We start from the raw sequence: 57,229 nt of genomic DNA, 5'->3' as shown, positions 1-57,229 counted from the left end.
CCACGGCCGTCCGGTCGAGGGCACCCACGACGAGCTGACCGACATCGCCTGGTTCACGCCCGAGGGCGAGGAGATGACGGCCCGGGACTGGCAGGCGGCCAACGCGCAGGCGCTGACCGTGTTCCTGAACGGCAACGCGATCTCCGAGCCGGGCACCCAGGGCGAGCGGATCTCCGACGACTCCTTCCTGCTGATGTTCAACGCCTCTTCGCAGGAGCTGGAGTTCGAGGTGCCGGACCGGCACGGCGAGTGCTGGAAGATCGTCGTCGACACCTCCCACCCGGAGGGGATGCCCCCGGCGGACGGGCCCCGGGTCGACGCGGGCGAGCGGGTGGTCCTCGCCCCGCTCACCCTCACGGTGCTGCGACGGCCCGCCTGACGCCGTCGGACCCGGCCGGGGCGGTCGGCGCCGAGGGCTGCCGGGCCGCCCAGGACAGCACCGCGCACGCCACCGCCGCCCCGGCCGCCACCGCGAAGGCCGCCGGGGCGCCGTGGCTCTCGGCGAGCCGCCCCGACACGGCGAGCGCGAGGGCCTGCCCGGCGACGATGCCACTGGTGAGGAAGGCCATGCACTCGGCGAGCCGGCCGGGCGGCGCGGACCGCTCGGTGAGGCCGAACACCGTGATGAGGTGCGGCGCGTAGGCGACGCCGAGGACCACGACGGCCGCGTACAGCCAGCCGAGCGAGGAGACCAGGACCAGCGGCACGGACAGCACCACCAGGGCGGCCGTGGCCAGCCGCCAGCGCAGGGTGAGGCCGATCCCGGCGGGCACCGCCGCCATCGCGAACCCGGCGAGGGCACTGGTCACGCCCATCGCCGCGTAGACCAGACCGGCCTGGTCGGGCACCCCCAGGCGGCCGGTGAGCTCGGTGATCCCGGCCTGGGCGGCGCCGAACATGGCGCCCTGGAGGACCATCGCACCGCGCAGCGCGTACGTGCCCGAGGGCAGCCGGGGCCGTTCGGCGGCACTCGTACGGGTGGCCGCGGGCGGCGGTGTCACCGCCGAGGCGCTGGGGTGCAGCGCGAACGCGGAGCCGCAGACCGCCATCAGCGCGGCGGCCGTCAGCAGCGCCGCCGCCGGGTGGGCGACGGTGGCGGCGACGCCCACCAGGGCGGGGCCGAGCACGAAGGAGATCTCGTCGAGGGTGCCCTCGACGGAGAGCACGGTGGCCACCGCCCGCTCGTCGGCCCCGGCCCGGCGCACCAGCGTCACCGAGCGGGACCGGGCCAGCGGGCCGATCTGCGGCACGGTCGCCCCGGCGAGGACGCCGAGCGCCATCAGCGCGGCGGTGGCGGTGCCCGCGAGCGCCGCGAGCACCAGGGCGGTGACGGCGGCGGCGTTGCCGAGCGCGGCGGCGAGCACCACCGGCCGCTGGCCGCGCCGGTCAGCGAGCCGCCCGACCAGCGGCCCGGCGACCGTCTGCCCGGCGGCGAGCGCCCCGCCGACCAGCCCCGCGGTGGCGAGCGAGCCGCTGGTCTCGGCGACCAGCAGCAGACTGCCGAGCTGGCACATGGCGGTGGGCAGCCGGGCGAGGAAGGAGACCACCGGCAGGACCGGGCCGGTCAGGGACAGCGTGTCGCGATACATCCGGAGCATCACGCGAACGTAACGCGATGCACACGAACGGATGCATGGGGCGATGACACAGAAGCCTCCGTGCCGGGTACGTACGTTCGCATGACGTCCTTCACGGAACGCCCGCTGCCCACCGCGACCTACCGGCTCCAGCTCCAGCCGGAGTTCCCGTTCGCCGCCGCCGGGCGGGCCGTGCCCGACCTCGCCGCGCTCGGCGTGTCCCATCTGCATCTGTCGCCGGTCCTGGAGGCGGTGCCCGGTTCCACCCACGGCTACGACGTGACCGATCCGACCCGGGTCCGGGCCGAACTCGGCGGTGAGGACGGCCTGCGGGAGCTCGCGGCCACCGCCCGGGCGCACGGCCTCGGCCTGGTGCTCGATCTGGTGCCCAACCACATGGCGGCCTCGCCCCGGCACAGTCCGGCGCTGCGCGCGGTGCTCCGGGACGGGCCGGATTCGCCGTACGCGCGCTGGTTCGACATCGACTGGGCGGCGGGCGACGGGCGGATGCTGCTGCCGGTGCTGCCCGCCCGGCTGCCGGAGGTCAGGGACCGGCTGCGGGTGGCCGACGGGGCGCTTCGCCTGGACGGCCTCGACCTGCCGCTGCGCCCGGGCACCGAGGGGCTGCCGCTCGATACGCTCCTGGACGCCCAGCACTACCGGCTCGCCTGGTGGCGACTGGCCCGTACCGACCTCAACTACCGCCGGTTCTTCACCATTTCCGATCTCATCGGGGTGCGGGTGGAGGACCCGGAGGTGTTCGCCGCCACCCACGCCAAGGTCGTCGAGCTGGTCGCGGACGGGGTGGTGGCGGGGCTGCGGATCGACCATCCGGACGGGCTCGCCGACCCGGAGGGCTATCTGGAACGGCTGGAGGCGGCGACCGGCGGGCGGTGCTGGACGGTGGTGGAGAAGATCCTCACCGGTCCCGAACAGCTGCCCGCCTCCTGGCCGGTGGCCGGCACCACCGGCTACGACGCGCTGCGGCGGATCGACGGCCTGTTCACCGACCCGGTCGGCGCCGACGAACTCGCCGACGTGTACCGGGAGTTCGTGGGCCGGGCCGGGGACCGGGGCGGCTACTGGGAGGCGACCGCCCGGCGCGCCGCGTACAAGGTGGTCAGCCATGAACTGGCCGCCGAGACCGCCGCGCTGACCCGGAGCGCCGAGCGGATCTGCGCGGCCGACGTCCGGCTGCGGGACCACGCGCCCTGGGCGCTGCACACCGCGATCCGGGAACTCCTGGTGCGGGTCCCGGTGTACCGGACCTACCGGACCGGCGGCGAGGAGGTGCTCACCCCGGAGGCGGCACGCGGCGCGAAGGCCGCGTTCGCGGTGCCGGAGGAGGCGACGGCCGTGGACGTGGTCCGCGACCTGGCGCTCGGCCGCTTCGGCGACGGGCCCGAACACCGTTCGTTCCGGGCCCGGTTCGCGCAGACCTCGTCGGCGCTGCGGGCCAAGTCCGTGGAGGACACCGCCTTCTACCGCTACACCCCGCTGCTCTCGGCGAACGAGGTGGGCGGCGAGCCGGGCCGCCCGGCGGTCGCGCCCGACGAGTTCCACGCGTACTGCACCCGACTGGCCCGGGACTGGCCGGGCAGCGGGACGGTGCTCACCACCCATGACACCAAGCGCAGCGCGGACGTACGGGCCGGGATCGCGGTCCTCGCGCAGTGCCCGCGCCGCTGGGCGGAGCTTCTCGAGGAGGTCGCCGGGGTGCCCGCGCCCGATCCGCACCTGGCGTGGACGGCCTGGCAGACCGCGTTCGGCTTCGGCAGCCCGGACCCGGACCGGCTCGGCCCGGCCGTGCTCAAGTCCGTACGGGAGGCGGGCCTGCACACCAGCTGGACCGAGCCGGATCCGGCGTACGAGCGGGCGGTCACCGAGTTCGTGGCGGCGGGCCCGGGCCGGATCCCGCTGCGCGGCGCGTCGGCGGCGGCTTTCGCCCTCGAACCGCACATCGCGGCGCACCGGCTCGGCGCGACCCTGGTGCAGCTGACCATGCCGGGGGTGCCGGAGCTGTACCAGGGCACCGAGCGGGAGTACCGGGCCCTGGTGGACCCGGACAACCGGGCGCCGTACGCGCCGGGTCCTGACGACGAGCAGACCGTCCTGGTGCGGGCGGCGCTGCGGCTGCGCCGGGAGCGGCCCGAACTCTTCGGCCCGCGGGGCCACTACACGCCGCTGACGGCGGTGGGCCAGGCGGCCCCGCACTGCGTGGCGTTCACCCGGGGCGGCCGGGTGCTGACGGCGGTGACCCGGCTGTCGCTGCGGCTCGCGGAGGCGGGCGGCTGGCAGGACACCGAGCTGGCGCTCCCGGACGGCCGTTGGCGTGATGTCCTGGACGGGGTACGGGAGTTCACCGGCGGCCCGGACACCCCGGTGAAGGCGGCGGAGCTGTTCGACGCGCGCCCGGTGGCCCTGCTGGTGCGGGCCACCGGGCGGCGGGAGGAATGAGCGGGGCGAGGAAAGCGGCCGGACTAAGGACGATTGGTTTCGTAGCAGGAAGTCCGTCCATGGCCTCGCCCCGGAGAGGACCGTAACACTCAGGCCGGGATCAGGTCGCGCAGATTTTCCGGGGTGATCGCGCGCGAGCCGGGCGCGAGGCCCTCGGGCCGCGCCATGCCGAGGTACGTCACCGGTGCCGCGGGCAGCGCCGAGGCGCCGTCCCACCAGGTGACGCGCGTCCCGGCGGCGGCGAGCAGCCCGGTGACGTGCCGGACGGTGAGCGGGGTCCGTTCGACGATGCCGCCGACGAGCCGGGCGAGGGTGCCGCGGTTGTCCTCGACCCGGTTGCCGGACGGCTCGCCCTTCAGATACAGGTGGATCCAGCGGGCGGTCCAGCGGCCGTCGGCCTCGCGCTGGAAGGCGAGCGGCAGCGCGATCCGGCCGGTGCCGCGCAGATCGGACTTCATCCGCACGGTGCGCGGCTCGAACGGCAGCCCGCGCTGGTCGGCTCCGCGCAGCATGAAGCCGAAGAAGGACTCGGCGACCCGGTCGAAGCCCTCCCCCGCGTAGATGTGCACCTGCGGCACGACGAAGTCGCCGCGCACCGCGCCGAGCCGCAGCTCGATGAACTCCGACGCGCCGTCCTTGGCGTCGGTGATGTCGCCGGAGTGGACGCCCTCGACGGAGGTGAGCGCGGTGTACGACAGCCAGTCGACGGTCTCGTAGTCGGCGTCCAGGAGCAGCCCGCTGAGGTCGTAGTCGGTGGAGCGCTCGGTCTGCTTCCAATACATGAAGAAACGCAGGAACTCGCCGTCGGCCGGGGAGCGGGACCCGCGCGGCAGGGTGCCGAAGCCGCCCGCGACGGCGCGGCCGCTGAGCGGCAGCGCCACGTCGAGCAGCGCGGGGTCGACGAGGAGGTGTTCCGGCGCGTCGAGCCGCCGCCCGGTCTCGGCGTCCAGCAGGGCGACGAGGCGGGCGTGGGCGTCGGGCGGCAGCGGCGGCCGGGTGTCCTCGGCGACCCAGGCCCCGCCGTAGCGGTTCACGAACACCCGGTCCTTGCCGGGGGTTCCGGCGCCCCGGCCCACGGCCCCGGGCGCCTCCCCGGTCCCGGTGCCGGTCCTGGTCCCCACGGCGCGGTTCAGCAGGTGCTCGCGCACCGCGAGCAGCACCCGGCCCGCCACCTGGGGCGCGGTGCGCTCGGCGGCGGCGAGCACGGTCTCGCGCGCGGTGTCGTCGGCGGCGGCGAGGCGCAGCAGCCGGTCCAGGGCGCGGAACAGCAGCCCGGGCGCGGTGGCGGCCAGGAACTCGGCGGCGCCCGCCACCTCGCCCCGGGCGAGCAGGGCCTCCGAGCGGGCGGCGAGCGACGGGGCCCGGAGCTCGCCGCGCGCGACGGCGAACACCTGGGCGGCGTGCGGGCTGCCGGGGTGCTCGTGCGGGTGCAGCCGCTCGCCGAGCCGCTTCCATGCCTCCCGGTGCCGGGCGACGTCGGTGAGCTTGGCCGGGTCGGCGGCGACGACCGCGTCGAGGGCGGCGAGCAGGGCGCGCCGGTGCGGCCGGGAGGGCGAGCGGAAGCGGGTGGGTTCGAGCAGGGTCACGTCGCCGCCGGAGAGCGCGCAGGCGAGCCGGAGCACATCGGTGACGGTGTCGACGAACAGGCCCTGTCCGGCGCGCAGCCGGGCCCGGTTGACCAGGGCGCGGTGCTCGCGGACCGGGATCTCCTCGGGCTGCGGGCCCTCGGCGCAGAGCTCGGCGAGCACGGCGAGGTCGGCCCGGTGGGCGTCGCCGAGCGGGGTGACGGCGCCCGCGAGGGCCAGGTAGAGGGCGGTGGTCTCGGCCTCGACCGGGCCGCCGGGGTGCAGCACGGTGACCCGGTCGCCGGCCGCCGTGACCAGCTCGTCGTGGGCGGCGGCCATGTCGTCGTAGCCGTGCCGGTAGCGGCCGTAGTCGGGCAGGGTGAGCAGGTCGACGCGACCGGCGGCGAGCTGGGCGAGGGTCCGTTCGCGGGTCTCCTCGTCGGCGGAGAGCGCCTGGGCGACACACGCGGTCCAGAAGTCCTGGGTGTCGGGCACGGCGGCCGGGAAGTCCTTGAAGTACACGTTGTGGCGGACGTGGTCGCCGACCAGTTCGCGGACCGTGCCGAGGATCCCGGCGGCGGTGGTGGCGACGGCGTCCGGCGCGCGGCCGGACAGCGCGGCGAGCAGTCCGGCGGACAGCTTGAAGCCGACGGACATCAGGGCCACGTCCAACTGGCGCGCGACGGCGCCCCCTTGGCCTTCGGGGCCGATGGGCGCGGTGACCCGGAGGGTGTGCCGGAGGACGAGACGTTCGCGTACCTGATCGGTGGACTTCATACCGGGATGCTGTCATCCGCCGGTCCGGTGCCGCACACCGATTTCCGCCGCCCGCCGCCTTCGGCCCCGCCTTCAAGTCTTGACGGGGACACGCCATAGGAGTTCACTCCGTCCCGTCAAGGTCTGGACCTATCGAGCGAATCGAGACCCCCCATGACCGCTTCCCCGCGCACCCGTGTGCTGCGCCTCGCGGCCCTCGCCACCGCCGCCCTGACCCTCACCCTCGGCGGCGCGCCGACCGGATCGGCCGCCGAACCCGCCCCCGCGTCCGTGTCCGCGTCCGCGTCCACCTCTTCATCAGCCGCCGCGACCTTCGCCGACGAGTTCGACGGACCCGCCGGAGCCGCCGTCGACCCCGGCAAGTGGCAGACCGAGACCGGCGACAACGTCAACAACCACGAGCGACAGTGGTACACGCCGGGCGCCGCCAACGCCGCCCTGGACGGCCGGGGCAACCTGGTCATCACCGCCCGCCGCGAGAACCCCGGCAACTACCAGTGCTGGTACGGCCGTTGCGAGTACACCTCGGCACGGCTCAACACCTCGGGCAGGTTCACCACCACGTACGGGCACGTCGAGGCGCGGATGAAGGTGCCGCGCGGGCAGGGCATGTGGCCCGCGTTCTGGATGCTCGGCCAGGACATCGGCCAGGTCGGCTGGCCGAACAGCGGGGAGATCGACGTCATGGAGAACGTCGGCTTCGAGCCGTCCACCGTGCACGGCACCCTGCACGGCCCCGGCTACTCCGGCGGCGGGGGCATCGGCGCCGCCTACAGCCTGTCCGGCGGCCGGGCGTTCGCCGACGACTTCCACACCTTCGCGGTGGACTGGGCACCCGGCTCGATCACCTGGACCGTCGACGGACAGGTCTACCAGCGCCGCACCCCGGCCGATCTCGGCGGCCGCCAGTGGGTCTTCGACAAGCCGTTCTTCCTGATCCTCAACCTCGCGGTGGGCGGCGACTGGCCGGGCAACCCGGACGGCTCCACCGCCTTCCCCAACCAGCTCGTGGTCGACTACGTCCGCGTCTCCACCGGCGACAGCAACCCCGGCGGCCGCACCGGCACCTTCGTCGGCCTGGCCGGGAAGTGCCTCGACGTCGCCGGGTCGCAGACCGCGAACGGCACCCAGGTGCAGCTCTACACCTGCAACGGCACCGCAGCCCAGCGCTGGACCCTGCCCGGCGACGGCACGGTCCGGGCCCTCGGCAAGTGCCTGGACGTCAACGCCGCCTCCACCGAACCCGGCGCCAAGGTCCAGCTGTGGGAGTGCAACGGCACCGGCGCCCAGCGCTTCGACCACAACGCCACCACCAGGGACCTGGTCAACATCCCGGCGGACAAGTGCGTGGACGTGAAGGAACAGAACCCGGCCGACGCCACCCCGGTGCAGACCTGGTGGTGCAGCGGCAACCCCAACCAGAAGTGGACCTTCACCGGCTGAGCGCCCCCACCACCGGCACCACCAGCACCACCAGCCCTGGTCAGCACCACACGCACCACCCGCACCACCGGCGCCGCCCGGACCAGCACCGCCTGGGCGGCCGCTCACCCGCCCGGGCGCACCAGCAGACTGCGCGGCGCCCGGGTGATCACGCCCGCCCGCTCCGGCCGGAAGCCGTCCGCGAGCCGCAGCCGGGGCATCGCCCGGAACAGCGCGCGCAGCGCGAACTCCGCCTCAAGGCCCGCGAGGGCGACCGCGGGGCAGGCCCCGGAGCCGTACACCAGCTGCCCGGGGTCGTCGCGCAGGAAGTCGTAGCGGTCCGGGTCGCGGAACCGCTCCGGGTCACGCCCGGCGGCGCCGATGAGCAGCGCGACCGAGGCACCGGACGGCAGCACGCCGCCGCTCACCGGGATCTCGCCCCGGGTGCGCCGCATCACGATCTGCACCGGCGGCTCGCGGCGCAGCGACTCCGTCCAGGCCCTGGCCACCAGGGACGCGGGCGCGTCGCGCAGCGCCGCCACCCGGTCGGGGTCGGTCAGCACATCGGCGAGGAAGCTCGCCAGGGCCTTCTCGCGGACCGCGATCTGGCCGGTGCACTGCCCGGCGAGCGCGGACGCGGCCCGGCCGCGCACCAGCCGCATCATGTCCCGGTAGGGCACGCCGACGGCCGCCGCGACGGTGCCCGCGGGCAGCCAGTGGCAGAAGTCGGCGACCAGGTCGGCCTGCGGCCGGTCGGCGATCCGGCGGGCGAGCACGAACGCGGTGCGCTCGGCGACCGCCCGCAGCTCGGCCTCGTCGACATCGGTGTGGGTCTCGGCGCACGGCGGGTCGCCGGGCCGGTGCCCGTGGGTGAACCGGGCGTCGGTCAGGGCGCCCGCCACGTCCGCGTACCGGCTGAGCACCCAGGCCCGCAGCAGCGGGTCGTGGGTCAGCGGGAAGTCCTCGCGGAGCACCCGGTAGGTGCGGTACGGGTCGCGGCTCGCACCCGGTTCCAGCGGGCTCGGCGCCACCCGCCGGGCGGGTCCGCCGAACGCCCCGGCGGGCGCGGCGGGCGCCGTCGGGGGTCCGGCGGGCGCCATCGTGGGCAGTTTCGCCCAGTGGTCCCGCCATGGGGTCCGGTGGTCCCGTCCTGGGGTCCGGCCGCCGTGTCCGTGGTTCGGCTCGTCGCTCATCTGGCCCCCTCGTCGGTCAGCGGCGCGCGTCACCCCAGCCCATCACCGAGGCACCCCCACCGCAGCAGGTGTACCGCCGTACGGGTGATTTCAGCAGCCGCTTTCGCGCCGTTCGCGCGGGCCTGTACCGAAGTTTTGCCGCGCGAGGCCGGGCTTTGCCGCGCTTTGCCGGGTCATGCCGGGCATTGCCCGTACGTTGGCCCGCCGGGGCCGCGCGGCCCGCCCGGCCAGAGGCCCCCGGGGCCCCACCCGACACTCCCGACGCAACCGCCCCGCCCGCATCGCCCACCCCGCCGGTCCGGCCGGGTCCGGCCGCCCCCGCCCGCTCAGTTCAGCGACAGCCGGAACGCCATCTGGCCGAAACTCACCGCGTCCCCGGCCCGCACCACCACCGCGCCCGTCACCCGGCGCCCGTTGACCACCGTGCCGTTGGTCGAGCCGAGGTCCCGCAGCACCCACAGCCCGCCCTGCTGCTGCGACAGCTCCGCGTGCAGCCGGGACACCGTCTCGTGGCTGAGCCGCAGCCCGTTCACCGGGTCGCGGCCGATCCGCAGCGGGTACGGGCCCGGCTGCGGGAGCAGCAGCTTCGGCAGCCGCTCGGTGCGCCAGGCCCGGCCGATCCGGGCGGTGAACGCGGACATCCGCTCCACCGCGCCGACCACCCGCCGGGTCCACGGCGACTCGGTCGTCAGATCGGCGGTGAGCACGGCGAGTTCGTCGGAGCGGCGGGCGACGAGCACCCGCTCCATCCGGAACACGAAGGTGTCGTGCGAGAGCCGACCCTGCGCCGCGCCCTCGCGCAGCACCGCGAGCGCGCGCTCCCGCTCGGCATCGGTCAGCCGAGGGGCGTCCGGCGGTCCGGCCGGCAGCTCGAAGGGGGTCGTCACATCCGTGATTGTCGGCCGGGAGGCCCCGGGGTGTCCAGAAGGGCCGTCGCCCCGGGACAGGAGCGTGACAGCGGCGGCCGACAGTCGCCGGGGACGGACCGCGGCAAACCCCGGTGCGGCCGCCCGAACACGCTTGCTACGGTCCTCCGGCACACACACCACCTGGGGGAACACCTCTATGACCGAACTGCCCGCGCTCGTCGTCCGGCCGCTCTCCGGACCGCGGGAACTGGACCTCTTCGACCGGCTCGACTACGTCCTCGACGACGAACTCGCCAACGACCTCGCCACCGGCCGCCGGCTGCCCGAGTGGCTGTGGGTGGCACTGCGCGGCGACCGGGTCGTCGGCCGGATCGGCTGGTGGACCGGCCGCCCCGGCAGCGCCCCGCAGGCGCTCGACTTCTTCGACCTGGACCCGGCGCTGCCCGCCGACGAGGCCGCCGAGATCGGCCTGCGGCTCTTCGAGACGGCCGCCGCCGAGGTGCTCCCGGCGGGCACCCCCCGCCCCGAGTACCACCGCTTCATGCCCGCGGACTGGCACGAGGTGCCGGAGACCCGGGCCCTGCACGAGACGCTGTTCGGCGTCCTCGCGGCCACCGGCGCCCGCCCCCTGGTGGAACGGCTGCGCCTGGAGTGGCTGCCCGGCACCCCGGTGCCGGAGCCGACCGGACGGCTCGTGTTCCGGCCGGTCGCCGACCGCGAGGACCTGCTCGCCCTGATGACCCCGGTCATGGAAGGCACCCTCGACGCCCACGGCCGGGCCGACCTGGCCGGCGGGCTCTCCCCGCGCGAGGCCGCCGAACTGCACTACGACGAGGAGCTGGCGCACTACCGCACGCCCCGGGACTGGTGGCGGATCGCCGAGCTGCCCGGCACCGGCGAACCCGTCGGCTTCGTGGTGCCCGCGCGCAACAACTACCACCCGATCATCGCGTACATCGGCGTGCTGCCCGCCCACCGCGGCCGGGGCTTCGTCGACGAGATCCTCGGCGAGGGCATGCGGGTGCTCGCCGCCCAGGACGTGCCGCGCATGCGGGCCGCCACCGACCTGGACAACGTGCCGATGGCGAAATCCTTCGCGCGGGCCGGTTGGACGACCTTCCAGCGGGCGATCAACTTCGTGTGGGACGCGCCGGGCACCGCGGGCGGCTGACTGCCAGGATGGTCCCGTAGGAACGACCGGGTAGGACCAGGTACGACGGGGTACGTCGTCGACGAGGGGACCGTCGCGTGCTGTTCGAGGTGTGGGCGCCCCGCGCCCGTGACCGGGTGACGCTGGAGCTGACCGGCGAGCGGCACCCGCTGGCGCGGGACGCCGAGCGCCCCGGCTGGTGGACCGCCGTCGTCCCGGCCGCCGACGGCGACCGCTACGGCTTCGCCCTCGACGACGGGCCGCCGCTGCCCGACCCGCGCGCCCGCCGCCTGCCGGACGGACCCGACGGGCTCGCGGCGGTCGTCGACCACGACACGTACACCTGGCGGCACCCCACCCCGCGGCTCCGGCTGCGCGGCGGGGTGGTGTACGAGCTGCACATCGGCACCTTCACCGCCGAGGGCACCCTCGACGCCGCCGCCGACCGGCTCGGCGAGCTCGCGGGCCTCGGCGTCACCCATGTGGAGCTGATGCCGCTGTGCCCGTTCCCCGGCGTGCACGGCTGGGGGTACGACGGGGTGGCGCCGTGGGCGGTGCACGAGCCGTACGGCGGACCCGCCGCGCTCAAACGGTTCGTGGACACCGCGCACGGCCTCGGCCTCGGCATGGTCCTCGACGTGGTGCACAACCACCTGGGCCCGGACGGCAACCATCTGCCGTCGTTCGGGCCCTACTTCACCGAGAGCCACCACACGCCGTGGGGCGCCGCGGTGAACCTGGACGCGCCCGGCTCGGACGAGGTCAGGGCGTACTTCCTGGGCAGCGCCCTCGCCTGGCTGCGCGACTACCGGATCGACGGGCTGCGGCTCGACGCGGTGCACGCGCTCGCCGACACCCGGGCGCTCACCTTCCTGGAGGAGCTGTCGGCGGCGGTCGACGAGCTCTCCCGCGAGCAGGGCCGCCGGCACTTCCTGATCGCCGAGTCCGACCTCGCCGACCCGCGCACCACCGCCCCGCGCGCGGCCGGCGGACTCGGCGTCCACGCCCAGTGGAACGACGACTTCCACCACGCCCTGCACACCGCGCTCACCGGTGAGTCCCAGGGCTACTACGCCGACTTCGCGCGCGCCCCGCTCGCCGCCGTCGCCAAGACCCTCACCCGGGTGTTCTTCCACGACGGCACCTACTCGGCGTTCCGGGGCCGCCACCACGGCCGTCCCGTCGACCGCGAACGCACCCCCGCCCACCGCTTCCTCGGCTACGCCCAGACCCACGACCAGATCGGCAACCGGGCCACCGGCGACCGCCTGTCGGCGAGTTGCCCGCCGGGACTGCTGGCCTGCGCGGCGGCCCTGGTGCTCACCGGCCCCTCGGTGCCGATGCTGTTCATGGGCGAGGAGTGGGGCGCGACCACGCCCTGGATGTACTTCACCGACCACACCGACCCCGAGCTCGCCGAGGCCGTACGACAGGGCAGACGGCGGGAGTTCGCGGCGCACGGCTGGGCCGCGGAGGACGTGCCGGACCCGCAGTCCCCGGCCACCCGGGACCGCTCGGTCCTGGACCGCGCCGAACGCGACCGCGACCCGCACAAGCGGCTGCTCGCCTGGCACCGCGAACTCATCGCGCTGCGCCGCACCCTGCCCGACCTCACCGACCCGGACCTCGCGGCCGTGAAGGTGGCGTACGACGAGGAGGCCCGCTGGCTCGCCTTCCGGCGCGGCGACATCCGGGTCGCGGTCAACCTGTCCCCCGAGCCGGTCAGCATCCCGCTCGGCTCCAACGGCCGCGACCGGGTGCTCGCCGCCTGGTCGCGGACGGACCCGCCGGGCCGGGACGGCGTCCTGAAGCTGCCGCCGGAGTCGGCGGTGGTCCTGACCGACGGCTGACGTGGTCGTGGCGGGCAGCCGACCGGGACCGGGCGGACGGCTGACCAGGTCCTGCCGGTAGCCTGCGGACGTCGCCCCGGCGGTCCGTCCTCGGGGAGGTCCGCCCCCTCGTCCGCCGTCTTCCCGCAGGAGAGTCATGCCCGGTGTGCTCACGTACGGCGCCGTCGGCGCGACCCGCCCCGCCGAGGAGACATGGCCGCCGTCCGGGCTCCCGGACGGGCTGCGCGCCCACACCCGTACCGTCCCGATCGGCCACGGCGACGCCGACTGGCGGGCCGCCGCCGACGCGGTGCTGCGCTGGGGCGTGAAGACGCGCAGCGGCTTCGCCGTCGCCGGGCGGGACGGCGCGGGCGAGGTCGTCACCGAGGGCGCCGAGTACCGGATCACCGCGGGCCTCGGCCCGCTCGCCGTCCACGAACCGGTCCGGGTGGTCGCCGTGGTGGACACCCCGGACCGCCGCGGCTTCGCCTACGGCACCCTGCCCGGCCACCCGGTCTCGGGCGAGGAGGCGTTCGTCGTCCACCGCGCACCGGACGGCACGGTCTCGCTGACCCTGCGCTCGCTGACCGCCCCGGCCCCGGACGGCCCGTGGCGGACGCTGTTCCCGGCCCTGCTGGTCGCCCAGCGGTTCTTCCGGCGGCGCTATCTGCGGGCGCTGCGCTCCCGCTGAGCCCGGCTCACTCGACGATCGCCATCTCGTGCGGGGTGTTGTTGAAGCGGCGGCCGGTGCCGTCCTCGGTGAGGGTGACGATGTCCTCGATGCGGACGCCGAAGCGGCCCGGGAGATAGACGCCCGGCTCGATGGAGAAGCACATGCCGGGGACGATCGGACGGGTCTCGCCCTCGATCATGTACGGCGGTTCATGGGTGGTGACGCCGATGCCGTGGCCGGTGCGGTGGATGAAGTACTCGCCGTAGCCGCCGTCCGTGATGACCCGGCGGGCCGCGCGGTCCACGTCCTGGCACGCGGCCCCGGCCCGTACCGCCTCGAAACCGGTCTGCTGGGCCTCCCGGACCAGGTCGTGCACCCGGCGCTCCTCGGCGGTCGGCTCGCCGACGTGCACGGTACGGGTGGTGTCGGAGCCGTAGCCGTGCTTGAGGCCGCCGAAGTCGAGGACGACCATGTCGCCCCGCTCGATGGTCCGGTCGCCCGCCTCGTGGTGCGGGTTGGCGCCGTTGGGGCCCGAGCCGACCACCGTGAAGTCGACCTGGGAGTGGCCGAAGCCGAGCAGCAGCGCGGCCAGGTCGGCGGCCACCTCGGTCTCCTTGCGGCCCGCGAAGCGGACCTTCAGGATCTCCCCGTACGCCTGGTCGGCGGCGGCCCCCGCGGCCTCGATCCTGGCCAGTTCATGGGCGTCCTTCACGGCCCGCAGCATCGGCAGCGCCTCGGTGAGCGAGACGTACGAGGTGCCGGGCAGGGTCCGCTGGAGGCCGAGCAGGTGCATCGCCCAGGCGTTGTCGCTGACCGCGAAGCGGCCGGAGACGTCGAGCAGCGGCGCGGTCACCGCGTACGGGTCCTTGCCGTCGGTCCAGTCGCGCAGCGTCAGGGCGGCGGCGCCCGGGGCCCGGGCCGCGTCGGGGGCCTCCAGGGTGGGCACCACGAGCACCGGGTCCTGGCCGGGGGCGACGACGAGGACGGTGAGCCGCTCGGTGATCGCGGTCGGCTGGTAGCCGGTGAGATGGACCAGGTCGGGGCCCGGTGCGACGAGCACCCCGGCGAGGCCCGCCGCGGCGGCGGAGTCGGCGGCGCGGGCCATCCGGGCCCGGTAGTCGTCGGCGGTGAAGGGCGCGGGGGCCCCGACGCCGGACCCGGCGGTCCCGGTGCCGCTCGCGGTGGTGGTCTCGCTGCTCTCGGGCATGGGTGAGCTCCTCCTCGGCTCCGCGACTCCTCGACGTACAGCATCCTGCCGGGCCGGGCCGCACCCCGCGAGCCCGAGGGGTGGCCGATGAGGTGTCCCGCCGCTCAGTCCTGGCCGGGGTCGCTCACGATGAGCCGCTCCAGGAGAGCCTGGAACTCGTCGCCGACGACGATCCGCAGCTGCCCGTCGTCCTCGCCGTGCTCGCTCAGCTGGGTCAGCGTGCCGCCCCGCCACCAGAACACGTACGGGCTGATGGCGCCCGGGGTGTCCTCGTACCCGGAGGCGGCGAAGGAGGCCATCGCGCCGAGCGCGGGCACGATCGTGGTGTCCCGGATCGGGTGGAAGGCGAGCTGGTGCCGGAACGGCATCGCGACCAGCGCGCCCTCCGCGCCGAGCGGGCGCCCGGTGACCCGGCGGACCACGGCGTCCAGGTCCAGGACCCGGCTCGCGGTGTAGAAGGAGTCGCCGACGATGACCTCGAAGCGCATCCCGTCGGCGTCCTTGACGGTCTCGTGGCCCTCGACGGGCAGACCGCGCAGGTTGTCGATGGCGTGCTCGCGCAGCCGGACCGGGTCGCCGAGGCGTTCCAGGGCCTCGTCGGTCAGCGTCATCACGCTCTCCGGCAGGTCGAGCGCGAGGACCTCGTAGAGCCCGGGCGCGACCGTGCGGGCATAGCCGAAGATGCCCGGGTCGATGCCCTCGCCGCTGACCACCCGGGGGTAGAGCTGGGCCCTGATCTGGTCCGGCGGCAGGGTGTCGAGCGCGGAAGGACCGTCCAGGGTGCGGACCACGAGCCGGACGTGCCGGTCGATGAGCCGGGGCCAGATGCGGATGCCGCGCGGGTCCTGGTGGCAGACGGCGGCGAGATTGCTGAGGCCGAAGTTGCGCCCGGCGTCGTCGGTGACGTAGTCGGCGTACGCGGTGACCTCCAGGCCCAGTTCGGCGAACGCCTCACGGACCAGTCTGCGGAACAGCGCCGCCTCGCGCTCGGAGAAGTACGTGAACTCCAGGTCCCGGGGCGCGTCCTCCGCGTCCCGCCTGGGTCCTCGCCGGAACCACCCCACGCCGCCCCGCCTTTCGTCGCCTCGATCGTCCGCTGGTCTTCTGGTCCGCTGGTCCGCTGGTCCGCTGGTCCGCTGTCCGTCCTCTGGGGCAGTCTGCCCCGTCCGGTGGCCAGATTAGTCAGCCCGCGCCGGTGGGCCCGAGGCCCGGGGGGCCAGCCGGGCGGCCAACTCGGCCGCCGGACCCGGCGGTTCGGCCCCGCCGCCGTGCAGCAGCTCGACCCGGTGCACCAGCCGTGGCAGCGCGAGCGGTACGGCCGCGGCGCCCGGCACACCCGCGGCGGCGGACCCGGGCAGCAGCGCCAGGCCGTGACCGGCGGCGGCCAGCGCGCCGAGCACCCGGGCGTCGGTGCCCTCGTAGCGCAGGGCGGTACGGAAGCCCTGCCCGGCCGGGCCGCCGTGCGCGGCCCGCAGCCGGTCGAGCGGGCAGCCCGCCCCGGGGGCGTCGAGCCAGCGGGCGTCGACCAGGTCGGCGAGCGCGAGCCCGGACCGCCCGGCCAGTGGATGGCCGACCGGCACCACGACCACCAGGGGTTCCTCGGAGACCCGGCGGGCGGTGAGCGGGGCCACGTCGGGCAGCCGGAGCGGGTCGCTCGGCGCCACGATCCCGTCGACGAGCCCGAGGTCCGCGCCCCCGGTGGCGACGGCGACGGGCACCTCGTCGCGGGCCAGCGTGCGCAGGGTGACCCCGGTCGCGGGCAGCGCGGCGAGCACGGCGGCGGGCAGCGCCAGCGGGGCGGCGGCCAGGGTCAGCGTGCCGCGCGGCGGCGCCGCGAACCGGGCGAGGTCGGCCCGGGCCGCGTCGAGCCGCAGCAGCAGCGAGCCCGCGTGTTCGAGCAGCCGCTCCCCGGCCGGGGTGGGCACCACCGGGCGGCGGCCGAGCAGCGCGAGGCCGAGGTCCGCCTCCAGGGCGGCGACGTGCTGGGACACCGCCGACTGTGTGTAGCCGAGCTCGCGGGCCGCCGCCGAGAAGGAGCCGAGCCGCGCCACATGGACGTAGGTGCGCAGCAGATGCGGGTCCAGGCTCACGAGGCCCCGGGCGCCGTGAGCAGGTCCTTGGCGTAGTGGGCGAGGGAGCGGTTGTAGCGCGGCAGCAGCGGGGCGAGCGCGCCGAGGGCGAGCGAGGCGGCCTCCCGGTCGCGGCCGGTGTCGGCGAGCGCGAGGGCGAGGAAGGCGTCGACGGCGGCGGCCAGCGCGGTCTCGTCGGCGTCGAGCCGGTCGGCGGGCAACGCCCGTTCCTCGGTGAGGAGTTCGACGGCGAGGTCGGGGCGGCCGAGGTTGCGCAGGCTGCTGGCGAGCTGGATGACGGCACGACGGCGGCGCAGTCCGGTGAGGCCGCCGGCCAGGGCTCGCCGGTAGAACCGGACGGCCTGCTCGGGGTCGCCGGTGGAGTCGTGGGCGGCGCCGGTCTCGAACAGGGCGGCGGCGTCGTCCTCGGGGCGCTCGGCGGCGAGGGCGGCGATCAGCGCCCGGAACCCGGCCGGGTCGTCCTCGTACGCGTCGGCCTCGGCCCAGGCGGCGGCCACCCGGGTCTCCCAGTCGTGGCTGCTGTTCATGCCCGCAGCCTACCCGGGGAGGTCGAACACGAGATAAGCATGCGTGATGGAGGATGCAGGAATCATCGTTGGACGTGAACATCGGGTGGCGCCCAGCATGGTCCCCATGAACGCCCACACCAACACCACGACCCACATGAACACCACGGCCGACCCGAACACCACGGACCCCGCACCGTCCGCCGCTGCCGCCGTCGCCCCCCTTGCCCCCGTCGCCCGGATCGCGCTGGTCGGCGACCGCTCCCCGCACGTGAAGTCCCATGTCCGCATCCCGCTGCTGCTCGACGCGCTCGCCGAGCGGGACGGCCTGGTCCTCGACGCGTACTGGATCCCCAGCCCGGACGCGGCGGCGCCGGGCGCCGTGCGGGGCTTCGACGCGGTGTGGCTGCTGCCGGGGAGCCCGTACGCGAGCGAGGCGGGGGCGCTGGCCGCGATCCGTACCGCCCGCGAGGACGGGATCCCGTTCCTCGGCACCTGCGCGGGCTTCCAGCACGCGCTCCTGGAGTTCGCCCGGAACGTCTGCGGTCTTGAGCGGGCCGCGCACGCGGAGAACGACCCGGCGGCCGACGCGGCCGACCTGCTGCTCGCGCCGCTGTCGTGCTCCCTGGTGGGTCACGAGGGCACGGTACGGGTCGTGCCCGGCTCGCTGGCCGAGGCGGTGCTCGGGGCGGAGCGCACGACCGAGCGCTACCACTGCGACTACGGCCCGGACGGGCGCCATCTGGACACCCTCACCACGCACGGCCTTCGGTTCACCGGCGCGGACGAGGACGGGCAGGTGCGGATCGCCGAACTCCCCGGCCACCCCTTCTTCCTGGCCACGCTCTTCCAGCCGGAGCTGGCGGGCGACGGCTCCCGGCCGCACCCGATCGTCCGGGCCTTCGCGCGCGCGGCGACCGAGCGGGCGGTCAACAGGCCGGTGGCGCGCTGAAGTCGATCTCGGCGGCGGGCAGCACGCGCACGGACCGGCCGGGGAAGTCCAGGTGCCGGAAGATCTCGTTGTGGTGCGCGAGGGAGGCGTCCGGCGCCGCGTAGGGACCGTCGCCGGGTTCCCGTACCGAGGTGGTGTGGCCGTCGGCGACGAGCACCACGTCGTAGCGGTGGCTGAGCGCCTGACGGGCCGTCGTGTCGACGCAGATCTCGGTGGCGAAGCCGGTGACGAGCAGTTCGGTGACGCCGAGGCCGCGCAGGGTGGCGTCGAGGCCGGTGTCGAGGAAGCTGTCGGCGCTGGTCTTGGCGATCACCGACTCGCCTTCCTCCGGGGCGAGTTCGGGCACGATCCGCCAGTCGTGGCTGCCGGGTTCGAGGCCGCCGCCGTGGTGCTGGACGGTGATCACGGGCACCCCGGCGGCGCGGGCCCTGGCCCGCAGTCCGGCGATGACGGCGACGGTCTCGGCGGAGCGGTGGGCGAGGGCGGCGAGGGCGTTCTGCATGTCGATGACGAGGAGCGCCGGGGCGTGTTCCATGCCCGCAGCGTAACTCCCCTTTTTTCGCCGCCTCTTGGGCGGGTCAGTCCATCCGTACGACGAGCTGGGCGCGGTCCCGGCCGCGCGCCACCAGCCGGGCGTTGGCCTCGTCGGACTCGGCGACCCAGCGTGCGGCGTGGTCCCGGTCCTTGCCGAAGCGGACGTGCCGGGCGACCAGTCGGGGGATCCGGTCGCCGTCGGGCAGGTCCAGGTACCAGACCTCGTCGAGCAGCGGGCGGACGGCGGACCAGGGACCGGCGTCGTGCAGCAGGTAGTTCCCCTCGGTGATCACCAGGGGGATCCCGGGCGGCACCGGGACCGCGCCCGCGATCGGCTCCTCCAGGGCGCGGTCGAAGGCGGGCGCGTAGACGGTGACACCGGGTTCGGGGGCCCGGAGCCGGGCGAGGAGGGCGGCGTACCCGGCGGCGTCGAAGGTGTCGGGGGCACCCTTGCGGGCGGCGCGACCGAGGCGGGTCAGTTCGGCCTGGGCCAGGTGGAAGCCGTCCATCGGGACGAGGACGGCGAGTCCTTCGAGGCGGGCCGCGAGCTGTCCGGCGAGCGTCGACTTCCCGGCGCCCGGCGGTCCCGCGATGCCCAGCACCCGCCGCCGCCCGTCGGCGACGAGCGCCCGCGCCCGGTCGGCGAGCCGGTCCAGGTCCAGTTCCCGCGCTTCCATGCGGGCATTCTCGCACCGGGACCGGGCCGGGACCGGGCCGGGACCGGGCCGACCGACGGGGAGGGTGGCCCGGCCCCGGCGCGGGGGCGGCGCGCCCCGGTGGCCCAGCGGGCGTCATACGTATTACCTTGCCCTCATGTCCACCTCCCCCTCGCTGCCCGCCATCACCCTCGTCACCCTGGTCGTCCGCGACTACGACGAGGCCGTCGACTTCTACACCCGCGCCCTCGGCTTCGACCTCGTCGAGGACACCGACCGCGGTGACGGCACCCGCTGGATCGTCGTCCGCCCGCGCGGCGCCGCCGACGGCACCGGTCTGCTGCTCGCCCGCGCGAAGGGCGACGCCCAGGCGGCGGCGGTCGGCGCCCAGACCGGCGGCCGGGTCGGCTTCTTCCTGCACACCGACGACTTCGCCCGCGACCACGCCCGGATGACGGCGGCGGGCGTCCGCTTCCTGGAGGAGCCGCGCCACGAGCCCTACGGCTCGGTCGCGGTCTTCGAGGACCTGTACGGCAACCGCTGGGACCTGCTGCAGCCCGCGCAGGACTGAGCCGGGCCGGGCGGACGGACCGGGGCCGGGGGCCGGGGGCCGGGGCGGCGAAAACCTCTGGCCACCGCTCCGGGCGCGCCGGTACGTTCACGGCTCCGGGCGATCACGAACCGGACCGACCCGGACAGCACCGACCGACCCGACCGGTCGAGACCGGCTTCCTCGCCCGCTACCCGGTCCGGCAGGCGGGCGGGCGGGCGGGCGGGCGGACCATCCTGGAGCTGTGGGTCCCGGCCGAGGAGCTGGCCGAGTTCAACGCGCACATCGTCGGCACCATCGAGGTCGTCCACGAGTTCCGCTGAGCGACCACCCCTCGGACCGCCCACGCTCCCGCCACATGCCGTATGCCGTATGCCGTATGCCGTATGCCGTATGCCAGGATGCGAACACCTGTTTCCATTATCCGGAACACCTGGCGATGTGAAGGCGGCTGCGATGGGCTATCTCGACGAACTGTTCTCCCTCTCCGGCCGCACCGCCCTCGTCACCGGCGGCAGTTCCGGCATCGGCAAGGGCATCGCGCGCGCCCTCGCCCGCGCCGGGGCGCGGGTGGTGATCGTCGCGCGGCGGGAGGCCGAGCTGAAGGCGGCCGTCGGCGAGCTGACGGCCGCGGGCGGTCTGGCCGAGGCCGTGAGCGGGGACCTGGGGAGCCGGGCGGGGGTGCGGGCGGCGGCCGACGAGGTCGTGCGGGTGCTCGGCGGCGAGCCGGACATCCTGGTGAACTCGGCCGGGATCAACATCCGTCCGGCCTTCGCCGAGCTCACCGAGGACGACTGGGACCGGACCATGGCGGTCAACCTGGAGGCGCCGTTCCTGCTCGGTCAGCGCTTCGGGCCCGGCATGGCCGAGCGCGGCTTCGGGCGGATCATCCACGTCAGCTCGCAGCAGGCGCACCGCGCGTTCGTGCGGTCCGGCGCGTACGGGGTGTCCAAGGGCGGCCTCGAATCGCTGTCCCGCTCGCAGGCCGAGGCGTGGGCACCGTACGGCGTCACCGTCAACACCCTGGTGCCGGGCTTCGTGATGACCCCGCTGAACGCCCAGCTCTCCGCCGACCCGGTGCGGGTCGCCGAGTTGGCCGCCCGCACCATGACCGGCCGCAACGGGCTCGCCGAGGACTTCGAGGGCGCCGCCGTCTTCCTGGCGAGCCGTGCCTCGGCGTACGTCACCGGGCAGTCGCTTTTCGTGGACGGCGGCCTGTCCGTCCACTAGAACGGGTCCGCCGCAGCCCGGCGGAGAGCCCCGCTGGTTTGAAGGGGTCCTCGCGGCGCCAGCCTCTGAGGGAACCCGTGCGCGGGACACGGGGGACGGAGGCTCAGCCCGATGACCGAACTCCGCAGGACCGCAGGGCCGTCGGCCTGGTGTGCGGCCGCGCCGGAGCCCGAGGGCTGGCTGCTGCCGGTGGACCGGGCCACCCGCGCGACCCGGGCCCCGGTGGACGGCGCCCTGCTGGACGACGACCTGCTCGACGACGCCCTGGTGGTGGCTGCGGACCACGCCCTCTGGCACGGGGCCGGGTTCGCCGTGCTCCGGGGTCTTGACCTCGCGGGCCTCACCGACGGCGCCTGTGTCGAGCTGTGCGCGCGGATCACCGGCCGGGTCGGCGGCGCCGCGGGCCTGCGCCTCCAGCGGTCCGCCCACGAGCTCCTGACCGCCCGCACCGCACCCGCCGTCCCCCGGCCACCCGGCCCCGGTGCCCCGGACACCGCTCCCCGGGACGGCGACGACCTCACGCTCCGCCCGCACATGGACCGCGGCGAGGGCCCCCGGCCGCCCCGGCTGCTGGCCCTGCTGTGCGTCCGGCCGGCCGCCGAGGGCGGTGAGTCCCTGCTGGCCAGCGGCCCGGCGCTGTACGACCGGCTGGCCGCCGAACGGCCGGACGTCCTGCGGGAGCTGGGCCGGGACTTCCGCTTCGGCCGCGGCCCCGGCTTCGACCGGGTCCGGCCCGTGTTCCGCCTCGACGGCGGGACCCTCACGGTCCACTACAACCGCTACTGGGTCCTGCGCGGCCAGGAGGAGACCGGGCGGCCGTTCGACGAAGGGCGGCGGGACGCGCTGCGCGCCCTGGACGGGCTGCTTCGGGATCCGGCCCTCGTGCTGCGGCTGCCGCTGCGCCGAGGGGACCTGCTCCTGGTGAACAACTCCGCCGTCCTGCACGGCCGGACGCCGTTCAAGGACGGCGGCGCACCGGGTTCGGGGCGCTGTTACGCGCGCGTCTGGGCGGACTGACGTCCGGGTGCGGCGCCGCGCACCCGCCGCCGCACGCGGACCGGCCCCGGGCGGAGAATCCGCCCGGGGCCGGTCCGTTCAGCTCACGTCACGTCACGTCAGCCGACTCGCTCAGCGCAGGTCGAACCGGTCCAGGTCCATGACCTTGGCCCAGGCCGCCACGAAGTCCGTGACGAACTTCTGCTTGGCGTCGTCCGAGGCGTACACCTCGGCGACCGCGCGCAGTTCGGCGTTGGCGCCGAAGACCAGGTCGGCACGGGTGCCGGTCCACTTGACCGCGCCGGAGGCGTCGCGGCCCTCGAACGTGGTCTGGTCCTCCGAGGTGGACTTCCAGGCGATGTCCAGGTCGAGCAGGTTGACGAAGAAGTCGTTCGTCAGCCGGCCCGGGGTCTCGGTGAGGACACCGAGGGAGGACTGCGGCTGGGTGACGCCCAGCGCGCGCAGACCGCCGACCAGGACGGTCATCTCCGGGGCGGAGAGGTTGAGCAGGTTCGCCCGGTCGACGAGCAGGTACTCGGCGGGGAGGCGGTGGCCCTTGCCCACGTAGTTGCGGAAGCCGTCCGCGGTCGGCTCCATCGCGGCGAAGGACTCGACGTCCGTCTGCTCGGCGGTGGCGTCGACCCGGCCGCCGTTGAACGGCACCTGGACGTCGAAACCGGCGTCCTTGGCGGCCTTCTCGACGGCCGCGGCGCCCGCGAGGACGACGAGGTCGGCGAAGGAGACCTGCTTGCCGCCGGACTGCGCGGCGTTGAAGGAGGACTGGACGCCCTCCAGGGCGCGCAGCACCTGGGCCAGCTCGTCCGGGTTGTTGATCTCCCAGCCGCGCTGCGGCTCCAGGCGGATGCGACCGCCGTTGACGCCACCACGCTTGTCGCTGCCCCGGAAGGAGGCGGCGGCGGCCCAGGCGGCCGAGGCCAGCTGGGTGACGGTCAGGCCGGAGCCGAGGATCTGCTCCTTGAGCGCGGCCGCGTCGGCGGCGTCGATCTGCTCACCGGTACGGGCCGGCAGCGGGTCCTGCCAGAGCAGCTCCTCGCTCGGCACCTCGGCGCCGAGGTAGCGCACGACCGGGCCCATGTCACGGTGGGTGAGCTTGTACCAGGCGCGGGCGAAGGCGTCCGCGAACTGGTCGGGGTTCTCGTAGAAGCGGCGCGAGATCTGCTCGTAGACCGGGTCGAAACGCAGCGACAGGTCGGTGGTGAGCATCGTCGGGCGGTGCTTCTTGTCGGCGTCGAACGCGTCCGGGATGACCTCCGGGGCGTCCTTGGCGACCCACTGGTGGGCGCCGGCCGGGCTCTGGGTGAGCTCGTACTCGTACTCGAAGAGGTTCTTGAAGAACCCGTTGCCCCACTGGGTGGGGGTCTCGGTCCAGGTCACCTCGAGGCCGGACGTGATGGCGTCCTTGCCCACACCGGTGCCGAAGGAGCTCTTCCAGCCCAGGCCCTGCTGCTCCATCGGCGCGGCCTCGGGGTCGGCGCCGACGTTGTCGGCCGGGCCGGCGCCGTGGGTCTTGCCGAAGGTGTGGCCACCGGCGATGAGGGCGACGGTCTCCTCGTCGTTCATCGCCATCCGGCCGAAGGTGTCGCGGATGTCGCGGGCCGCGGCGATCGGGTCCGGGTTGCCGTTGGGGCCCTCGGGGTTGACGTAGATGAGGCCCATCTGGACGGCGGCGAGCGGGTTCTCCAGCTCGCGGTCGCCGGTGTAGCGGGCGTCGCCCAGCCACTCGGTCTCGGGACCCCAGTAGACGTCCTCGTCCGGCTCCCACTCGTCGACCCGGCCGCCGCCGAAGCCGAAGGTGGTGAAGCCCATGGTCTCCAGGGCCACGTTGCCGGTGAGGATCATCAGGTCGGCCCAGGAGATGGCCTTGCCGTACTTCTTCTTGACCGGCCAGAGCAGACGGCGGGCCTTGTCCAGGCTGGCGTTGTCCGGCCAGCTGTTCAGCGGCGCGAAGCGCTGCTGACCGCCGCCGGCGCCGCCGCGGCCGTCGCTGGTGCGGTAGGTGCCGGCCGAGTGCCAGGCCATCCGGATCATCAGCGGGCCGTAGTTGCCGAAGTCGGCGGGCCACCAGTCCTGCGAGGTGGTGAGCACCTCGGCGATGTCCTGCTTGACGGCGGCGAGGTCGAGGCCCTGGAAGGCGGCCGCGTAGTCGAAGTCCTCACCGAACGGGTTCGCCACGGCGGGGTTCTTGGCGAGGATCTTCAGGTTCAGCCGGTCCGGCCACCACTGGCGGTTGCCGCCGCCCTGGGTGGGGTGCGCGGCCCGGCCGTGCGCGACCGGGCAGCCGCCGGTGCTTCCCGCCGCCTCGTCCTCGGTGACAAGGGGATCGTGCTTCTGCTCAGACATCGGTCTTTCCTTCCGAACCATTCGGATCGCGGAGCTCGGGAACTGCTGAGGCGTCGGGGTGACGACGTCGGTGCGTCCGGCGCACACCCTCTTGGCTACTACTGGAGTCGATCCTATGGTGGACCCAGTCCAAGTCAATACGACAGCCAGACCGACACGGCGTCTTCACGGCCGATTTCCGCTCGGTCGCTGCCCGGCACGACACCCCGCACCACACCCCGTACGACGTATCGCAAGGCTGGTGACCATGAGCAACCTGCTGGAACGGCTCCGCCGACGCGGCTGGCGGATGACCGCGCAGCGCCGCGTGGTCGCCGAGGTGCTGGACGGCGAGCACATCCATCTCACCGCGGACGAGGTGCTCGCCCGCGCCACCGCGAGACTGCCGGAGATCTCGCGGGCGACGGTGTACAACACGCTGGGCGAGCTGGTCTCGCTCGGCGAGGTGCTCGAGGTGTCGAGCGTCGGCCGCGCCAAGCGCTACGACCCGAACGCCCACCAGGCCCATCAGCACCTGGTCTGCGGGGGCTGCGGCACGGTCCGGGACGTGCACCCGGTGGGCGACCCGCTGGACGGACTTCCGGAGGCGGAACGGTACGGCTTCACGGTGACGGGGGTCGAGGTCACCTACCGGGGCCTGTGTCCGGTGTGCGGCCGGGCGGACGAGGATTCCGGGGCGTCCGGCGGGTCCGGCGGGTCCGGGGCCTGAGCCGGGCCCGAAAACGGCTGAGCCGACCGGGCGCTCGCGCGCCGGCCGGCTCAGCTGGTGGGTCATCTTCCGCGGTCTCCCGTGGTCTCCTGGGCGGTGCTGCCGCTCAGCTCTCGTCCGGCGCGAGCCGGAGCGAGATCGAGTTGATGCAGTAGCGCTGGTCGGTGGGGGTCTCGTACCCCTCGCCCTCGAAGACGTGCCCCAGGTGGGACCCGCAACGGGCGCACAGCACCTCGGTGCGGACCATCCCGTGGGAGGTGTCCGCGACCAGCTCGACCGCGGCGCTGTCCTTCGGGTCGAAGAAGGACGGCCAGCCGCAGTGCGACTCGAACTTCTCGTTCGACGTGAAGAGCTCGGCGCCGCACGCCCGGCAGGAGTAGACGCCCTTGGTCTTCGTGTCGGTGTACTCACCGCGGAAGGCGGGCTCGGTGCCGGCCAGTCGCAGTACCTGGTACTCCGACGGCGTCAGCTCCGCCTGCCACTCCGCGTCGGTCTTCTGGACCTCGTACGCCATCGTCACTCGCTCCCTCAGCGGCTGTTCCGGCTCGACAGGTGGGCGAGGATCCGCGGACCCAGGTCCGTGACGTCCCCCGCCCCCATGGTCAGAACCAGATCACCGGGCCTCGCCATTCCCGCGACGGCCACCGGCACGGCGTCCTTGTCGTGCACGGCGGTCACCTCGGCCCCGGCGGCCCGCGCGGCGGCGATGATCAGCTCGCTGGTGACGCCGGGGATCGGGTCCTCGCGGGCCGGGTAGATGTCCAGGACCACGGAGGCGTCGGCCAGGGCGAGCGCCTCGCCCATCTCGCGGCCCAGCTCCTGGGTGCGGGAGAACAGGTGCGGCTGGAAGACGACGAGCAGCCGGGCGGCTCCGGCGGCGCCGCGGATGGCCTCCAGGTCGGCGGTCATCTCGGTGGGGTGGTGCGCGTACGAGTCGATGACCTGGACCCCGGCGGCCTCGCCCTTCAGCTGGAGGCGGCGGCCGACACCGGTGTACGCGGTGAGCGCCCGGGCCAGCTCGGCCGGGTCGATGCCCACCCGGGCACCGGCGGCGAGCGCGGCGACGGCGTTGTGGGCGTAGTGGCGGCCGGGCACGGAGACGGTGAAGGTGTGCTCGGCGCCGTCGAGGGTGACGGTGACCTCGCTGGTCATGCCGTTCGGGGCGATCTTCAGGATGCGGGCGTCGGAGTCCTCGGACTCGCCGACGGTGAGCACCGTCAGGCCCTCGCGGCCGGCCACCCGGCGGGCCAGCTCGCGGGCGCCCGCGTGCTCGCCGACGACCAGGGTGCCGCCGGGTCGGACCTTGCCGACGAACGCCTCGAAGGACTCGTAGATCTCGTCCATGGAGGCGTAGTTGGCGTGGTGGTCCAGCTCGACGTTGAGGACGATCGCCACGGTGGGGTCGTACTTCTGGAAGCTGCGGTCGCTCTCGTCCGCCTCGGCGACGAAGACGGTGCCGTCGCCGTGCCGGGCGTTGGTGCCGGGGCCCGCGAGGTCGCCGCCGATGGCGTACGAGGGGTCGAGGCCGAGCTCGGTGAGGGCGACGGCCAGCATCGAGGTGGTGGTGGTCTTGCCGTGGGTGCCGGCGACCGCGATCGCGCTGAGGCCGTCCATCAGGGAGGCCAGCGCGTCGGAGCGGTGCACGACGGGGATGCCCAGCTCGGCGGCGCGGGCCAGCTCGGGGTTGTCGGCGCGGATGGCGCTGGAGACGACGACGGCGGAGGCGTCGTCGGCGAGGTGCTCGGCGGCGTGCCCGATGTGCACGGTCGCGCCGAGCGCGCGCAGCGACTCGGCGGTCGCGGACTCCTTGGCGTCGCTCCCGGCGACCTTGGCCCCGCGGGCGGCGAGGATCTTCGCGATGCCCGACATTCCGGCACCGCCGATGCCGATGAAGTGCGGCCGTTCCATGGCGGCAGGGATGGCGGGTGCCATGCGGTTCTCTCCCCGGGAGTGCGTGGACATATCTGGCCCCAGCCTAGTGGCTGGCGGCGGCGGGCCCCGGGACCCGGTGCGGCGGCGGGCGCCGTGCGGGGTCCCGGGGGCGGGTGGGCCGCGGGCGGCTACTCGCTGTGCGCGAAGAGCTTCAGGACCGGCACCCCCACCTTGTGGCGGGCCCGGGAGGCCCAGTCGCGGTGGAAGAACTCCTCGACGTAGTGCGGCGCGGTGAGCACGATCACCTCGTCGGCCTCGGACTCGTCCACCACGGACTTCATCTTGTCGAGGGGGTGGTCCTCGACCACCTGTCCGACCGCCTCGCAGCCCGCCGCTCTCAGTGCCTGGAGCGAGGCTTCCAGGGCCTGCTCGGCGAGCGGCCGGGCGTCCTTGCCCTCCGGTTCGTCGCCCTCGCGGGCCGCTTCCTTCAGTTCGCCCATCGCGACGTCGTCGATGGCGCGCAGCAGTACGTCCGCCTGGTCACCACGTGGCTGCATCAGAACGATGAACGAGACCTGCTCCTCACCGTGGAGCGTGGTGACGAAATCCACGTCGACGGACGTGAGGGGCTTCTCGATCATCAGAACGCTTGTGAACACCTCAGGAGCCCTTCTGCGGAAACCATCCTTCCCCGTGCCCACACGGGGACTGCGTGAGTAAGTCTGCCCAGCGGACGCTAAGCGGAACGACAAATTCCGCCGATTGTCAGATCCGACGGTAGCGGGTGAACAGGAAGCCGTCCTGCTCCAGGACCGACGCCACGGCGAAGCGTTTCGGAACGGCCACCGAGGGCCCCGACGCGATCCGCTGCGCGGTGCCCGCCGTCATGGCCGGGGCCAGGCTCAGACACATCTCGTCGAGCACCCCGGCGGCCACGAACTGCCCGAGCAGCCGCGGCCCGCCCTCGGTGAGCTGCCGCCGCAGCCCGCGCTCCGCGAGCACCGCGACCAACCGCTCCGGTTCGACGCCGCGCCGGTCGCCCGCGACGACCACCTCCGCCCCGGCCCCGCGTGCCGCCGCCACCCGCTCGGCCGGGGCCTCGGCGCCGGTCAGGACCAGGGTGGGCACCAGCGGCTCGGTGAACAGCGGCAGCGAGAAGTCCAGGTCGAGCGAGGCGGTCACCACCGCGATCACCGGGGCCAGGGCCTGCCCGGCCGCCGCCCGCCGGGCCGCGAACGCCTCGCGCGCGCGTGCCGGGCGGTAGCCCTCGCTGCGCACCGTCTCGGCGCCGACCACCACCACGTCCGCGAGCCCGCGCAGGGTGCCGAAGATCCGCATGTCGGTGTCGGACGACAGCGGCTGGGAGCGGCCGTCGTGCTGGCCCGCCCCGTCGAGCGAGGAGACCATGTTGGCCCGCAGCCAGTGGCCCTCGGCCGCCTGGGCCGGATAGGCGTAGGCGTCGGCCAGTTCGTCGAGCGACCACTCGCGGTCGGCGCCGGGGTGACCGGCGTGGCCGGAGTGGTCGGCGCCGGGGTGACCGGCGTGGCCGGAGTGGTCGGCGCCGGGGTCATCGGCGCCCGAGCGGTCCGCGTGGTCCGCGTCGGAACGGCCGTCGGCGGGGTGGTCCGTGGCTGTCATGTACGTCACAGGGAACAGGCGTCGCATCCCGGCAGTCTGACACGGCGCTTACAGTGGATAACTGTGTCGACCCGTGCCATGACCGAAGCGGCTTCCGTGGAAGCCGCCCCGCTCTCGCTGTGCTCCCGAGAGCCCCACGTCCCCGCCGACCGTCTGGTGGCCGAGATGGTGCCGCCGCCACGGTTCGACTCCGTGCGCTTCGACACGTACATACCGGACCCGAACCAGCCGAGCCAGATCGAGGCCGTCAAGGTCCTCAGCGGCTTCGCCGCCGGTCTCGGCGGCGCCCACGCCAGCGGCTCCGGCAAGCGCCGCTGGTTCTCGCTCGGCGGCCGGAAGCCCGCCGCCCCCGCCGGTCCGCGCGGGGTCTACCTCGACGGCGGCTACGGCGTCGGCAAGACCCATCTGCTCGCCTCGCTCTGGCACGCCACCCCGGCCGAGCCCGCGCTCAAGGCGTTCGGCACCTTCGTGGAGCTGACCAATCTGGTCGGCGCCCTCGGCTTCCAGGAGACCGTGCGGACCCTGAGCGGCCACCGGCTGCTGTGCATCGACGAGTTCGAGCTGGACGACCCGGGCGACACCGTCCTCGTCTCCACCCTGCTCGGCAAGCTGGTCGACGCGGGCGTCGCGCTCGCCGCCACCTCGAACACGCTGCCCGGCAAGCTCGGTGAGGGCCGGTTCGCCGCCGCCGACTTCCTGCGCGAGATCCAGGGCCTGTCCGCGCACTTCCACCCGCTGCGCATCGACGGCGAGGACTACCGCCACCGCGGTCTGCCGGCCGCCCCCACCCCGTACAGCGCCGAGACCGTCACGAAGAGCGCGTACGCGACCCCCGGCGCCTCCCTCGACGACTTCCCGCACCTGCTCGACCACCTGGCCCGGGTCCACCCGAGCCGCTACGGCGCGCTCACCGACGACCTCACCGCGGTCTGCCTCACCGACGTCCAGCCGGTGCCCGACCAGTCGACGGCGCTGCGCCTCGTCGTGCTCGCCGACCGGCTGTACGACCGCGAGATACCCGTGCTCGCCGCCGGACTCCCCTTCGACCGGCTGTTCAGCGACGAGATGCTGAACGGCGGGTACAAGAAGAAGTACTTCCGGGCCATCTCGCGGCTCACCGCCCTGGCGCGGGACGCGAAGGGGCTCGTGGCGCAGTAGCTTGGGGGCCATACCCGATCGAAAGGGAACGACATGGCCACCGTGCGTCACGCCCACACCGTCTGGGAGGGCGACCTCCTCAAGGGCAAGGGCGTCGTCAGTCTCGACTCCTCCGGCCTCGGCTCCTACGAGGTGTCCTGGCCGTCCCGGGCCGAGCAGCCGAACGGCCGGACCAGCCCCGAGGAACTGATCGCCGCCGCCCACTCGTCCTGCTTCTCGATGGCCTTCTCCAACGGCCTGGCCAAGGCCGGCAACCCGCCGACCCGCCTGGAGACCAAGGCCGACGTCACCTTCCAGCCGGGCGAGGGCATCACCGGCATCCACCTCACCGTGACCGGTGAGGTGCCGGGCCTGGACGCCGACCAGTTCCAGGCGCTCGCCGAGGACGCCAAGAAGAACTGCCCGGTCAGCCAGGCGCTGACGGGGACGACGATCACGCTCACGGCCGAGCTGGCCTGAGCCGCGGCCCCGCCCCCGCCGGCGGGCCCTGCCCCCGGCGGAGCCCGGCGGGGCGGGGTCAGCCGAGCGGGAAGCGCACTCCGGTGAGGCGCTCCGAGAGCTCCCACAGGCGGCGGCCGGTCCCCGGATCGGTCGCCGCCGGTGCGTACGGCACCGGCTTCGGCGCGCCGCGCAGCTCGCCCGCCCCGTCCGGCCCGTAGAACGCGCCGCCGTCGACGCCGGGCACGGTCGCCACGTACAGCTGCGGCAGCGCTCCGGCCGCCGCGGGCTGCGCGAACAGCGGGCTCGCGATCTTCCCGTACACCCAGCGGACCAGCGCGACCGCGGTGTCGCCCTGCAGATTGGTCCGGCTGTAGCCGGGGTGCCCGAGGACGCTGCGCACCGGGCTTCCGGCGGCGGTGAGCCGTCGGTGCAGTTCGTGCCCGAAGACGGTGTTGACCAGCTTGGACTGGTTGTACGCGGCCGACGGGGCGTAGCGGCGGCCGGCGCCGTAGCCGTGCTCCAGGGCCTCGAAGTCGATGCGGCCCCTGCGGTGCATCAGGCTGCTGACGGTGACCACGCGGGGCCCCCGACCGGCGGCGAGGCGGTCCAGGAGGAGCCCGGTGAGGGCGAAGTGGCCGAGGTGGTTGGCCGCGAACTGCAGCTCGTGGCCCTGGGCGCTGAGGGTGAGCGGCGGGGCCATCACGCCCGCGTTGTTGACCAGGACGTCCAGGTGCGGGTGGTCGGCGCGGAGCTTGTCGGCGAACTCGCGTACGGAGTCGAGGTCGGCCAGGTCGATCCGGCGGACGTCGAGCGAGGCGCCCGGCACCTCGGCGGTGATCCCGGCGGCGGCCCGCCCGCCCTTCGCCTCGTCGCGGACGGCGAGCACCACATGGGCGCCGTGCCGGGCGAGTTCGCGGGTGGTGGCGAGGCCGAGGCCGCTGCTGGCGCCGGTGACGACGAAGATCCGGCCGGTGAGGTCGGGGATGTCGGCGGCGGTCCACTTCGGGGAGTGCGGGGAGGTCGCTTGACTCATGCGACACACGCTGCCGCTCATGACACTCGGTGTCAAGCACTACGCCAGGTGCCAGGTTGCTGGGCTAGGCTCGGCCGTATGACGACCGTTCCCACCCCACCGTCACCGTCGCCCGCGCCGTCGCCCGCGCTGACCATGGCCGAGCGCAAGCGGCAGCTGGTCTCGACCGAGCTGACCGAGGCGGCGCTGCAACTGCTCGCCCGGCGTGGCTTCGACGCCGTCACCGTGGACGAGATCGTCGCCGAGGCGGGGGTGTCGAAGCGGACCTTCTTCCGCTACTTCGCGTCCAAGGAGGACGTGGTCGTCCAGTTCCTGGCGGGGCTCGGCGACGAGATGCGGGCCGCGCTCGCCGCCCGCCCGGCCGCCGAGCCGCCGTCCGCCGCGCTGCGGGCCGCGGTGGCCGTACCGCTGGCGGCCTGCACCCTGGAGCACCCGGACCACGCGGCCCGCGCGCTGCTCGTGGTCCAGCTGATCCTGCGCACCCCGGCGCTGCTCGCCCGGCTGCTGGAGCGGCAGCTGGAGTGGCGCGAGACGCTGGCGGCGGAGCTGGCCGCGCGGGACGGGCTCGACGTGTCGGCCGCGCTGTATCCGCGGCTCGCGGCGGGGACGGCGCTGGTGGCGTTCCACACGGCGCTGCAGCGGTGGGCGGAGAGCTCGGCGGCGGAGGACCCGCTGGCGCTGCTCGACCGGGCGTTCGCGGTGGTGGGACCGGCGCTGGACGCGCAGGATCGGTAGCAGCCCCGGGAGCGGGGACGGGCACCACGCCGGGAGGCCGAGGCCGCATGTCGAAGACACCGAAGCCCGAGCAGCCGAAGAAGGACAAGCACGGCAAGGGCCTCAAGCGCCGCGACGATCCGCCGCCGCTGCGCGAGCTGTTGCGGATCCCGGTCGGCAAGCCGGTCGACCTCACGGCGTACGACGCGGACGGCAAGCCGGGCGGGCCCGCCGACAAGGCGGCGGGGGCGGCGGCCACCTCGGCGCTGGGGCCCGCGCTGGCCGGGCTGCAGGAGCGGCTGTACGCGGCGAGCACGGCGGGCGACCGGCGGCGGCTGCTGCTCGTGCTCCAGGGGATGGACACCAGCGGCAAGGGCGGCACGGTCAAGCACGTGATCGGCCACTTCAACCCGTCGGGCTGCCGGATCCACGCCTTCAAGGCGCCGACGCCGGAGGAGAAGGCGCACCCGTTCCTGTGGCGGATCAGCAAGGCGCTGCCGCAGCCGGGCGAGATCGGCATCTTCGACCGCTCGCACTACGAGGACGTGCTGATCGGCCGGGTCCGCGAGCTGGCCCCGGCGGACGAGATCGAGGAGCGGTACGCGGAGATCGACCGCTTCGAGCGGTCGCTCGCGGACGACGGCGTCACCGTCGTGAAGGTTTTCCTGCACGTGTCGTACGAGGAGCAGCGGACCCGGCTCCTGGAGCGCCTGGACAACCCGGAGAAGCACTGGAAGTTCAACCCGGGCGACATCGAGGAGCGGGCGCTGTGGCCCGCGTACCAGGAGGCGTACGAGATCGCCCTGGAGCGCTGCGCGTCGGAGCGGGCGCCGTGGTTCCTGGTCCCGGCGGACCGCAAGTGGTACCGGAACTGGGCGATCAGCACGCTGCTCCTGGAGCATCTGGCGGAGCTGGACCCGCAGTACCCGAGGGGTGACTTCGACGTGGCGGAGTGCCGGAGGCGATTGCTCGCCCAATGATCGGCTAATTTCCCTGGGTGACCATTTCTGTACGAAAACTGTCGGCGCTGGCCCTTATGGGCGCCGTACTCGTCGGCTGCGGCGGGGGCGCCGCCGACACCCCGGCGGCCAAGGCGCCCGCGTCGCCCGCCGCCCCGGCCGCCACCGCGCCCTCCCCGAGCGCGGCCGGGGCCCGGCCCGCGCCCGCGCCGGCCGCCCGCAAGGCCCCGCCGACCCTGGCCCCGGCGGCCGGTGGCCTGACGCCGGTCTACACCCACCGGGCGAAGAGCGCCGAGAAGGTCGTGGCGCTCACCTTCGACGCCGACATGACGGCCGACCAGGGCCCGCGCGCGGCCCGCGGCGAGCACTTCGACAACCCGGAGCTGATCGCGACGCTGCGCCGCCTGAAGGTGGACGCGACGGTCTTCATGACCGGCCGCTGGGCGGAGGAGTACCCGGACCAGGCCCGCGCGATCGGCACCGACCCGCGCTTCGAGATCGCCAACCACTCCTACAGCCACTACGCCTTCGCGAACCCCTGCTACGGCCTGCCGACCGTGGCACGCCCCGACATGGCCGCCGACGTCCAGCGCGCCTTCGACGCCTTCCGCGACGCGGGCGCCGTCAACGTGGTCCCGTACTTCCGCTTCCCCGGCGGCTGCTACGACGACACCGCCCGCCGCGCCCTCGCCCCGACCGGCGTCACCGCCGTCCAGTGGGACGTGATCAGCGGCGACGCCTTCGCCAAGGACCCGGACGCGGTCGCCGACCAGGTCCTCGACGGAGTGAGGCCGGGCTCCCTGGTGGTCATGCACTGCACCCGCAGCGCGGCCCCGGTCACGGAGCGGGCGATCCGCCGGATCGTCCCGGAACTGCGGGCGAAGGGGTACCGCTTCGTGAAGGTGTCGGACCTGATGGGCAGGTAGCCACGGGGCGGCAGATCGACAACGATCCACCCTTCGGCGACCGTGCGCTCCGGGATGGGCTTGCAGTTCTCCTTGTAGGCCTACTTCTGGCGCCGCCTCGTCGTCGGCCTGGCGCTCGTCGTGCGGGTGCGTCCGGGCTTCTTCGCGCTTCCGGTCATCCGCTGCGCTAATTCTCCGCGGCCTGGTCGCTGGCCGGCCCGCGGCGGCGGAGCCGAGAGCGGGCCGGGTCGGCGGCCGTGCCGCGCGCGACCCGCGTCAGCGGGTCGCCTTGGCGCGGCTCGCGCCGACCAGCTCCACACGGTGTACGAACTCGCCCTGCGCACCGTACTCCGCAAAGGCGAACTCCTCGGCCTCCACTGGGAAGACCTCGACCTCGACGCGAGCACCGCGACCATCCGCCGCTCACTACAGTGCACCCGAACCGGCGGCCTCATCCACCTGCCCACCAAGACCCGCGCATCCGAACGCCGCATCGCCCTCCCCACCAAATGCCTCCACTCCCTCAAGGAGCGCCAGGAACGACAGAACGAGGAGCGCAAAGCGGCAGGATCAGCCTGGCAAGACAGCGACCAACCGGACGGCCTCTCGACCCGGCCAACCTCACCCGCCGCTTCCGCGACTTCCTCCTCAACCGGGCCGGTCTCCGCCACAGTCGCTTCCACGACCTCCGACACTCCACCGCCACCCTCTTCCTGGAGCAAGGCGTCGACCTCGTCGTGATCAAGGAACTCCTCGGCAGCGCCCTCAACCCGACCGACTACGCAGCCGACGACCCACCAACCGCAACCGTCGTCCGCTGACGCCAGCGTTGCGTCAAACGGCCCAGCAGCCCCCGCCGTGAATTCGGCGGGGGCTGCTGGTGCCACTGCTGAACGTGCTGGCGCTTGGTGATCTATCTCCCTACGCGCAGTCCCTCATACGCCAGGAATTCGAGGAACCCGGTCGCCGCGAATTGCACTTGACCATCCTCATGGTCCCAGAAATCAACCTGGCTAGCACAGCGACCTTCGACGACCGAGAACCCCCACCAGTCACCTGTTCCGACCGGGGCTACGGCGACAAAATTGCCATCCTTGAACTCGGCTACGTTCACCCTCACCAAGTCGTCTTCCTGGTCATCAGAAGCAACGACTGGCAGAAGGTCGAGAAACAGGAACATTCCTCCGCCGTGACGCTTCATGAACTCCCTGTACTCGCCAGGGAGCTGCGCCTGGAGAGTCTCCTCCGCCTCCGACAGTTCGGCTTCGGAAGCCACTCGGGACTGGAAGACGTCGAAGCCTTCTGGACTGCTCAGGCCAGCGCGTTTTGCGCGAGCCGCAGAAAAGTGGACTTCAAACTCTTCAAGCTCCACGATCTCACCTAACCGATCATCCGGGCCAGTTGTCGAACCAGTGGTCTGGGCTGTACGTGCCCCATCCCTGCTCCTGCGATCTATACCACCAGTGCAGTTGGGTGTCTTCCTTCCTCATTTCCTTCGTGACGCCTTGGTTATGCGGATTTCGGTGGAGATCCGTTCCAGCACCTCGGTGAACATTTTGGTCTAGCTCATGAATTGGAGCGCCGGGCATTTGGTCCGCATGGTGGATCTCTATTCGATCGCCAAGCTGATTTGGGCGAAGCCCAAGCGAGCCGCGAATGATGTCGGCGCGAGTCCAAGCACCAGAATTGCGAATCGGGGCATCGGCAGGACCAGCGCCAGTTCCCGGAGCGCAATTGCATTGCACCCCCGGCGGAGTGGTACCGCAGTTGTGCACAAGGACCGGCGTGGCCCCCGCCAGCACATAGTACGTGTGCAGGTTACTGACCGTCAGATTGCGGACCGTGACGTCCGGGCTCGTCCAACGCTCGATCGACGCGACCTGAACGTAGGTTCCGGCGCTGGTACGGAGCCACTGGCCCCGCTTGAGGTCGGTCGCCTTGAGCCACTTGCCCAGCTCGGGGACCCAGAACGGGTGCCCGTCAGTCGCGGTGACCTGGGCAGTCTTCGTGCCGGCCTTGCCGTCCACGTCGATGGTGACCTTGACCAGGTGCTTCAAGCCCTGGCCCTTGATCTCCGCGGTGACTGTCTCGACCCGGGTCTCGCCGGTCTCGGGGTCGGTCGCGACGACCTTGTCACCTACCCGGACATCCTCGATCTTCTTCGTGGTGCCGTCCGCGAGAAGGACCTCGGTGCCTTCGACGAAGCTGTTCGGGCACTTCCCCATGTTCTTGGCAGCGCCCTTGGCGCCCCCCACGCCGGTGAACACCAAGCCGGCCAGATCGGCGAGCCCTTCCCCGTCCTCGTAGGCCGGGTCACTGGTGTCGCCGCCCAGCTTGTTGACGAGGGCGTCGTAGGACGAGGTGGTGCTCGGTCCGAGTCGCACCGGGATGGCCAGATCCACCGTGCGGGCGACGCTCCGGACCGCTCCGGCGAGCGTGTTCCAGTTCCACTTGATCTTGCGCGGGGTCAGGTCGACGACCGTGCCCCAGTTGACGCCGCCGTACTGGTACCACCGCTTGCCGGTGGCCTCGTCTTCTTTGTAACTGCTCCAGACCCACCCGTTCGCCGTCGGCCGCCACGACTCGTGGTAGGTCACGGACATCTCGTTGAGCGAGTCGCTCGGGCGGCAGGTGCTCGAGTGGCCACCGCAGATGCCGTCCGGGCGCAGGCCCGACGGGTCCGACAGCGTCATCGGGTTGTTGTTGGAGTAGACGTAGCCGTTGAGCGACTGGATGTCACCCACGGCCAGGACCGGGTCGACGCTGATGAAGCGGCCGGTGTTCGGGTCGTACTCGCGGGCGCCCAGGTGGGTCAGGCCCGTCGGGTCCATCGTTCCGCCGACGAAGCCTCGCGTGCCGGCCCAGTCGGCCGGTGCTGCGCCACGCTGCTTGCCGAAGGGGGTCTGGCGCCACTGGTCGACGACGGTGCCGGAGGCGTCGATGTCGAGCGCACCGGTGTTGTGGTGGTCGGTGACCTGGAAGGACACCTTGTTGTCGTCCGTGCGGACCGCGACCGCCGCGCCGAGCGCGTAGTACCGCGTCGCCTTCGGCTTCGCCTCGCCCTTCGTCAGCTTGAGTTCCGTGCCACCGAGGTAGAGAGTCGTCGACTCCGTCTCGGGGGTCGCCGAATCCACGTCGTGGCTGAGCAGGCGGCTGCCGTCCGGAGCGTAGACGTAGTCACTCGTCCGCCCCGTCGTGACGGTCAGTCCGTCGGCCGTCCTCTTGACGGTGTCGGTGAGCTTGGTGAGCGCGCCCTGGTCGTTCCACTCGAGGGCCTGGTCGCTGGTGGTGCCGGGTTCCGGATTCAGGTGCCGTTCGGTGGTGTTGCCGCTCGCGTCGTAGCCGTACGACTCGGTGACCGGGGTCCCCGTGCCGCCCGTCACCGTGCTGGTGCCGGTGAGTGAGTGCGGGCGGACCCCACCCGCTGCCGGGTAGCTGTAGGTGCGGACCTTGTCCGCCTCCGTGTTGCCGGACGGGTCGTGCTCGGTCTCCGTCCTGCGGGTGCCGTCGGTGTTGTAGGTCCAGCTGGTCCAGTACGGAGCCGGGCCGCCCAGGTTCGAAGCCGCGGGCAGCACCGGGCAGGGCGAGGACGTGGGCGTGAATGCCTCCGTCACGCGGGCCAGGTGGTCGTACGTGAAGCACTGCCGGTCCACGCCGTACCGGGAGGTGTCAGTCAGCGAGGTGACGTTGCCGACCTCGTCGTACGTGTACTCCGCGGCCCGCTCCGCGCCGCTCGCGCCCTCCAGGTCCGTGCGGCTGCCCGCGAGGCGCTGGGTTCCCCACTCCCACGCGTTGGTGACCCAGATGTTCTTGCCGCCCGCGTTGAGCGTGGACTGCAGGGGCTTCCCGGTCAGGCTGTACGTCTGCTTCGCCAGATAGCCGGCGGCCAGACTGCTCACGCTGACCTGCCGGTGCAGGGAGTCGTACGTGTACGCCAGGGACTCGGCGGCGAGGTTGCCCGCGGCCGGATAGGCCAGGGACTTCACAGTGCCGTCGAGGTTGTACGTCGTGCCCGTGACGTAGTTGCCCGCCAGACCCTCCTGGCCCGGGACCGAGGGAACGGTCAGGGTGGTGCGGGTCGGCCGGTACTGGGCGTCGTAGACGTTGACCGTCGACTTGTACTCGTAGGTGTTCGCGCCGACCGTCACGAACCGGCTGCTGCTGCCCGCCATGCCCTTGTTGCCGGTGGGGTCCCAGGTCTGGGAGGTGAGCAGGGTGCCGGAGGCGCTGCCCGCTCGGGATTCGGTCTGGCGGGAGAGGTTGTCGTAGACGAAGGCGGTGGTCTTCTTGTTGCCGTTCTCGCTGCTGGTCAGCTCACTTCGGTCGTTGTAGTTCTTCTTCGAGGTGCCGGTGTCCGGGTCGGTCGCCGTCCTCTCACGTCCGAGCTGGTCGAACGTCCACGTCCAGCTGTTCTTCGACGGGTCGGTGAGTTTGACGAGGTGACCCGCCGGGTCGTACTCGTACGTCGTGCTGTCCGCCGGTCCGCTGGGGTCCATGCTCCGGTACTGGAGCAGTTCGGTGACCTGACCGGCCGCGTTCGAGAGGGAGGTGGTGGTCGTGCCGCCCTTGGGCGGAATCACCGTGACCCGGTCACCGCCGTAGATCGTACGCGTGGTGGACAGGACCTTCTCGCCGACGCCGTTGCCGGCGAGCTGGGTGACCTTGGTCGGACGGCTCAGGCCGTCGTACTCGGTCGTCGTCTGGGATTCGACACCAGTGGTGTCCTCCAGCTTGAACAGCTTCCCCGGCTGGACACCGACGGCGTAGTACGTGGAGTGCGAGCGCTCCACCAGGCCACGGGCGTCGTAGAGGGTGTCGGTGAGGAGATTGCCGCTGCCGTCGCCCGGCCCTTGGGACTGGCGCTGTCGTCGGTGTCCGTCGTAGAGGACGAAGCTCGACGACTGCGATCCGTCACTGTTGAGAGTGAGTGCCTCGACCGAGCGGATGACGTTCGGGTCGTCGTGGTAGCGGTACTCGACGCTCGGTGTCTGCCCGTCGGCCTTGGACCGGTCGGCCTTCCAGAGCTTGAGGTTGCGGCCCAGGGCGTCGTACACGACCTCGGTCCGCAGGCCGTTGGCGTCGATCTCCACCGAGGGCAGCCCTCGCTGGGATTCGTAGTAGGTGGTGGACGTCTGCGTCGTGCCCGCGTTGCCCACCGTGGCCGGGGGTGTCGTCACCGTGCTCTTGGTGAGGCGCCCGGTGGCCGGGGTGTAGGCCGTGGTCGTGGTGCGTGCGCCCGTGTGGGCCGTCGTGACCGGGGCGGCCGTCCCCTCCGCCGGGTCGAAGACGCTCGTCGAGACGAGGTCCACCGACGTGAGCGGCCGACCGTAGGTGTCGAAGGTGGCGGCGGTGTCGAGATAGGTGGCCTTGGTGCCCGAGCGCTGTTTGAGCGTCTCGACCAGTGTGGGAAGTCCCTTGGTGGGCGCCGCTCCGTAGGCTTGGCCGTCGTAACGCGTGCGTACGTCGGACAGGACGGCGGATGTGCCGTCCACCTGGGTGTCGCGGTTGACCGTGGCGGTGCAGTTGGCCGCCACTGTCTCCGCGCGGATGACGCCGGTCAGGATCCAGCCGCTCGTGTTGTCCGCGTACGTGGTGCGTGTGCACCGGTCGTCCGATGCCTCGGCGACGTCGCCGAGGTTCTCCGCCTTCGTGACACGGCCGTAGCCGTCGAAGAAGTTCTTCGAACGGACCTCACGCCACCGGGTGCCCGCGCCGTCGTCCAGCGATGTGTACGAGCGGGTGGTCTCGGTGCTGACGATGTTGGCCGTCGTGGTACCCCAGTTGCGGACCCGCTTGGCGGTCTCCTTCTTCCACGGGGTACTGACCGTCTTCGCGAGGATCTTGCCGCCCGGCGCGTCGTACGTCTCGGCCCGGTACTCGTGTCCCGACCATGCCTGGTCGTCCGTGATGGTGCCGCCGACGCCGTCCGACACCGACACCGACCGCGTCTTGTCCTTGTCCGCGGGCTCGCTGCGGTCGCCGTGCATACCCCGCAGGAACCAGTGGTCGACCTGCGTGGACATGGCGAGCGTGCCGCCGGTCTGGACCCGGGTGTGCTGGTAGCCGCGCCACTGCGACCAGGTCTTCAGCTTCTCCTTGGTCAGGCCGTCGTCGTCGTCGAACGCCCAGGCCGCGTCACCGAGGTAGGTGTAGCGCGTGACCATGTCCGGTGCACCGCCCGTGAGGTCGGTCATGAGGACCGAGTCCACGACGAACTTGTTGAACCACTCCGTGGTCGCGTCGGTCTTGTTGGTCGGCTGGTACTGCTGTGGGAAGCACCGCGTGGTGTTGCTCTGCGGCGTCGGCAGACTGCTCCAGGAACAGGTCTCGGCCGAGTAGTTGATGTCGACCTGCCCGCCGGCCTCGTCTGTGATGCTGGAGAGGCGTTCCTTGATGAAGGGGGCCCGTCCGTCCCCGCTCCTGTCGAGGCGGTTGGCCCTCTGCGCGTAGCGCAGCACGGTCGGCGGCAGCGGGATCGCCGTGGCGCCGGCCAGGCCCTTGCGATCGATCGAGGAAAGGATCAGCTGGTAGTCGGTGTCGGAGGTTCCCCAACGGTGGTTGAGGGTCCAGGAGTCGATGTCCTTGTAGGTGCCGCCCGACTGAAGGGTCTGTGTGGTGACCGAGGCGAGCCGCGTGCGCGTGAAGAAGGTCGGGGAGAGCCGGCCGGCGTCGCAGTCCGTCGCCGCCTTGCAGTTCATGTCCCATGGCGTGTCGTACCAGTACTGCCGATTGGCGTCGATCTTCGCCGGGTCGCAGAGCGTGGTGTTCGACTCCAGGCAGCGCTCAGCAGTCTTGAAGTTGACCCGCGCCATCGGCTTGACCGTCGTCGAGTTGATGTCGGCCGTCTTCAGTCCGTACTCGATGTGGTCGAGCGAACCGCCGCGTATGTACGGGGTGTCATCAGCGGCCGTCAGATAGCGGCCGTACGAGTTGCCCTCCTGGTTGTACCAGTAGGTGATGACGTTGCCCTTGGTGTCGACGGCCTTGTCGAGGTTCCAGCGCCAGCCCTGCTGGCACCAGGCACTCTTGATGTCGGCGTTGTAGCAGGGCTCTCCGGAGTTGTTGCCGTAGACGGGGACGCTGAAGACCGATTTCGTCTCGCTCTTGCCGGAGGCCCAGTTGTCGAGCCTGTTGTAGCCGAACCAGTACGTCGTGCCGTCAGAGGTGACGGCCTTGAAGTACTCGCCGTCGTTGTCCCCGTTGCCCCGGCCGGTGTCCCTGACCCGGGTCACCTTGGTGCTGTCGTCGTTCTTCAGCCGCCACTCGTCGGCCCCCACAGGAATCAGCTCACCGGAGTGGCCGCCGAAGTTGATGGTGGCGTTGTCGTATCCCCAGCACAGGTCACCGATCTCCTGGGTGCCCTTCTTGACGTCCTCGTCGCCGCAGGGCTTGTAGGCGCGCTCGACGAAGCCCGGCGACATCTCGAAGCCGTCGCCCGCCCAGGACGCCTGATTGTTGCCGTTGCTGGTCCGGCCGTCGATCGCCCCCGACGAGTAGTTCAGGCCCACCTTGGGCACGAAGGCGCCCGGTACGGAGGGCACGGCCATGCCGTACGAGGTGGTGAACGTGCCGGTGTTGAGGTCGGTGTTCCATGACGAGGAAGCGGCGAGCGGGCTTGCCTTGAAATCGCCGGAAAGGCTGGACGAGCCGGCGGTGAGGCCCAGCACGGTCGCGGTGCCCGCGCCCAGTTGCGTCCCCATCCCGCCCGGGACGCCCGGCGGCACCGCCACGGCGTCGGCCGTGACGGTCCTGGCCTCCGCGTCGTTGCGGCCCTCGATCGGGACCGGCACACGGCACTCGGGCTTCTCCGGCGTCTCCAGGACACAGGCCGGCATGAGCACGAACCGCAGGCGAGAACCGAAGTTGCCGCCCGCGGCCCGGGCGAAGCCGCTGTAGTCGACGGTGACCTTCGTGGTCAGCGGAGCAGCGGCCGTGCCGGCGGTCGCGCTCCCGACGGTCAGCAGCACACCGTCGATACCGGCCCGTTCCGCGGCGGACCGGTCGAGGAAGGTCAGGTCGGCCTCGACCGTGCGGGCAGTCGTGGACCGCGCCGCGCCGCGCCCTTGGGCGGGCCCCAGCGTCACAGCCGTCTTGCCGGCCCGTACCGAAGTCTTCGCCGAGCCGCCGGACGGCAGCTGGACGCGGACGGTTCCGGGCTGGGGCCAGGCGATGGCCGGCTTGGTCGCCCCGGACTTCTGCTCGGTGGGGCGTGGCCTGGGCTTGGCCACGGTGCCCTTCGCAGGCCGCTCGGACGAGACGGCCTGCGGACGGTTGTCATCGGCGGACGCCGAGGTCACGGCGGCGGGCATGCCTTGAACGAGGGTGCCCAGCAGGGCTCCGCTCACGAGGACGGAGAGACGTGCCGAGGCCCGTTTCCGTCCGGATCTTTGTGAACGCACTACGGATTTCCTCCGTTGCCGCAGGTGAAGGTACTCCGCCCACCGAGTACGCCGGGCGGCGGGTGGTAACTGAGCTGGTGCACCGGTCGGGCGGGGTGGGCGGGCGAACCTCACCCACCCCTGGGCCGGCCTCGGCTACAGGGCCGACGAACTGCTCAACTCGACGTTGGGGTCGCTGAGCGCGATGACCTGGGCGGGGCTGAGCGCGCCCTGGAACATCCACACGTCGTCGATCTCGCCCGAGAAGTACGAGCTCCAGGCCCCGTTGGAGCGGTCTCGACCGAACTGCACCTGTGCCGCGGCCTCGAAGGGCTGCCTCGCCGATGCCCACGAGACATGGTCGGTGCAGGTCGTCTCGGTGGCTTCGTCGGAGCAGATCTGGTTCTCCAGCGAGCCGTTGACGTACAGCGACAGTTGGTCGCTGAACCCGTCGTAGACGACGGCAAGGTGGTTCCAGCCGCCCAGGCGGGCGCTCCGGTCGAACGTCTGCACAGCGGTGGTGCGCGTGACGGTGTTGTCGTCCTTGTCCGCGACGCTGACCTGCCACTGACCCACGTACAACTCCTCCGAGGTGTCCGGGTCGGTGACCGTCTTGAGGTAGTCCCAGCCGACCTGGACGGCGCTCTGGTTGCTTCCCGCCACGGACAGCATGGTCATGTCCCTGTTGGGCGAGCCCGCGGTCTGGGCCCAGCCGGCGATGCTGAAGCTCTGGCCGGTGTGGATCGGCATGGCCGTGGTGGCCGCGTAGGCTCCGACGCCGTCGAGCAGCAGGCTGCCGGAAGGGCTGCCACCGCTGCCCACGACCGCACCGCCGCCCGCGTTGATCTGGGCGCCCGTGTTCAGTACGGCGTTCTCCGCGGTGCCGGCGTCGTCGGGCGCCGCCGCGGGCGTGCCGGTCGTGCTGTTGAACTTCCACCGACCGCCGAGCTGCGGACGCTGCTGCACCATGGCGCGGGCCTCGTCCGTCGTGACGACCCGGTCGTAGACCCGGAAGTCATCGACATCTCCGACGAAGAACTCGTCGTTGACGCCCTCACGGCTCACCGCACCGATCTGGAGCCCACCGGGCGAAGCCCACGGCTTCGTCTGGGTGTAAGGGACTTCACCTACCTGGTAGCCGTCGACGAACAACCGCAGCTTGCCGGTCTTCGCGTCCGAGACGCCGATGACGTGGGTCCACTCATTGCTCGTGGGGGCGAAACAGGGCACCCCGTTGGTCGTTCCCGTGCAGGCGGGCTGCAGTACCGAGACGAGTGTCGCAGCCGAGGAATCCTCGGTGTAGCGGCCGAAGACCCACTTCTTGGCGGACGTCGAGTAGTACAGCAGGAACTCGCTCTGGTGCACTCCGCGCTGGTTGGCGATCATCCGCGGCTTGGTGCCGGTCTGCGGGGGCAGGCGGACCCAGGCGGAGACGGAGAAGCTCCGCGTGCCGTCCACCTGGGGGCGCGGGGTCCGGATGTAGTCGTCGACCCCGTCGAGACGCACGGCCTTGCCCGCCGCGCCGACCGCTCCGGCGGTCGCGCCGTTCTCCAGGCTCGCGGAGGCCGCCTCCGAGCGCCCGAACATCAATCCGGTGGTCGGCTCGTCGAGCGACCAGCGCGCCTTGGCCGGCCGACCCGTCGTCAGCGGACGCCCTGCTGCGACGTCGAGCACGTCGGCGCCACTCAGAGCCCGGTCCCACACCGCGATGTCGTCGATCCCGCCCGACCAGAAGTCGGACGGGGCACCCTTCCACTTCATCTGGCCGAAGGTCATCGCGCCCCGAGCGGACCACATGTTCACGTTGGGGACGGACTTCGCGACGGCACCGTCGACGTACAAGGTGAGGGTGTGGGCCGATGAGTCGTACGCCCCTGCGAGGTGGGTCCATTGGCCCTCCTTCGCCGGGGTGTCCGACTGCGCGATACACCAGATGTAGCCGGACAGGGAGTCGAGGCTGGATACCTTGATCGCCCACTTGTCACCGATGAGGCCCATGGTGATGGACTGGTGCTGTCCGTTCTGGGTCATCACGGCGGTGTTCCTGGTGGACACGATGCCGACCGGCTTCGCCCATCCGGAGAACGTGAAGCTTCGATCGGTCTCGACGATGGCACGGTCGGTGGCGAGGTAGCCGTCCGGTGTGGAGCTCATGCTCACGGCCGAACCGCTGCCGTCATGGCCCGCCTCGTTGGTGACTCCCGCTCCCGCCGTCGTCTCGAAGGTGCTCTCCGTCCCCTGGATCGAGGTGGAACCCGCCTGCTCGTCCATGGCCCACCCCGCGCGCTGCGGATGGCCCGTCAGGACGTTGAAGTAATACGTCTCAGGCTGTGAGGCGTTGCCCGCGCCGTCGATGGACCGGACCGAGAGGAAGTGCGGCCCCGGGGTGTTCAGCAGCAGCGATACGGACCGTTCGTCCCCGTTGGCCGTCGCGATCGAATTGGCCGCCGACGGTCCGGTGTCGAGCCCGTACTCGTACTTCACGACGTCGGTGGCGACACTGTCCACCTTGAACGTGCCGTACCTGCCGACACCGTCGGTCCAGGGCAGTGTGTCCGACTGGCTCTCGCTACCGGGAAACTCCGCGGACAGGACGCTGGGGCCGTCCGGGAAGCTGGTGTCGATGTGGATGTAACACGCCGTGGCGTCGCCGTAGGAGCTCCACGGGCCCCACTCGGCTCCGTCCCACGCACGCGCTTCCCAGCCCACCCAGATGTTCTTGGGAATGCTCGTGGGCAGACTGACGGAGAACGGCGAGCCGGATGCCTTGAACGCGCTGGAGGCGGGTGCGGTGCCCTCGGCACCCGTCGACCACCAGCGCCGCTTGTGGACGCCGTCACCCGAGTCCCAGGCGACCGCGAACTGCACGCCGATCCTCTCGTTGTCGGGATCCGTCGCGACCGCTGTGATCTGCGGGAAGCGGTTGATCTTGGTGCCGGTGGCCAGACAGGTGGAACCCGGGGACATCGTGAGCGACTTCATCGGGATCTGCCGCGGCGGCAGGTTGTAGTTCACCCGCAGGCTCGCGTCGTCGGTGAAGCGCTTCCAGGCTCCGGCGTCCGCTTCGTTCTCCGCCTTCAGACCGAAGGTGATGCTCGGCCAGCCGCCATTGGCCGCGTCCTGCACGGTGTTCTTGACGTTCGTGGCGCCGAACTCCAGGAAACCGGCGGCACAGCTCGAGCTCCAGCCCTTCGCGGCGTTCGTCGTCTGCAGCCACTTGTACCAATTGCCGCTGGTGGAGGAGTTGTTCCAGGTCGTTCCGGCGCCGATGGCCTTCGTCAGGTACAGCTGTACGGGCTTCGCGGTGCAGCTGTACGAGTAGGACTCGTACACGTTGAACTCGGCCGACAGGATGTGCTTGCCGGCGAACTTGCTCGTCACCGGGATGCGGTAGTAGACGCGCTTCACATCGGCCGTGGAACAGCGCGGAGACGCACAGTAGCCCGTCCCGAAGTCGTTCACGTAACTGCTGTTGTACGTGAACTTGTAGTAGGGCTGGTCCCCGTAGGTCTTGGAGATTCCGGCCCACGCCGAGGTGTGCGGGGTGTCCCACGCCGGGTCGATGAGCACCGGGTAGACCGTGTGCGGGTCGTCCAGCAGAGACTGCGACGGGGTGAGCACCATGACTTCCCCACCACCCGCGCCCTGGCCGTCGGTGGAGATCTCGACGCCGACGGGAGCCGCGTGCACGGCGTCGGCGGACGGCGCGGCAAGCAAGGGGGAAGACGTCTTGGCTGTCCGCGCGGCTGCGGGCGCCGAAGGTGCCGCGTCCCCGCCTGGACCGTCCTTCGCCACGGCGGAGGAGTCGTACATCATCGGCTTCGGCGCGGTGAACAGCGTTCCGCCCGCGGCCTTGTCGACCGCCTCGAGCGTGCCGTCCGCCCTCTCCCGCACGGTGATCCCGTCGGAGTTCAGACCGATGTGAAGCCGATCGAGTTCGGGGTTCTTCGCCGCCTCCGGCGTCTTCACGACGAGCAGCTGGTTGAACCCGGTGCGCGTGGCCGTCAGCCTGAGGTCGACGTCGGGCAGGACGGAGGCGTACGTCGCCGTCTCGCCCGTGAGCTGAGGCTCCGGCAGCGGCTTGGGCCAGGTCAGCTCGAGGACCTTGCCGGCACGGGTCATCCGGACGAGCGGCTTGTCGCCCCCGCCGGAGAAAGCGAGGTCCGACAGAGTGGCCTTCGGTTCCACCATGCCGCTGGGCACGCGCCTCAGGGTGGGGTCGATGTCCACCCAGGCGCCGCCCTTGCGGGTACGCACGGGCCGCGTGTGCGTGACCGATTCCAGTGTCCCGTCCGGACGCGCCGTCACCTCGCTCGACTCGGTTCGCATCGACGCCACGTCGACCGGCCTGCCCGACTTCTTGGCCTTCTCGACGGCCAGGCTCTCCGGCGTGTCGGCTGCCTCGGGCTGCCGGGCCTGCTCCATACCGATGGCTCCGGCCCCGGGCTCATCCGCGGCCAGCGCCACCGAAACACCCCCCGGCAGGACCGACACAGCTGACCAGACACGCGAGCGCCGTGGCGCGGGTCAGACCATGGACAGATCTCCAACGATGGCTCGGTTTCACAAACCCCCCACTCCCACTGTGAATCGTGCAGGGAATGAAAGGACTTCGGCGACATGGACGTCAACGCGCTTCAACAGCTCAGAGGAAGGAACACTCAGGGCGCTCGGCTCAACCGCGACAAATCCTCAGGAGCAAACAGGGCAGTTGCCCGCCCCCGCTGGTGACATGCTTCACAAACGGCCGAGGGCATGTTTGTCAGGTGTTTGTCGAGTGTTCCTCCCGTGACCACCGGCTCGGTGACGGGCACCGTGCAAGGGCCAGCGCCACCGACACGACAGTGAGGAGCGCCCGTCCCGGTACGTCTTGAAAGAACTCTTGATCATAAACACAGCTGTGAGGCGCTGCCTCCGCACGAAGGCATACAGCCGAACGGCACACGGCTGGTGCGGGGCGCCGCTTCGGCCCGCACGCCCGGCCGTCGGCGCCCTCAGGAAAGCGACTCTCAGTTCGCGACCTTCTGCGGGGTCGCCTCGCTCGGGCGGACGATCACGAAGCCCTGGCCCTCCAGCTTCAGCTGGACGGCCTCGCCCGAGCCGCCGCGGATCATCGAGCCGAAGGACTGCGAGCGGTGCAGCGACATCTTCAGCTGGTCGGTCCAGCCGACCACCGCGTCGGTGTCGACGAAGACCGGGTCGCCGGGGGCGACCGGGATGACGACCGGGTGGCCCTCGCACATCAGGGCCAGCTTGCCCTGGCCGGTGAAGACGCTGTTGAAGAGGCCGCCGCCGCCGATGCCCGCGCCCTTCACGGTCCTGATCTCGTAGTGCAGGGTCGGGTCGAAGCAGAGGACGTTGCGGCCGTTGACGCTGAGCGCGTCGCCCGGCTCGACGTCGACGATGAAGACGTTCTGCGCCTCGTGCGCGAACCACGCCACGCCCTGGCCGCGGACGGCCATCAGGGCCAGGCCCTCACCGGTGACCGCGCGCTTCAGGAGGCCGCCGAGGCCCTGGCCCTTGTGCTCGAACTGGAGGTTGCCCCGGAAGGCGATCATGGAGCCCTGGCGGGCGTGCATCTCGCCGTTGACGGTGTACTTGACCGCTTTCGGGTTCTGGAGGGTCATCCCCGGTATCGCGGCGTGCTCGGCGACATGGTCCTTGGAGAAAAGATCGCTCTTCATGGCAGGCATCCTGTCCCGGAACACCCCGTTCCTCCAAGAAACCGACGGGGCGGGCGGGACGGGTGGTGGCAGACTTGCCGGGTGAGCAGCAACGACATCGATTTTCCGCCGTCCGGCGAGGCCGACCCCCGTGACGAGAAGCCGCAGTTCGTGCTGCCGCTCGTGGTCCGGATCGAGCGCGCCGCGCCCCCGGCCCGTACCGACGCCCTGGAGACCTCGGCCCGCGCGGTCCTGGAGATCCTGGCCGACGAGCGCTCGGTGGGCGAGGGCGAGTGGGCGCGGGTGATGGAGGACTGGCAGGACGCCCGGATCCGCAAGGTCGTCCGCCGCGCCCGTGGCGCGGAGTGGCGCCGGGCCGAGGGGCTGCCGGGGCTGACCGTGACCGGTTCCGGGACGGACCCGGGGACGGACGCGGGGACCGCCACGGACGCGGACGCGGGGACGGACACCGCCGCCGCTCCCGCCGCCGAGGTACGGGTCTTCCCGCCCGTCCTGCTCGACGCCTGGCCCAAGGAGCTCGCCAAGCTCCAGGTCTCCGGCACCGACCTCGACGACCCGGCCGAGCCGGGCCCCGTCCCGGCGGACGCCGCCGTGCTGTGGCTGAATCCCGCGCTCGACATGTCGGCGGGCAAGACGATGGCCCAGACCGGCCACGGCGCCCAGCTCCTGTGGTGGGCGCTCTCCGACGCCGACCGGGCGGCCTGGCGTACGGCCGGTTTCCCGCTCGCCGTCCGCACCGCCGACCCGGCCCGCTGGGCCCGGCTCACGGCGAGCGGCCTGCCCGTCGTCCGGGACGCGGGCTTCACCGAGATCGCGCCGGGCTCGGCGACGGTGGTGTCGGAGTTCCCCGCCCTGGGACTGCGCGCGGAGTGAGCCCCCGGCGGGTGAAACCTCAAATGAAGCTCTGAACGTCTCCCTGTCCGGATTCACGCGCCCCGTTCCGGGTCATCACCCTCGGGAGCGCGTGCACCGCGTGACCGAAGGAGGGGGACATGGGGGAGAACACCCGTCTGGGGGTGGGGATCGGCTGGCGGCCGGAGATCGCGGACGTCGTCGAGGGACTCGCCGGGATCGACTGGGTCGAGGTCGTCGCCGAGAACGTCTGCGCCGGGCATCTGCCCGCGTCGCTGGTCCGGCTGCGGGAGCGCGGGGTGACCGTGGTCCCGCACGGGGTGTCGCTGGGGCTCGGCGGGGCCGACCGGCCCGACGCCGGGCGGCTCGCCGCGCTCGCCGAGAAGGCGGTGGCGCTCGGCGCGCCGCTGGTCACCGAGCACATCGCGTTCGTACGGGCCGGGGGCCCGCTGACCGCGTCGCCGGTCCTGGAGGCCGGGCACCTGCTGCCGGTGCCCCGCACCTGGGAGGCGCTCGACGTGCTCTGCGAGAACGTCCGGATCGCGCAGGACGCGCTGCCGGTGCCGCTCGCCCTGGAGAACATCGCCGCCCTGGTCGCCTGGCCGGGCGAGGAGCTGACCGAGGGCCAGTTCCTGTCCGAGCTGGTGGAGCGCACCGGGGTCCGGCTGCTGATCGACGTCGCCAACCTCCACACCAACCGGGTCAACCGGGGCGAGGACCCCTCCGAGGCGCTCGCCGCGCTGCCGGTGGAGGCGCTCGCGTATGTGCACGTGGCCGGGGGGCTTGAGCGGGACGGGGTCTGGCACGACACCCACGCCCACCCGGTGCCCCGGCCGGTCCTGGACATCCTGGGCGAGCTGGCCGCCCGGGTCGCGCCGCCCGGTGTGCTGCTCGAACGCGACGACCGGTTCCCGGCCGCCGCCGAGCTGGCCGCCGAACTCACCGCGATCCGCACCACGGTGGCGGCGGCCGGTGCCCGCCCGGCGCCGCGCCCGCTGCTGATCGGCGCGGGCGCCCGGATGTCCGGCGGCCCGATGCCCGTACCGACGCCCGTCCCGGACACCCCGCTGCCCAGCGTGCCCCGGCAGCGGTCCGGGCCCGCCGCCCGGCAGCGGGTCGCACTCGCGCAGACCGCGCTGCTGTCCGCGCTGGTCGCCGGGACTCCCGCGCCCGAGGGCTTCGACGTACGGCGCCTCGGGGTGCAGAGCCGGGCGCTCGCCGCCAAGCGGGCCGATGTGATCGCCAAGGTGGCGCCCGAGCTGCCGGAGATCCTGGGCGACGGCTTCCGTCCCGCGTTCCTGGCGTACGCGGTGCGCCGGCCGATGACCGACGGCTACCGGCACGACGCGCTCGACTTCGTCGAGGAGCTGCTGGTCGCCGGGCGGCCCGACGATCCGGTGGCGCGCCGGCGGCTGACCGCGTGGTGGCGGGACCGGGCGGGCATCCGGCCGCCCGGTCCGGCGGCCCGGCTCGGGCACCGGATCGGGAACCGCGTCCGCACCGCTCTGGGCCGGGGGTGAGACGGCGATGAACGTCTACGAAATGTTCGCGGCGGTCGTCTGGGCCGTGGTCCTGGGCGGCGCCGTCCTGCTCGTGGTCCGGCTGGTCCGGGCCCGTGCCGACCGCGGCGGCGAGCTGCACGACCCGAGCGAGGCCGCGTTCCTCGCGGGCGGGCCGCCGCGGGTGGTGGACGCGGCGCTGACGTCGCTGCACGCCGCCGGGCGGATCGCGATCGGCGGGCCCGGCATCGTGGTCGCCCGGCAGCCCGCCGACCGGCCGCGCGACCTGGTGGAGCGGGCGGTGCTCACGGAGCTGGCGGCCGCCCCGCACGGCGCCCTGCACGATCTGCGGCTCGCCGTGATGCGCGGTCCGGCGGTGCAGGAGATCGGCGACGCCCTCGTGGCCCGCAGGCTGATCGTGCCGCCCCGGGAACGGACGGCCGCCCGGCGGCTCTGCCTGCTGCTGACGCTCGGCTCGTTCCTGCTGGTGTTCGTCTCGGTGGCGGTGACCGTGGCCGACCTCGCGCAGCGCTCCTTCACCGACGACAGCGACGACGGTCTCCCGGTGATCTTCATGGTGCTGCCGGTGCTCATCCCCACGATGTTCGGTGGCATCCTCCTCGCTGCGTACAACGCGCGACGGCTCACCCGTGGCGGCCGCCGCGCGGGCCTGACGTACCGGCGGACGTACGGCGCCGACCCGGGCCCCTGGCACCAGGTCGGTCAGTACGGGCTGCGGGCGGTGGCCGACCCCGGGCTTCGGGAGCAGCTGGTGGCGGCGGCGCGGGTGTACGGCCGGGGGCGGGGGCGGGCCCCGTACCCGTCGCAGGCCCGGCGGCACGCCGGTGACGCCGGGGCGGAGGCGGCGGTCACCGTGGTGACCTGGTGCGCGGGCACCGGGGAGGGCGGCAGCGCGTGCGGCGGTTCTGGGCCCGGGGGCGGCTGGGACGGCGGCTCCGGCGGCGGGTCGTCCTGCGGATCCGGGTCCGGTTCCGGGTCCGGTTCCTGCTCGGCGAGCAGCTGCTCCGGCGGCGGCGCCTCGTGCGGTTCGTCCGGTGGCTCGTCCTGCGGGTCCTCGTCGAGCAGTTCCTGCGGGTCGTCGAGCAGCAGTTCCTGCGGGTCGAGTTCCTGAAGTACGCGGCGAGGGGGCCGTTCCGGTGGCGGTCCGTACCACCCTGCCGTACAACCGGGTCATGGTGTGGGTCCCGTTGCTCCTCGTCGCCTTCGTCGTCTCCGGCATCGCCTGTGCGCGGGCCTGCCGTGACGCGGTCGCGGCCGACCGCCCGACCGATCGGCCGACCGACCGGCCGGACGCGCGGCCCGGGGCGGGCGGCCCCGGCGGGCTGACCGTCCGCGAGGCCGCGTACCTGGCGGGCGGCCCGCTCAGGGTCGTCGACCTGACCCTGGTCGCGCTGCACCGGGCCCGGCTGCTGCTGCTCGCGCAGTCCGGCTGGGCCACCGTCGTGGACGGCACGGGCGGCCGGGACGAGCTGGAGCGGTCGGTGCTCGGGGCGTGCGGGCCCGGCGGGCAGTCGCCGGTGCCGGCGGTACGGCCGCGGGCGGCGGACGCGGCCTGCGTACGGGAGCTGGCGGCGGATCTGGTGGCGCGCGGGCTCGCCAGGGCGGAGCAGGACCGGCGGGCGACGGCGGCCGGCACCGGGCGCTGGGCGGCGCGTTCCTGCTGGCCCTGGCGCTCGCCGGGACGGCCGCGACGCTGGTCCCGGCGGCCGAGCGGGGGACGGTGCTGGCGTGGTTCGCGCTGCCGCTGCTCGGCGCCGGGCTCTGTCTGCTGATCGCGCGGGCCGAACCGGCGGGCTGCTGGGCCTCCCCCGCCGGGCGCAGGCTGCTCGCGGAGCTGTCCACGGCCGACCCGATGACGGCGCTCGCCCGGCGCGGTCCGGCGGTGCTCGAACCCGGCCTGCGTGCGGCCTTTCGGGGACATGACAGGCGACACCTGCCCTAGTTCCTTTACTTCACCGGCCCCGCCGCCAACGATCCCTCTGTGGTCCCGCGTTCGCGGCCACGAAGGGACGCGCCGATGAGGTCGCCGGTGAAGCTGAAGCTGAACATGTCGTCGTCCGTGGCGCTGCCCGCGCTGCTCCTGTCCGCCCTGCTCGCCCCGGCCGCCGCCGGTCCGGCGTCGGCGTTCGCCGCGGCCCCGCCCGGGTCCGACGCGCCGCCCGCCGAGAGCCGGGGCGTGCTGGCCGCCGCCCGGGCCGCGGCGGCGGCCGGGATCGCCTTCGGGGCCTGCCCGGCGGTGGAGCGGCTGCCCGCGCCGGTGGAGTGCGGCACCGTGCGCGTACCGCTCGACTACGCCGACCCGGCGGGCGCGTCGATCCCGCTCACGGTCAGCCGGGTACGGGCCTCCGGCCCGGCCGCCGACCGGCAGGGCGCCCTGGTCTACAACCCGGGCGGCCCCGGCGCCTCCTCGACGTACTTCCCGCTGGCCGCGCCGCTGCCCGCCTGGCACCGGATCGCCGCCGCGTACGACCTGGTCGGCTACGCCCCGCGCGGGGTGGGCCGGTCGGCGCCGGTGTCCTGCCAGGACCCGGCCGACCGCGCGAAGGGCCCGACGCTCGCGCCGACGGTGCCCTCGGAGGTCTTCAAGCAGGAGCGGACCGCGCGGGCCCGTACGTACGCGAAGGGCTGCGCCGAGCGCACCGGGGCGGCCCTGAGGCACTACCACTCGCTGAACAACGCCCGGGACCTGGAGGTGCTGCGGGCCGCGCTCGGCGAGCCGAAGCTGACGTACCTGGGCGCCTCGTACGGCACGTACTTCGGCGCCCTGTACGCCACGCTGTTCCCGCACCGGGTGCGCCGGATGGTGTTCGACGCGCCGGTCAACCCGGCGCCCCGGCAGATCTGGTACGTCAACAACCTCGACCAGTCGCTCGCGTTCGAGCGCCGCTGGACCGACTTCCGTACCTGGGCGGCGAAGCACGACGCCGTCTACGGGCTCGGCACGACGGCCGCCGAGGTGGCCGAGAACTACGAGAAGGCGCGGGCCGAGCTGGCGGCCGCCCCGGCGGGCGGCCGGGTCGGTCCCGGCCAGCTGCACGCGGCGATGCTCCAGGCGCTGTACGACGACCGGTTCTGGGCGGCCAGGGCGGGCGCGCTCGGGGCTTACCTGAAGGGTGACCCGAAGCCGCTGGTCGCGCAGGCCGCGCCGGAGCCCCCGGCCCGTACCGACACCACCGAGAACGGCGACACCGAGGCCGTCGGGTCCGACCCGGGCAACGCGGCGGCCGTCTACACGGCGGTGGAGTGCAACGACGCGCCGTGGCCGGAGGACTTCGCGCTCTGGGACCGGGACAACACCCGGCTGGCCGGTCTGGCCCCGTTCGAGACCTGGGACAACGTGTGGGCGAACCTGCCCTGCGCGTACTGGAAGGCGCCGCGCCAGACGCCGCTGGACGTGCGGACCGGGGTGGGCGTGCTGCCGCCGGTGCTGATCCTGGCGGCCGAGCGGGACGCGGCGGCGCCGTACGAGGGGGCGCGGGAGCTGCAGCGCAGGCTGTGGGGCGCGGCCCTGGTGACCGAGCGGGACGCCGGGACGCACGGCATCGGCGGTGGCCCGAACGCCTGCGTCAACGGGTACCTGGAGCGCTATCTGCTGCGCGGGACCCTGCCGGCCGAGGACGGCGCGGAGGGTGGGACGCCGGTGCGGCGCGCGTCATGCGCGCCGCACCCGGAGCCGGACCCGGTGTCGCTGGAGCGGGCGGCGAAGCTCCGCCACCCGTCTGATCTTCCGGGTCAAGGGGTCACCGCCCGGCTGGGCGCCGGACGGTGACCGGGTCGGGAGTGCCGGGCGGCCGTCAGGCCAGGCCCGCCACCAGGTCGGCGACGCTCTTGCGGCGGCCGGTGTAGAACGGGACCTCCTCGCGGACGTGCATCCGCGCCTCGGAGGCCCGCAGGTGGCGCATCAGGTCGACGATCCGGTGCAGTTCGTCGGCCTCGAAGGCGAGGAGCCACTCGTAGTCGCCGAGCGAGAACGAGGCGACCGTGTTGGCGCGCACGTCCGGGAAGCCGCGGGCCATCTTGCCGTGGTCGGCGAGCATCCGGCGGCGGTCCTCGTCCGGCAGCAGGTACCAGTCGTAGGAGCGGACGAAGGGGTACACCGAGACGTAGTCGCGCGGGTTCTCGTCGGCCAGGAAGGCCGGGATGTGCGACTTGTTGAACTCGGCGGGGCGGTGCAGCGCCATGTTCGACCAGACCGGCTCCAGGGCGCGGCCCAGGCTGGTACGGCGGAAGAGGTTGTACGCCGCCTGGAGCTCGTCGCTCGTCTCGGCGTGCCACCAGATCATGACATCGGCGTCGGCGCGCAGACCGGAGAGGTCGTACGTGCCGCGGACGGTGACGTCCTCGGCGGCGAGCTTGTCGAACAGCTCCTGGACCTCGGCGGCCATGCCGTCGCGGTCGGTGCCGTCGGCGGGCAGGACGTCGCGCAGCTTGAACACGGACCACAGGGTGTAGCGGATGACCTCGTTGAGGTCCTTCGCCTTCTTACCGGCGTTCGGGATCTTTTCGGGCGCACTCATACGCCTATTCTCGCCCGTCACGGACAGTGCCCCGCACCAGGGTCGGTCGTTTTCGACGTGGCGATGATCTCCTCGGCGATCTCGTCCGCCGCGCGCTCGGCGGAGGCCACGCAGGCGGGGATGCCGACGCCCTCGTAGGCGGCGCCCGCGAGGGCCAGACCCGGCAGTCCCGCGACGGCCGCGCGGACCCGCTCGACCCGCGCCAGGTGGCCCACCGGGTACTGCGGCAGGCCGCCGGTCCACCGGGTCACCGAGGAGGCGACCGGCCGGGCGGCGAGGCCGACGGCGGCGCCGAGGTCCTTGAGCGAGACGTCCACCAGGTCGGCGTCGTCCCGGTGCACCTGGTCCTCCTCGCCGTACCGGCCGACGGAGGTGCGCAGCACGAACAGGTCGGGGGCGCCGTCGGTCACCCAGCGCCACTTCTGGCCGGCGAAGGTGGACGCCTTGATGGTGTGGCCGTCGACCGGCGGTACGAGGAAGCCGGAGCCGGTGAGCTCGGGCAGGTCGGTGCGGCGGAAGGCGAGGGTGATCAGGGCCATCGAGGCGTACTCGACGGCGTCGAGCTCGGCCGCGGCGGCGGGCGCGTGGTCGGCGAGGAGCCGTGCGGTGGGCCCGGCGGGGGTGGCGAGGACGACGGCGTCGGCGGTGAAGGTACGGTCCGGGGTCACCACCTGCCAGCGGTCCCGGCCCTGGTCGGCGCCCGCGTCGGCGCCCGCCGGGGCGGTGCGGCGCAGGGCGGTGACCGGGGTACGGGTGAGGATCTCGCCCCCGGCGGCGCGGACGGCGTCGGCGACGGCGAGCGGCAGGGTGCCGACGCCGCCGCGGATCCCGGCGAAGACCGCGCCGGGCGGGAGGCTGCCGGGCACGTCGGGTGCGTCGGCCGGGCCCGACGCGGCGATGCCGGTGCCGCCGCCCGCCGCGTCGGGCGGGGTGGCGGCGCCCGCGCGCTGGACGGCCCGTACGGCGTCGCCGAGCGTGGCGTGCTCGCGTACCGCGTCGAACAGCTTCGGCACGGCGGCCTTCATGGAGATCGTGTAGGCGTCGCCCGCGTAGACGCCGCCGAGCAGCGGCTCGACCAGCCGGTCGACGACCTCGTGGCCCATCCGTTCGGCGACGTACGCGCCGATGGCGACGTCGTCGCCGACCTCGGTGCGGGGCAGTTCGCGGTCCCGGCCGACCCGGGCGACGCCCTCGGCGGACAGCAGGTCCGCGACGGCCCGGCCGTCGGCGGGGACGCCCATGACGTGGCCCTTGGGCATCGGCACCAGGGCGCCGCGGGACCAGACGGACGCGCTGGCCGTGGCCGGGGCCTGGAGCCGGTCGGCGAGCCCGACCCGTACGGCGAGCGCCACGGCCTCGGGGCGGCGGGCCAGCAGCGACTCGGCGCCGAGGTCGACCGGGGCACCGGCGATCTCCCCGGCGAGCAGCTTGCCGCCGAGCCGGCCGCCGGATTCGAGGAGGGTCACCCGGGCACCCGCCGTGAGGAGCCGGTGGGCGGCGGCGAGACCGGAGATGCCGCCGCCGACGACGACGACCTCAGGGCGGCCCGTGGCCTGCCGCGCGTTCGCGTTCGTGGGACTCATGGGGACCACTCTCTCAAATCGCCCGGGGTGCCCCGTTCCGAGGCCGGACCGTGACCGCATCGCGACCGCCGGACCGAAACCCGCTCGCGCATCCGCGACGTCCAAGGGGCGTCACACACCAGGACCTTGGGGGGTCGGCATGCGCACGGACAGCACGGACGGCACTGACGGCACGGACCGGAGAGCAGCACCTCGCCGGACGCGGACGGCGGCGACGGCGGGCGCGGTGCTGCTGACCGCCTCGCTCCTGCTCACGGGCTGCGCGGGCGGCGGCGCGCAGGACAGCTCGGCGAGCGGCGCGGACGCCAAGGACCGGGCGAGCCAGGCCGGGACCGGCTACGGCGGCCCGGAGGCGGCCGACGGGGCCGCGAAGGACTCCGGCAGCGGCTCGTCGAACGCGGGCGGCACGAACGGTACGAACGGCACGAGCGGCGCGCCGAAGCCGGGCGGTACGGCGCAGCCCGCGGCGCAGCATGTGATCCGTACCGCCGAGCTGTCCGTGGAGGTGAAGGACGCGGCGAAGGCCACGGCGGCGGCGCGCCGGACGGCCGTGGCGGCGGGCGGGCACGTCGAGAACGAGACGACCGAGCGGGTCGCCGAGGACCGGGTCAGCTCGCGGATCGTGCTCCGTGTCCCGCAGGAGCGGTACGACGCGGTGCTCGCCGAACTGGC

The 57,229-nt window shown here is 73.0% G+C and carries 45 protein-coding genes and 1 pseudogene (2 of these 46 cut by a window edge); 24 read left to right on the top strand and 22 right to left on the bottom strand.

The genetic code is table 11. The features are described from left to right. On the top strand, positions 1-379 hold the 3' end of the coding sequence (gene glgX, locus ACIPXM_RS07630; RefSeq protein WP_401653036.1) for a glycogen debranching protein GlgX. The gene continues 1,742 nt to the left of window position 1, outside the view; the window shows 379 of its 2,121 coding nt (coding positions 1,743-2,121); its start codon lies beyond the left edge, outside the window; the stop codon is at positions 377-379. Here glgX and ACIPXM_RS07625 read toward each other — a convergent pair. Then, complete coding sequence (locus ACIPXM_RS07625) at positions 354-1,589, bottom strand: MFS transporter (RefSeq protein WP_401653672.1); 1,236 nt, start codon at positions 1,587-1,589, stop codon at positions 354-356. The two genes, glgX and ACIPXM_RS07625, sit on opposite strands and share 26 nt — an antisense overlap. A gap of 90 nt (positions 1,590-1,679) precedes the next feature. On the opposite strand from ACIPXM_RS07625, the gene treY reads away from it, so the two are divergent. Further along, a complete protein-coding gene (treY, locus tag ACIPXM_RS07620) occupies positions 1,680-4,034 on the top strand; it encodes a malto-oligosyltrehalose synthase (protein ID WP_401653034.1) in 2,355 nt (784 codons plus the stop codon). Between the two features lie 89 nt (positions 4,035-4,123). Here the strand turns inward: treY and ACIPXM_RS07615 are convergent, their stop codons facing one another. Continuing rightward, positions 4,124-6,376, bottom strand: a complete 2,253-nt coding sequence (locus ACIPXM_RS07615; protein ID WP_401653032.1) for a hypothetical protein — start codon at positions 6,374-6,376, stop codon at positions 4,124-4,126. Positions 6,377-6,529: 153 nt separating this feature from the next. Between ACIPXM_RS07615 and ACIPXM_RS07610 the strand changes: the two genes are divergently transcribed. Beyond that, the gene (locus ACIPXM_RS07610; RefSeq protein WP_401653030.1) at positions 6,530-7,819 is read left to right on the top strand and encodes a ricin-type beta-trefoil lectin domain protein; all 1,290 of its coding nucleotides are present in this window, start codon (positions 6,530-6,532) and stop codon (positions 7,817-7,819) included. A 104-nt stretch (positions 7,820-7,923) separates the two neighbouring features. Here the strand turns inward: ACIPXM_RS07610 and ACIPXM_RS07605 are convergent, their stop codons facing one another. Both ACIPXM_RS07605 and ACIPXM_RS07600 read right to left on the bottom strand, forming a co-directional pair. Then, positions 7,924-8,991 carry a cytochrome P450 gene (locus ACIPXM_RS07605; RefSeq protein ID WP_401653028.1) on the bottom strand — a complete coding sequence of 356 codons (1,068 nt, stop codon included), beginning with the start codon at positions 8,989-8,991 and terminating at the stop codon, positions 7,924-7,926. A gap of 326 nt (positions 8,992-9,317) precedes the next feature. Next, complete coding sequence (locus ACIPXM_RS07600; protein ID WP_401653026.1) at positions 9,318-9,878, bottom strand: FHA domain-containing protein; 561 nt, start codon at positions 9,876-9,878, stop codon at positions 9,318-9,320. Positions 9,879-10,056: 178 nt separating this feature from the next. Here ACIPXM_RS07600 and ACIPXM_RS07595 point away from each other — a divergent pair, with 178 nt between their 5' ends. From ACIPXM_RS07595 to ACIPXM_RS07585, 3 genes are all read left to right on the top strand, one after another. Beyond that, a complete protein-coding gene (locus ACIPXM_RS07595; RefSeq protein WP_401653024.1) occupies positions 10,057-11,031 on the top strand; it encodes a GNAT family N-acetyltransferase in 975 nt (324 codons plus the stop codon). Between the two features lie 77 nt (positions 11,032-11,108). After that, a complete protein-coding gene (treZ, locus tag ACIPXM_RS07590) occupies positions 11,109-12,860 on the top strand; it encodes a malto-oligosyltrehalose trehalohydrolase (protein ID WP_401653022.1) in 1,752 nt (583 codons plus the stop codon). A gap of 136 nt (positions 12,861-12,996) precedes the next feature. Further along, a complete protein-coding gene (locus tag ACIPXM_RS07585) occupies positions 12,997-13,530 on the top strand; it encodes a DUF1990 family protein (protein WP_401653020.1) in 534 nt (177 codons plus the stop codon). A gap of 7 nt (positions 13,531-13,537) precedes the next feature. On the opposite strand, the gene ACIPXM_RS07580 is transcribed toward ACIPXM_RS07585, so the two are convergent. The 4 genes from ACIPXM_RS07580 to ACIPXM_RS07565 all read right to left on the bottom strand — a co-directional run bounded on the left by ACIPXM_RS07580 (position 13,538) and on the right by ACIPXM_RS07565 (position 17,336). Further along, positions 13,538-14,617, bottom strand: a complete 1,080-nt coding sequence (locus tag ACIPXM_RS07580) for a M24 family metallopeptidase (protein WP_401653670.1) — start codon at positions 14,615-14,617, stop codon at positions 13,538-13,540. Between the two features lie 206 nt (positions 14,618-14,823). Beyond that, complete coding sequence (locus ACIPXM_RS07575) at positions 14,824-15,783, bottom strand: hypothetical protein (RefSeq protein WP_401653018.1); 960 nt, start codon at positions 15,781-15,783, stop codon at positions 14,824-14,826. 114 nt (positions 15,784-15,897) lie between these two features. After that, positions 15,898-16,803: a LysR family transcriptional regulator gene (locus tag ACIPXM_RS07570; RefSeq protein ID WP_401653668.1), complete on the bottom strand. Its 906-nt coding sequence runs from the start codon at positions 16,801-16,803 to the stop codon at positions 15,898-15,900. 2 nt (positions 16,804-16,805) lie between these two features. Then, the gene (locus tag ACIPXM_RS07565) at positions 16,806-17,336 is read right to left on the bottom strand and encodes a tetratricopeptide repeat protein (protein ID WP_401653016.1); all 531 of its coding nucleotides are present in this window, start codon (positions 17,334-17,336) and stop codon (positions 16,806-16,808) included. Between the two features lie 106 nt (positions 17,337-17,442). On the opposite strand from ACIPXM_RS07565, the gene ACIPXM_RS07560 reads away from it, so the two are divergent. Then, a complete protein-coding gene (locus ACIPXM_RS07560) occupies positions 17,443-18,267 on the top strand; it encodes a hypothetical protein (protein WP_401653014.1) in 825 nt (274 codons plus the stop codon). Here the strand turns inward: ACIPXM_RS07560 and ACIPXM_RS07555 are convergent. Together ACIPXM_RS07555 and ACIPXM_RS07550 are read right to left on the bottom strand one after the other, a co-directional pair. Next, positions 18,245-18,802, bottom strand: a complete 558-nt coding sequence (locus ACIPXM_RS07555; RefSeq protein ID WP_401653012.1) for an isochorismatase family protein — start codon at positions 18,800-18,802, stop codon at positions 18,245-18,247. The two genes, ACIPXM_RS07560 and ACIPXM_RS07555, sit on opposite strands and share 23 nt — an antisense overlap. A 43-nt stretch (positions 18,803-18,845) precedes the next feature. After that, a complete protein-coding gene (locus ACIPXM_RS07550; RefSeq protein WP_401653010.1) occupies positions 18,846-19,478 on the bottom strand; it encodes a nucleoside/nucleotide kinase family protein in 633 nt (210 codons plus the stop codon). Between the two features lie 136 nt (positions 19,479-19,614). Between ACIPXM_RS07550 and ACIPXM_RS07545 the strand changes: the two genes are divergently transcribed. The 3 genes from ACIPXM_RS07545 (at position 19,615) to ACIPXM_RS07535 (ending at position 22,254) form a co-directional block, all read left to right on the top strand. Next, complete coding sequence (locus tag ACIPXM_RS07545; protein ID WP_401653008.1) at positions 19,615-20,028, top strand: VOC family protein; 414 nt, start codon at positions 19,615-19,617, stop codon at positions 20,026-20,028. Positions 20,029-20,463: 435 nt separating this feature from the next. Further along, positions 20,464-21,237 carry an SDR family NAD(P)-dependent oxidoreductase gene (locus ACIPXM_RS07540; RefSeq protein ID WP_401653006.1) on the top strand — a complete coding sequence of 258 codons (774 nt, stop codon included), beginning with the start codon at positions 20,464-20,466 and terminating at the stop codon, positions 21,235-21,237. A gap of 111 nt (positions 21,238-21,348) precedes the next feature. After that, complete coding sequence (locus tag ACIPXM_RS07535; protein ID WP_401653004.1) at positions 21,349-22,254, top strand: TauD/TfdA family dioxygenase; 906 nt, start codon at positions 21,349-21,351, stop codon at positions 22,252-22,254. A 111-nt stretch (positions 22,255-22,365) separates the two neighbouring features. Here ACIPXM_RS07535 and katG read toward each other — a convergent pair whose 3' ends face one another. Further along, positions 22,366-24,594 (bottom strand): catalase/peroxidase HPI, encoded by a 2,229-nt coding sequence (gene katG / locus ACIPXM_RS07530; protein ID WP_401653002.1) that lies wholly within the window; start codon positions 24,592-24,594, stop codon positions 22,366-22,368. 247 nt (positions 24,595-24,841) lie between these two features. Between katG and ACIPXM_RS07525 the strand changes: the two genes are divergently transcribed. Next, a complete protein-coding gene (locus ACIPXM_RS07525; RefSeq protein ID WP_401653000.1) occupies positions 24,842-25,303 on the top strand; it encodes a Fur family transcriptional regulator in 462 nt (153 codons plus the stop codon). Between the two features lie 106 nt (positions 25,304-25,409). Here the strand turns inward: ACIPXM_RS07525 and msrB are convergent, their stop codons facing one another. The 4 genes from msrB to ACIPXM_RS07505 form a co-directional block, all read right to left on the bottom strand. Beyond that, positions 25,410-25,817, bottom strand: coding sequence for a peptide-methionine (R)-S-oxide reductase MsrB (msrB, locus tag ACIPXM_RS07520; protein WP_401652998.1), 408 nt, complete (start codon positions 25,815-25,817; stop codon positions 25,410-25,412). A gap of 14 nt (positions 25,818-25,831) precedes the next feature. Next, positions 25,832-27,235 (bottom strand): UDP-N-acetylmuramate--L-alanine ligase, encoded by a 1,404-nt coding sequence (gene murC / locus ACIPXM_RS07515; protein ID WP_401652996.1) that lies wholly within the window; start codon positions 27,233-27,235, stop codon positions 25,832-25,834. Between the two features lie 128 nt (positions 27,236-27,363). After that, a complete protein-coding gene (locus ACIPXM_RS07510; RefSeq protein WP_401652994.1) occupies positions 27,364-27,834 on the bottom strand; it encodes an indole-3-glycerol phosphate synthase in 471 nt (156 codons plus the stop codon). A 106-nt stretch (positions 27,835-27,940) separates the two neighbouring features. Then, complete coding sequence (locus ACIPXM_RS07505; RefSeq protein ID WP_401652993.1) at positions 27,941-28,840, bottom strand: pyrimidine reductase family protein; 900 nt, start codon at positions 28,838-28,840, stop codon at positions 27,941-27,943. A gap of 51 nt (positions 28,841-28,891) precedes the next feature. Here ACIPXM_RS07505 and zapE point away from each other — a divergent pair, with 51 nt between their 5' ends. Both zapE and ACIPXM_RS07495 read left to right on the top strand, forming a co-directional pair. After that, positions 28,892-29,971, top strand: coding sequence for a cell division protein ZapE (zapE, locus tag ACIPXM_RS07500; protein ID WP_401652991.1), 1,080 nt, complete (start codon positions 28,892-28,894; stop codon positions 29,969-29,971). Between the two features lie 33 nt (positions 29,972-30,004). Continuing rightward, entirely contained in the window at positions 30,005-30,430 is a 426-nt protein-coding gene (locus tag ACIPXM_RS07495; RefSeq protein WP_401652988.1) for an OsmC family protein, read from the top strand. 58 nt (positions 30,431-30,488) lie between these two features. Here ACIPXM_RS07495 and ACIPXM_RS07490 read toward each other — a convergent pair whose 3' ends face one another. Continuing rightward, positions 30,489-31,445: an oxidoreductase gene (locus ACIPXM_RS07490; RefSeq protein ID WP_401652986.1), complete on the bottom strand. Its 957-nt coding sequence runs from the start codon at positions 31,443-31,445 to the stop codon at positions 30,489-30,491. Positions 31,446-31,523: 78 nt separating this feature from the next. On the opposite strand from ACIPXM_RS07490, the gene ACIPXM_RS07485 reads away from it, so the two are divergent. From ACIPXM_RS07485 to ACIPXM_RS07470, 4 genes and pseudogenes are all read left to right on the top strand, one after another. Then, a complete protein-coding gene (locus ACIPXM_RS07485; protein ID WP_401652984.1) occupies positions 31,524-32,180 on the top strand; it encodes a TetR family transcriptional regulator in 657 nt (218 codons plus the stop codon). Positions 32,181-32,227: 47 nt separating this feature from the next. Then, positions 32,228-33,139 carry a PPK2 family polyphosphate kinase gene (locus ACIPXM_RS07480; RefSeq protein ID WP_401652982.1) on the top strand — a complete coding sequence of 304 codons (912 nt, stop codon included), beginning with the start codon at positions 32,228-32,230 and terminating at the stop codon, positions 33,137-33,139. 56 nt (positions 33,140-33,195) lie between these two features. Further along, complete coding sequence (locus ACIPXM_RS07475; RefSeq protein ID WP_401653666.1) at positions 33,196-34,044, top strand: polysaccharide deacetylase family protein; 849 nt, start codon at positions 33,196-33,198, stop codon at positions 34,042-34,044. Between the two features lie 231 nt (positions 34,045-34,275). Continuing rightward, positions 34,276-34,844, top strand: a pseudogene (locus ACIPXM_RS07470) (site-specific integrase); the annotation flags it as partial. 92 nt (positions 34,845-34,936) lie between these two features. On the opposite strand, the gene ACIPXM_RS07465 reads toward ACIPXM_RS07470, so the two are convergent. The 4 genes from ACIPXM_RS07465 to ACIPXM_RS07450 form a co-directional block, all read right to left on the bottom strand. Then, the gene (locus ACIPXM_RS07465; RefSeq protein WP_401653663.1) at positions 34,937-35,299 is read right to left on the bottom strand and encodes an SMI1/KNR4 family protein; all 363 of its coding nucleotides are present in this window, start codon (positions 35,297-35,299) and stop codon (positions 34,937-34,939) included. 112 nt (positions 35,300-35,411) lie between these two features. Next, positions 35,412-42,332, bottom strand: coding sequence for a polymorphic toxin-type HINT domain-containing protein (locus ACIPXM_RS07460; RefSeq protein WP_401652980.1), 6,921 nt, complete (start codon positions 42,330-42,332; stop codon positions 35,412-35,414). 225 nt (positions 42,333-42,557) lie between these two features. Next, a complete protein-coding gene (locus tag ACIPXM_RS07455) occupies positions 42,558-46,826 on the bottom strand; it encodes a LamG-like jellyroll fold domain-containing protein (protein ID WP_401652978.1) in 4,269 nt (1,422 codons plus the stop codon). A 584-nt stretch (positions 46,827-47,410) separates the two neighbouring features. Further along, complete coding sequence (locus ACIPXM_RS07450) at positions 47,411-48,085, bottom strand: AIM24 family protein (RefSeq protein ID WP_401652976.1); 675 nt, start codon at positions 48,083-48,085, stop codon at positions 47,411-47,413. A gap of 81 nt (positions 48,086-48,166) precedes the next feature. Between ACIPXM_RS07450 and ACIPXM_RS07445 the strand changes: the two genes are divergently transcribed. The 6 genes from ACIPXM_RS07445 (at position 48,167) to ACIPXM_RS07420 (ending at position 54,226) form a co-directional block, all read left to right on the top strand. Further along, complete coding sequence (locus ACIPXM_RS07445; RefSeq protein WP_401652975.1) at positions 48,167-48,958, top strand: peptidyl-tRNA hydrolase; 792 nt, start codon at positions 48,167-48,169, stop codon at positions 48,956-48,958. Between the two features lie 119 nt (positions 48,959-49,077). Beyond that, positions 49,078-50,457, top strand: a complete 1,380-nt coding sequence (locus ACIPXM_RS07440; protein WP_401652973.1) for a DUF692 domain-containing protein — start codon at positions 49,078-49,080, stop codon at positions 50,455-50,457. Positions 50,458-50,464: 7 nt separating this feature from the next. Next, entirely contained in the window at positions 50,465-51,568 is a 1,104-nt protein-coding gene (locus tag ACIPXM_RS07435; RefSeq protein WP_401652971.1) for a TIGR04222 domain-containing membrane protein, read from the top strand. 25 nt (positions 51,569-51,593) lie between these two features. Continuing rightward, positions 51,594-52,229, top strand: a complete 636-nt coding sequence (locus ACIPXM_RS07430; RefSeq protein WP_401652969.1) for a TIGR04222 domain-containing membrane protein — start codon at positions 51,594-51,596, stop codon at positions 52,227-52,229. Continuing rightward, positions 52,178-52,399, top strand: coding sequence for a hypothetical protein (locus ACIPXM_RS07425; protein WP_401652968.1), 222 nt, complete (start codon positions 52,178-52,180; stop codon positions 52,397-52,399). The genes ACIPXM_RS07430 and ACIPXM_RS07425 overlap by 52 nt, the downstream gene beginning before the upstream one ends. Before the next feature lie 75 nt (positions 52,400-52,474). Beyond that, positions 52,475-54,226 (top strand): alpha/beta hydrolase, encoded by a 1,752-nt coding sequence (locus tag ACIPXM_RS07420; RefSeq protein ID WP_401652966.1) that lies wholly within the window; start codon positions 52,475-52,477, stop codon positions 54,224-54,226. A gap of 25 nt (positions 54,227-54,251) precedes the next feature. On the opposite strand, the gene hemQ is transcribed toward ACIPXM_RS07420, so the two are convergent. Together hemQ and hemG are read right to left on the bottom strand one after the other, a co-directional pair. Further along, a complete protein-coding gene (hemQ, locus tag ACIPXM_RS07415) occupies positions 54,252-54,974 on the bottom strand; it encodes a hydrogen peroxide-dependent heme synthase (RefSeq protein WP_401652964.1) in 723 nt (240 codons plus the stop codon). A gap of 17 nt (positions 54,975-54,991) precedes the next feature. Then, the gene (gene hemG / locus ACIPXM_RS07410; protein WP_401652962.1) at positions 54,992-56,557 is read right to left on the bottom strand and encodes a protoporphyrinogen oxidase; all 1,566 of its coding nucleotides are present in this window, start codon (positions 56,555-56,557) and stop codon (positions 54,992-54,994) included. 139 nt (positions 56,558-56,696) lie between these two features. On the opposite strand from hemG, the gene ACIPXM_RS07405 reads away from it, so the two are divergent. Further along, a protein-coding gene (locus ACIPXM_RS07405) for a DUF4349 domain-containing protein (RefSeq protein ID WP_401652960.1) crosses the window boundary here: on the top strand, positions 56,697-57,229 show its 5' portion. Its footprint extends 541 nt past the window's final position; 533 of the gene's 1,074 nt are visible here — the first part of the coding sequence; the start codon lies at positions 56,697-56,699; its stop codon lies beyond the right edge, outside the window.

Origin of the sequence: Streptomyces sp. NPDC090025, assembly GCF_044748125.1 — a bacterium.
GTDB lineage: Bacteria > Actinomycetota > Actinomycetes > Streptomycetales > Streptomycetaceae > Streptomyces.
This window is presented reverse-complemented; position numbering and strand designations above follow the sequence as displayed.

What these genes read in the sequence shown, in the direction of transcription:
- ACIPXM_RS07580 (WP_401653670.1), bottom strand. Translation starts at nt 14,617, where the DNA reads ATGGCCCGCGCCGCCGACTCCGCCGCCGCGGCGGGCCTCGCCGGGGTG.
- murC (WP_401652996.1), bottom strand. Translation starts at nt 27,235, where the DNA reads ATGGCACCCGCCATCCCTGCCGCCATGGAACGGCCGCACTTCATCGGC.
- ACIPXM_RS07495 (WP_401652988.1), top strand. Translation starts at nt 30,005, where the DNA reads ATGGCCACCGTGCGTCACGCCCACACCGTCTGGGAGGGCGACCTCCTC.
- ACIPXM_RS07605 (WP_401653028.1), bottom strand. Translation starts at nt 8,991, where the DNA reads ATGAGCGACGAGCCGAACCACGGACACGGCGGCCGGACCCCAGGACGG.
- ACIPXM_RS07460 (WP_401652980.1), bottom strand. Translation starts at nt 42,332, where the DNA reads ATGCCCGCCGCCGTGACCTCGGCGTCCGCCGATGACAACCGTCCGCAG.
- ACIPXM_RS07525 (WP_401653000.1), top strand. Translation starts at nt 24,842, where the DNA reads ATGAGCAACCTGCTGGAACGGCTCCGCCGACGCGGCTGGCGGATGACC.
- ACIPXM_RS07595 (WP_401653024.1), top strand. Translation starts at nt 10,057, where the DNA reads ATGACCGAACTGCCCGCGCTCGTCGTCCGGCCGCTCTCCGGACCGCGG.
- ACIPXM_RS07560 (WP_401653014.1), top strand. Translation starts at nt 17,443, where the DNA reads ATGAACGCCCACACCAACACCACGACCCACATGAACACCACGGCCGAC.
- treY (WP_401653034.1), top strand. Translation starts at nt 1,680, where the DNA reads ATGACGTCCTTCACGGAACGCCCGCTGCCCACCGCGACCTACCGGCTC.
- ACIPXM_RS07420 (WP_401652966.1), top strand. Translation starts at nt 52,475, where the DNA reads ATGAGGTCGCCGGTGAAGCTGAAGCTGAACATGTCGTCGTCCGTGGCG.
- ACIPXM_RS07535 (WP_401653004.1), top strand. Translation starts at nt 21,349, where the DNA reads ATGACCGAACTCCGCAGGACCGCAGGGCCGTCGGCCTGGTGTGCGGCC.
- ACIPXM_RS07435 (WP_401652971.1), top strand. Translation starts at nt 50,465, where the DNA reads ATGAACGTCTACGAAATGTTCGCGGCGGTCGTCTGGGCCGTGGTCCTG.
- zapE (WP_401652991.1), top strand. Translation starts at nt 28,892, where the DNA reads ATGACCGAAGCGGCTTCCGTGGAAGCCGCCCCGCTCTCGCTGTGCTCC.
- ACIPXM_RS07545 (WP_401653008.1), top strand. Translation starts at nt 19,615, where the DNA reads ATGTCCACCTCCCCCTCGCTGCCCGCCATCACCCTCGTCACCCTGGTC.
- katG (WP_401653002.1), bottom strand. Translation starts at nt 24,594, where the DNA reads ATGTCTGAGCAGAAGCACGATCCCCTTGTCACCGAGGACGAGGCGGCG.
- ACIPXM_RS07440 (WP_401652973.1), top strand. Translation starts at nt 49,078, where the DNA reads ATGGGGGAGAACACCCGTCTGGGGGTGGGGATCGGCTGGCGGCCGGAG.
- ACIPXM_RS07455 (WP_401652978.1), bottom strand. Translation starts at nt 46,826, where the DNA reads ATGGAGCAGGCCCGGCAGCCCGAGGCAGCCGACACGCCGGAGAGCCTG.
- ACIPXM_RS07610 (WP_401653030.1), top strand. Translation starts at nt 6,530, where the DNA reads ATGACCGCTTCCCCGCGCACCCGTGTGCTGCGCCTCGCGGCCCTCGCC.
- ACIPXM_RS07505 (WP_401652993.1), bottom strand. Translation starts at nt 28,840, where the DNA reads ATGCGACGCCTGTTCCCTGTGACGTACATGACAGCCACGGACCACCCC.
- ACIPXM_RS07475 (WP_401653666.1), top strand. Translation starts at nt 33,196, where the DNA reads ATGGGCGCCGTACTCGTCGGCTGCGGCGGGGGCGCCGCCGACACCCCG.
- hemQ (WP_401652964.1), bottom strand. Translation starts at nt 54,974, where the DNA reads ATGAGTGCGCCCGAAAAGATCCCGAACGCCGGTAAGAAGGCGAAGGAC.
- ACIPXM_RS07565 (WP_401653016.1), bottom strand. Translation starts at nt 17,336, where the DNA reads ATGAACAGCAGCCACGACTGGGAGACCCGGGTGGCCGCCGCCTGGGCC.
- ACIPXM_RS07480 (WP_401652982.1), top strand. Translation starts at nt 32,228, where the DNA reads ATGTCGAAGACACCGAAGCCCGAGCAGCCGAAGAAGGACAAGCACGGC.
- ACIPXM_RS07615 (WP_401653032.1), bottom strand. Translation starts at nt 6,376, where the DNA reads ATGAAGTCCACCGATCAGGTACGCGAACGTCTCGTCCTCCGGCACACC.
- ACIPXM_RS07540 (WP_401653006.1), top strand. Translation starts at nt 20,464, where the DNA reads ATGGGCTATCTCGACGAACTGTTCTCCCTCTCCGGCCGCACCGCCCTC.
- ACIPXM_RS07625 (WP_401653672.1), bottom strand. Translation starts at nt 1,589, where the DNA reads ATGTATCGCGACACGCTGTCCCTGACCGGCCCGGTCCTGCCGGTGGTC.
- ACIPXM_RS07550 (WP_401653010.1), bottom strand. Translation starts at nt 19,478, where the DNA reads ATGGAAGCGCGGGAACTGGACCTGGACCGGCTCGCCGACCGGGCGCGG.
- hemG (WP_401652962.1), bottom strand. Translation starts at nt 56,557, where the DNA reads ATGAGTCCCACGAACGCGAACGCGCGGCAGGCCACGGGCCGCCCTGAG.
- msrB (WP_401652998.1), bottom strand. Translation starts at nt 25,817, where the DNA reads ATGGCGTACGAGGTCCAGAAGACCGACGCGGAGTGGCAGGCGGAGCTG.
- ACIPXM_RS07485 (WP_401652984.1), top strand. Translation starts at nt 31,524, where the DNA reads ATGACGACCGTTCCCACCCCACCGTCACCGTCGCCCGCGCCGTCGCCC.
- ACIPXM_RS07585 (WP_401653020.1), top strand. Translation starts at nt 12,997, where the DNA reads ATGCCCGGTGTGCTCACGTACGGCGCCGTCGGCGCGACCCGCCCCGCC.
- ACIPXM_RS07450 (WP_401652976.1), bottom strand. Translation starts at nt 48,085, where the DNA reads ATGAAGAGCGATCTTTTCTCCAAGGACCATGTCGCCGAGCACGCCGCG.
- ACIPXM_RS07490 (WP_401652986.1), bottom strand. Translation starts at nt 31,445, where the DNA reads ATGAGTCAAGCGACCTCCCCGCACTCCCCGAAGTGGACCGCCGCCGAC.
- ACIPXM_RS07555 (WP_401653012.1), bottom strand. Translation starts at nt 18,802, where the DNA reads ATGGAACACGCCCCGGCGCTCCTCGTCATCGACATGCAGAACGCCCTC.